General features: G+C 62.5%; 36 protein-coding genes. 29 read left to right on the top strand and 7 right to left on the bottom strand.

The genetic code is table 11. The features are described 5' to 3' along the window. Positions 1-16: 16 nt before the first annotated feature. The 6 genes from ACMNI9_RS03345 to htpG all read left to right on the top strand — a co-directional run bounded on the left by ACMNI9_RS03345 (position 17) and on the right by htpG (position 12,753). Positions 17-1,417, top strand: a complete 1,401-nt coding sequence (locus ACMNI9_RS03345; protein WP_418830863.1) for an APC family permease — start codon at positions 17-19, stop codon at positions 1,415-1,417. A 169-nt stretch (positions 1,418-1,586) separates the two neighbouring features. After that, positions 1,587-2,513, top strand: a complete 927-nt coding sequence (locus tag ACMNI9_RS03340) for a PfkB family carbohydrate kinase (RefSeq protein ID WP_225749617.1) — start codon at positions 1,587-1,589, stop codon at positions 2,511-2,513. 826 nt (positions 2,514-3,339) lie between these two features. After that, positions 3,340-4,254: an SGNH/GDSL hydrolase family protein gene (locus ACMNI9_RS03335; RefSeq protein WP_418830862.1), complete on the top strand. Its 915-nt coding sequence runs from the start codon at positions 3,340-3,342 to the stop codon at positions 4,252-4,254. Between the two features lie 67 nt (positions 4,255-4,321). Beyond that, positions 4,322-6,190, top strand: coding sequence for an MFS transporter (locus ACMNI9_RS03330; RefSeq protein ID WP_418830860.1), 1,869 nt, complete (start codon positions 4,322-4,324; stop codon positions 6,188-6,190). Between the two features lie 125 nt (positions 6,191-6,315). After that, positions 6,316-10,617, top strand: a complete 4,302-nt coding sequence (locus ACMNI9_RS03325; protein ID WP_418830858.1) for an EAL domain-containing protein — start codon at positions 6,316-6,318, stop codon at positions 10,615-10,617. 180 nt (positions 10,618-10,797) lie between these two features. Then, entirely contained in the window at positions 10,798-12,753 is a 1,956-nt protein-coding gene (gene htpG, locus ACMNI9_RS03320) for a molecular chaperone HtpG (RefSeq protein ID WP_216529153.1), read from the top strand. Between the two features lie 222 nt (positions 12,754-12,975). Here the strand turns inward: htpG and ACMNI9_RS03315 are convergent, their stop codons facing one another. Next, a complete protein-coding gene (locus ACMNI9_RS03315) occupies positions 12,976-14,907 on the bottom strand; it encodes a bifunctional metallophosphatase/5'-nucleotidase (RefSeq protein ID WP_418830856.1) in 1,932 nt (643 codons plus the stop codon). Positions 14,908-15,013: 106 nt separating this feature from the next. On the opposite strand from ACMNI9_RS03315, the gene ACMNI9_RS03310 reads away from it, so the two are divergent. Next, positions 15,014-15,520 carry a nitroreductase family protein gene (locus tag ACMNI9_RS03310; RefSeq protein ID WP_225749611.1) on the top strand — a complete coding sequence of 169 codons (507 nt, stop codon included), beginning with the start codon at positions 15,014-15,016 and terminating at the stop codon, positions 15,518-15,520. Between the two features lie 145 nt (positions 15,521-15,665). Here ACMNI9_RS03310 and ACMNI9_RS03305 read toward each other — a convergent pair whose 3' ends face one another. The 3 genes from ACMNI9_RS03305 to ACMNI9_RS03295 all read right to left on the bottom strand — a co-directional run bounded on the left by ACMNI9_RS03305 (position 15,666) and on the right by ACMNI9_RS03295 (position 18,369). Continuing rightward, complete coding sequence (locus ACMNI9_RS03305; protein ID WP_216529156.1) at positions 15,666-16,187, bottom strand: gamma carbonic anhydrase family protein; 522 nt, start codon at positions 16,185-16,187, stop codon at positions 15,666-15,668. 78 nt (positions 16,188-16,265) lie between these two features. Then, entirely contained in the window at positions 16,266-17,228 is a 963-nt protein-coding gene (locus ACMNI9_RS03300) for an aminopeptidase (RefSeq protein WP_418830854.1), read from the bottom strand. Positions 17,229-17,403: 175 nt separating this feature from the next. Then, positions 17,404-18,369 carry a DUF1177 domain-containing protein gene (locus ACMNI9_RS03295; RefSeq protein WP_216529158.1) on the bottom strand — a complete coding sequence of 322 codons (966 nt, stop codon included), beginning with the start codon at positions 18,367-18,369 and terminating at the stop codon, positions 17,404-17,406. Positions 18,370-18,865: 496 nt separating this feature from the next. Here ACMNI9_RS03295 and ACMNI9_RS03290 point away from each other — a divergent pair, with 496 nt between their 5' ends. The 15 genes from ACMNI9_RS03290 to ACMNI9_RS03220 all read left to right on the top strand — a co-directional run bounded on the left by ACMNI9_RS03290 (position 18,866) and on the right by ACMNI9_RS03220 (position 36,448). Further along, on the top strand, positions 18,866-19,984 hold the full coding sequence (locus ACMNI9_RS03290; RefSeq protein ID WP_216529159.1) for a DUF917 domain-containing protein: 1,119 nt from the start codon (positions 18,866-18,868) through the stop codon (positions 19,982-19,984). Then, complete coding sequence (locus ACMNI9_RS03285; protein WP_418830851.1) at positions 19,984-21,564, top strand: hydantoinase/oxoprolinase N-terminal domain-containing protein; 1,581 nt, start codon at positions 19,984-19,986, stop codon at positions 21,562-21,564. Before ACMNI9_RS03290 ends, ACMNI9_RS03285 begins: the two co-directional genes overlap by 1 nt. 1,309 nt (positions 21,565-22,873) lie before the next feature. Continuing rightward, positions 22,874-24,166, top strand: a complete 1,293-nt coding sequence (locus ACMNI9_RS03280) for an MFS transporter (protein ID WP_114566684.1) — start codon at positions 22,874-22,876, stop codon at positions 24,164-24,166. 164 nt (positions 24,167-24,330) lie between these two features. Further along, a complete protein-coding gene (locus tag ACMNI9_RS03275) occupies positions 24,331-25,605 on the top strand; it encodes a CaiB/BaiF CoA transferase family protein (RefSeq protein ID WP_114566683.1) in 1,275 nt (424 codons plus the stop codon). Between the two features lie 123 nt (positions 25,606-25,728). Then, entirely contained in the window at positions 25,729-26,886 is a 1,158-nt protein-coding gene (locus ACMNI9_RS03270; protein WP_114566682.1) for an acyl-CoA dehydrogenase family protein, read from the top strand. A 50-nt stretch (positions 26,887-26,936) separates the two neighbouring features. Next, entirely contained in the window at positions 26,937-28,484 is a 1,548-nt protein-coding gene (locus ACMNI9_RS03265) for a class I adenylate-forming enzyme family protein (protein WP_418830848.1), read from the top strand. A gap of 82 nt (positions 28,485-28,566) precedes the next feature. Next, on the top strand, positions 28,567-29,028 hold the full coding sequence (locus ACMNI9_RS03260; protein WP_114566680.1) for a MaoC/PaaZ C-terminal domain-containing protein: 462 nt from the start codon (positions 28,567-28,569) through the stop codon (positions 29,026-29,028). A gap of 30 nt (positions 29,029-29,058) precedes the next feature. Then, positions 29,059-29,598 carry a MaoC family dehydratase gene (locus tag ACMNI9_RS03255; RefSeq protein ID WP_114566679.1) on the top strand — a complete coding sequence of 180 codons (540 nt, stop codon included), beginning with the start codon at positions 29,059-29,061 and terminating at the stop codon, positions 29,596-29,598. Positions 29,599-29,780: 182 nt separating this feature from the next. After that, positions 29,781-30,539, top strand: a complete 759-nt coding sequence (locus tag ACMNI9_RS03250) for an electron transfer flavoprotein (RefSeq protein ID WP_216529164.1) — start codon at positions 29,781-29,783, stop codon at positions 30,537-30,539. A 17-nt stretch (positions 30,540-30,556) separates the two neighbouring features. Beyond that, entirely contained in the window at positions 30,557-31,444 is an 888-nt protein-coding gene (locus ACMNI9_RS03245; RefSeq protein ID WP_225749600.1) for an electron transfer flavoprotein subunit alpha/FixB family protein, read from the top strand. Positions 31,445-31,508: 64 nt separating this feature from the next. Beyond that, positions 31,509-32,804 (top strand): FAD-dependent oxidoreductase, encoded by a 1,296-nt coding sequence (locus ACMNI9_RS03240; RefSeq protein WP_418830846.1) that lies wholly within the window; start codon positions 31,509-31,511, stop codon positions 32,802-32,804. Beyond that, positions 32,801-33,100 (top strand): ferredoxin family protein, encoded by a 300-nt coding sequence (locus ACMNI9_RS03235; RefSeq protein ID WP_114566954.1) that lies wholly within the window; start codon positions 32,801-32,803, stop codon positions 33,098-33,100. Before ACMNI9_RS03240 ends, ACMNI9_RS03235 begins: the two co-directional genes overlap by 4 nt. Positions 33,101-33,357: 257 nt before the next feature. Next, positions 33,358-33,846 (top strand): DUF1269 domain-containing protein, encoded by a 489-nt coding sequence (locus ACMNI9_RS03230; RefSeq protein ID WP_114566953.1) that lies wholly within the window; start codon positions 33,358-33,360, stop codon positions 33,844-33,846. Between the two features lie 280 nt (positions 33,847-34,126). After that, the gene (locus ACMNI9_RS03225) at positions 34,127-34,705 is read left to right on the top strand and encodes a helix-turn-helix domain-containing protein (RefSeq protein WP_114566952.1); all 579 of its coding nucleotides are present in this window, start codon (positions 34,127-34,129) and stop codon (positions 34,703-34,705) included. A 51-nt stretch (positions 34,706-34,756) separates the two neighbouring features. Further along, positions 34,757-36,448: an AMP-binding protein gene (locus tag ACMNI9_RS03220; RefSeq protein ID WP_418830843.1), complete on the top strand. Its 1,692-nt coding sequence runs from the start codon at positions 34,757-34,759 to the stop codon at positions 36,446-36,448. Here ACMNI9_RS03220 and ACMNI9_RS03215 read toward each other — a convergent pair. Beyond that, positions 36,421-37,422 carry an MBL fold metallo-hydrolase gene (locus tag ACMNI9_RS03215; protein ID WP_418830842.1) on the bottom strand — a complete coding sequence of 334 codons (1,002 nt, stop codon included), beginning with the start codon at positions 37,420-37,422 and terminating at the stop codon, positions 36,421-36,423. The two genes, ACMNI9_RS03220 and ACMNI9_RS03215, sit on opposite strands and share 28 nt — an antisense overlap. A 183-nt stretch (positions 37,423-37,605) precedes the next feature. Next, on the bottom strand, positions 37,606-39,174 hold the full coding sequence (locus ACMNI9_RS03210) for a PucR family transcriptional regulator (RefSeq protein ID WP_418830840.1): 1,569 nt from the start codon (positions 39,172-39,174) through the stop codon (positions 37,606-37,608). A 332-nt stretch (positions 39,175-39,506) separates the two neighbouring features. Here ACMNI9_RS03210 and ACMNI9_RS03205 point away from each other — a divergent pair, with 332 nt between their 5' ends. The 4 genes from ACMNI9_RS03205 to ACMNI9_RS03190 all read left to right on the top strand — a co-directional run bounded on the left by ACMNI9_RS03205 (position 39,507) and on the right by ACMNI9_RS03190 (position 44,568). Beyond that, positions 39,507-41,921 carry a molybdopterin-dependent oxidoreductase gene (locus ACMNI9_RS03205; protein WP_418830838.1) on the top strand — a complete coding sequence of 805 codons (2,415 nt, stop codon included), beginning with the start codon at positions 39,507-39,509 and terminating at the stop codon, positions 41,919-41,921. 8 nt (positions 41,922-41,929) lie between these two features. After that, entirely contained in the window at positions 41,930-42,550 is a 621-nt protein-coding gene (locus ACMNI9_RS03200; RefSeq protein ID WP_114566947.1) for a 4Fe-4S dicluster domain-containing protein, read from the top strand. An 87-nt stretch (positions 42,551-42,637) separates the two neighbouring features. After that, the gene (nrfD, locus tag ACMNI9_RS03195) at positions 42,638-43,864 is read left to right on the top strand and encodes an NrfD/PsrC family molybdoenzyme membrane anchor subunit (protein ID WP_418830836.1); all 1,227 of its coding nucleotides are present in this window, start codon (positions 42,638-42,640) and stop codon (positions 43,862-43,864) included. Between the two features lie 2 nt (positions 43,865-43,866). Then, the gene (locus tag ACMNI9_RS03190; RefSeq protein WP_418830835.1) at positions 43,867-44,568 is read left to right on the top strand and encodes a TorD/DmsD family molecular chaperone; all 702 of its coding nucleotides are present in this window, start codon (positions 43,867-43,869) and stop codon (positions 44,566-44,568) included. Here ACMNI9_RS03190 and ACMNI9_RS03185 read toward each other — a convergent pair. Beyond that, positions 44,565-45,677 (bottom strand): hypothetical protein, encoded by a 1,113-nt coding sequence (locus ACMNI9_RS03185; protein ID WP_418830833.1) that lies wholly within the window; start codon positions 45,675-45,677, stop codon positions 44,565-44,567. The two genes, ACMNI9_RS03190 and ACMNI9_RS03185, sit on opposite strands and share 4 nt — an antisense overlap. 30 nt (positions 45,678-45,707) lie before the next feature. Between ACMNI9_RS03185 and ACMNI9_RS03180 the strand changes: the two genes are divergently transcribed. From ACMNI9_RS03180 to ACMNI9_RS03170, 3 genes are all read left to right on the top strand, one after another. Beyond that, on the top strand, positions 45,708-47,561 hold the full coding sequence (locus tag ACMNI9_RS03180) for a sensor histidine kinase (RefSeq protein WP_418830831.1): 1,854 nt from the start codon (positions 45,708-45,710) through the stop codon (positions 47,559-47,561). A 162-nt stretch (positions 47,562-47,723) separates the two neighbouring features. After that, positions 47,724-48,473: a LytR/AlgR family response regulator transcription factor gene (locus tag ACMNI9_RS03175; protein ID WP_181792562.1), complete on the top strand. Its 750-nt coding sequence runs from the start codon at positions 47,724-47,726 to the stop codon at positions 48,471-48,473. Positions 48,474-48,598: 125 nt separating this feature from the next. After that, a partial coding sequence (locus tag ACMNI9_RS03170) for a DUF2252 family protein (protein WP_418830829.1) occupies positions 48,599-49,094 on the top strand: 496 nt, incomplete at its 3' end.

Here is a 49,094-nt window from a genome sequence, read left to right as displayed (position 1 = left end):
GTAAGGGGGACCGACTATGTCGGCTCAAACCGATTCTCCGGCGAAAGCGTCCGGAGAGAGCATCGAGCAGTTCGGCTACAAGCAAGAACTGCGAAGGGGCATGGGTCTGTGGGATGTCGTGTTGTACGGCGTCCTGTTTATGGTGATCATTGCGCCGCAGTCCATCTTTGGCACTATCCAGCAAAACAGCCACGGCATGACGCCGTTGGTGTACATCATTGGTTTCGTGGCTATCTTGTTCACGGCCATGAGCTACATGCGTATGTCGAAGCGGTTTCCCATTGCAGGTTCCGTGTATTCGTACGTGCAGCGCGGCATGAACCCCCATGTGGGCTTCATCGCGGGTTGGCTTATCCTGCTGGACTACGTGTTGGTGCCGTCGTTGCTCATCGTCATGGTGATGAACTGGGGCGTCGCACTCATTCCGGGTAGCCCGGCGTGGCTGTGGGCCGTGGTGTTCATCGCGTTTAACACGTTCGTGAACATTCGCGGTATTCAAATGAACCGTGGCGTCGACTGGATCATCTTCATCGTCGAGATTGTGGCCGTTGTCGCTTTCATCGCTTTGGGTACGCAATTCGTGCTGGGCGGCGGCGGTGCGGGTGGCTTCGTGCTTGATCCCATTTACCAGCCGGGACAGGTTGATGCTCACTTTGTCGCGGCAGGCATCTCCATTGCCGCACTCTCGTTCCTAGGCTTTGACGGCATGTCGACGTTGGCCGAGGAAACGCGCGAGCCTGAAAAGAACATCGGTAGGGGTATTATCATCGCGCTTTCCATCATCATCGTCGTGTTCGTGGCGCAGACCTATATCGCCGCTATCGTGCAGCCCGACTGGGCGGCTACCGACCCTGACATGGGCTTCTTCGATTCTGTCTACTTGGTTGGCGGCCCGGTGTTCTACAAGATCATGCTGTTGGTTAACATTGTTGCCGTCGGTATTGCGAACATCATTAACGCACAAATGGCTTCTTCTCGCTTGCTGTACTCCATGGGCCGCGACGGCGTTATCCCGCGCGTGTTCGGCAAGGTGCATCCCAAGTTCAAGACGCCGTGGGTTGCTTCCATCTTCTTGGGTGTTGTTACGCTGTGCCTCGCCCTTCCGCTGCAGGACTACATGGGTACGCTGGCAGGTTTCGTGAACTTTGGCGCCTTGGCATCCTTCATTTTGCTGAACTTCGCGGTGTTCTGGTTCTTCTTCGTAAAAGAGAAGAAGCGTACGTCGTTCAAAGACGTGTTGATGTATCTGATTTGCCCCTGGATCGGCATTTTCATCCTAGGGTACGTGTTTACCGGCTTTGAATGGACCACCTATGCGGTGGGCATTTCCTGGATGGTCATCGGCCTGATTATCGGCGCGGTGAAATCGAAGGGCTACAAGGAGGTTCCGGAGGCGTTTAAGCATCTGGAAGTGTAGCGCGCAGGCGATTGATTGTTGAGCGGGCGGCCTTCGGGTCGCCCGCATTGCCGTTCGGGTTGGTGCGTTCGCTTGGCGCGCGACGGCGCTTTGCGTTTGCCTGCGCAGCGGCTCGCGCGGGTGTCGGTATACTATGCTGATCAAGGCGGATCTACGCGAAGGGGGAGCGATGGGGGCTTCGAAAGCGCGCAATGCGGTTCTGGCGGTGGGGGCCATTATGGTGGACGTGGTGTGCTGCGTACCGGCGCTGCCAGCCTCGGGCGAAGGCGTGGTGGTCGAGTCGTCGCGCGCCGTCGTGGGAGGCTGCGCGTTCAACTCTGCGAACGCTGCGCGCCAGTTGGGGGCCGACTGCACCTTGTTTGCGCCCGTGGGCGAGGGTATCTACGCAGGGTTTGTAGAAGGTGCGCTTGCGCAGCGCGGCTTGCAGGCGCCGTTGCGCGTGAAAGGCCGCGACAACGGATCTTGCACGTGCTTGGTCGAGCCTGATGGACAGCGCACGATGATCACTTCGCCGGGCGTCGAGCGCTACTTCGAGCGGTCGTGGTTCGACGCCATCGACGCTGCGCATGTTTCGTGCGGTCTTGCCAGCGGATACGAGATAGAGGGTTCCGGCGGCAACGCTATCATCGAGTTCTTTGAAGAGCATCCCGAAATCCAGTTCTTCTATGCGCCCGGTCCGCGCATTTTGGGCGTGGGGCCGGAGAAGCACGCGCGCATCAACGCGCTTCGCCCCATTTGGCACCTGAACGATCAGGAGGCCCTTGCGTACACCGGTTGCTCGACGCTTGAAGATGCGGCTCGCGTTCTGGCTGCAGCTTGCGAAAACGCCGTGGTCATCACGGCGGGTGCTGCCGGCTCCTTTGTGCTTGAAGGGCCGGACGCTTGTTTTGCCAACGTTGCAACGGAGGCGGTTCGCGTGGCCGATACCGTGGGAGCGGGCGATGCTCATCTGGGCGCGCTTGCGGCTGCGCGCGCTGCGGGCCGTTCGTGGAAGGAATCGCTTGAGCTTGCGAACAAGGTGGCGTCTGGCGTATGCTCGGTTGAGGGTGCAACGCTTTCTGACGAGGCGTTCGCTCGGTTGGGCGTGGCGCTGTAGCGACGCGCCTGCAATTCGGCCGCGAGGTTGCCGTCGATGAAGGCGGCGCTCCGCTTGCGGGGTCTCGCGTTCGCTCGCGAAGGGATGTGCGCACGAAAAACCGCCATCGCTGGCAGGTTTTGACGTTTAGGGGTTGTCGGGCGGTGCGTCGTTCTTGCTGTCATGAGGCTTGCTTTTTATTTTGCCTGGTCGCGGCCTTGGGCTATTGCACTGCTCTTTTGCGAGCGCCCGTCCGGCGGGGTTCAACGACCTCAAACCGTGAAAACCTGCCAGCGATGGAGGTTTTTCGTGCGCAAGCTTGCTGGGAGAAGGCGCCGAGCGATGCGCGTGCGCGCGAAAGCGAAAGGCAGCCGGCCTGGGCGCGTCTGGAGAGGCCGCGTGCTGGGGTCGCACGTTGGGACGCGGCCTGGGAAGCCGTGCGTTGGGGCGCGTTTGGAGAGGCCGCGCGTTCGGGCGCCTGTTGGGGCCGCGCTCCCGCTCCCCGGCTGCGTGCCACGCGTCCGGGGCTCGTCCGGGCGCCCGTTGAGGCCGTTCGCTCGGCGCCCGTTGCTGCGCTTCCCGGCTGCGCGTTCGCCCGCGCGTCGCCGCGACCCGATCCCGCAGCCAGCGCACGCTGCGACCCGACCTCGCAACCCGATCCCGCAGCCCGCGCGCCGCCGCGACCCGATCTCGCGGCGGCCCGACGGCAATCCGGCTCGCACCGGCTTGTGGCTTTCGGCTTGCAGCATATATGTGCTGCAGGTTCGTTCGCCTGCCTTTCGCGCTTGGCGAAGAGCCTTGCGGTATCATGGTCGCCAGACGAGATCATGGAAAGATGGCGGGTGATATGAAGCGGTTTTCGGTACTGGGCGACTCCATCAGCACGTTCGAGGGGTGCAACCCCGAAGGATTCGACGTGTTCTACGAGAACGAGCGTCGCGACGCAACCGGCGTTCGCCTTGTGGAGGACACCTGGTGGGCGCAGGTTATCGAGCAATGCGGCGGCGAGCTGTTGAGCAACGGTTCGTTCTCTGGAAGCATGGTGGAGGGCGCGGGTTTTCCTGCGGCAAACAGTGCTGAGCGCATTGCGGCGCTGGCGAAAGACGGCGTTGCGCCCGATGAGATCCTTGTGTTCATAGGCATCAACGATTACGGGTGGGGCGGCCCGGCCGCCCAAGCTGCGGGCCGCGGAAACGCCCTGCCAGCAACGCTTGATCTGTCCGCCATTCCGGAAGCCGAGGCGGGCCTGGCTTCTGCCGATGCGGCCGAGCGGTTCGGCCAGGCGTATAGTGCGATGCTCGCTCGTATGCGCGCTGCGTATCCGCAGGCCAAAGTGTGGTGCTGCACGCTGTGCCCCGGTCGCATGGAGGGCTCTGTCCATTCGACGTTCGCGTACCGGTTGCGGGGCGTTCATTTCGATCGCTATAACGACGCTATTCGCCTGGCCGCCGAATCGAACGGATGCTGCGTTGCCGACGTTCGCGCTTTGGGCCGCGATTACGAAGCTCTTGAGGGGACCCACCCGACAAAGCGCGGCATGGCGCAGTTTGCCCTTATGGTCTTGCATGCGATGGCAGCATGCGATGGCGGCTCGCTCGAAGGCCGCGCTTCGAGCCTTCTTGTCGATGACGCGTTCGGCAGCGCTCCTCGCTCGTTCGAGACGTGCCGGAAGCCCGCTTGCGTCGGTTGCACATACGCCGGAGCTACGGGAAACAAGTGGCTTTGCGTGTGCCGAAGGGACGACGAAGCGCGCAGCGAATAGAGCTGCCCGGCGCACGCGTCCGGCTCGCGGCGCGCCTCACAACAAAAAAGTGAAAGGATATTCCTTCATGCAAGGGAAACCTCTTGTTCTATTGCTGCTGGTTTTATACGGAGCAGCATTTCTTGCGGGGTTCAATGAAAACCTCGTAAACATGGCTCTCGTATCCATCATGGCCGATTACGGAGTGGATTCCGTGACGGCCCAGTGGTTGGTGACGGGATACATGATCGTTGCCACCGTGGTGGTCATGTGCATGGCGTTTCTATACCGACGCTTCCACTTGCGCACGCTGTTTTTCGCTGCATCGGCTTTGAGCTTCGCTGGTTCTGCGATGGGGCTTGTTGCGAACGGGTTCGAGATGCTGTTCGCAGCGCGCTTGGTGCAAGCGGTGGGCACGGGCATATTCATCCCTCTTATGATGAACACGATCGTGACCGTTACGCCCAAAAACAAACTGGGCACCTATTTGTCCATTGGTGGCTGCACCATCACGTTCGGTCCTGCCTTGGCTCCGGTGGTATGCGGGGCTTTGGTGACGACGTTCGGCTGGCACAGCATTTTCGTGGTTCCCATGGTTGCGATGGCGATCCTGTTCGGCCTAGGGCTTCGCTTCGTGAAGAACCTGGAAACCAGCGAAGCTCACCTTGACGTTCTTTCCGTCGTCCTTGCGGCCGTGCTGCTAACCGCGCTTTCGCTTGGGTTGGTGCAATTGACTATCGACGTGCCTTTGGCGCTTGGCTCTCTGGCGGCTTCGGCTCTTCTGTCGGTGGCGTTCGTCGTGCGTCAGCTGCGTTGCAGCCATCCGCTCATCGATCTTGAGCCGCTGAGAAACCGAGCCTTCTGGCCCGCGTTGTTGCTGGCAACCGTCTCGATGATCAGCATGTTCTCCATGAGCGTGCTGCTTCCGCTGTATTTCGAGGGCGCCGCCGGCATGACTGCTCTTTCCGCGGGGTTGGTCATTCTGGTTCCCGTGCTGGCGAATGCGGGCACGACGCTGCTTGGCGGACGCATTATGGACAAGCGCGGCGAATGGCCCCTGTTGCCGTTAGGCTTCGGTGCCATCGCCCTCGGGTTCATCGCCTTGGCGCTGGCCGGGCCTACGCTGTCTATTCCCGTTGTGTTCGCGGCCGCGCTGCTCATGTACGTGGCGGTTGGCTTCGTGTTCTCGCCTTCTCAAACAGCGGGCTTGCGCACGCTGCCGCCGCAGCAAAATCCGTTTGGCGTGGCTCTTATGACCACGGTTGTTCAAATTGCGGCATGCGTTGGCCCGTCCCTTTACATTGGCATCATGTCGACGGGACAGATTGCGGCCGTCGCTCAGGGAGCGAGCGCGTCCCAGGCTGCGGCCGAAGGGTTTTCGCTGGCCATGTTGGTGGCAAGCGGGGTGGCCGCAGCCGGGTTCGTGCTGTCGTTTCTGTACGCTCGCGCCGCGCGAAAGCGAACTGCCGAGCGCATCGGGCATTCCGTGCCGTGCTTGGCCCTGCTGATGGAGCCCGATCCGTACACGATGCCTGCCGATTCGACGGTAAGCCAGGTCATGCGCGCGTTCGTGGATCTTAAGGTGAGCGGCTTGCCTCTTGTGGATGCGGCGGGGCATCCGGTGGGCTTCGTGTCCGACGGCGACGTCATGCGCTATCTTGCCGACCGTCATCCGGTGGTCACGGGCGCGTACTCGCTTATGAAGGCAGCCAACGACCAGGGCATCGACGAACGCTTGCGCGAGCTCATGCTGCTGCCGGCGCGCACGATAGCCACGGAGAAGCTGATCGCGCTTGATGCCGACGCCACGCTCGAAGAGGCATGTTCGTTGCTGGCGTCGCGCCGACTGAAGAAGGTCCCGGTGGTAAGCGAGGGCCTTGTGGCGGGAACCGTCAACCGTTCTGACGTGTTGCGCTACGCCATGGACACGGTTTTGCAGGCCGCGCCGGTGCGGTAGCGGCAAAGGTTCTCGGCTGCTTTGTTATTATGTGTGAATATGTCGTACAATAATTCTCACGTGAAGGCAAAGACCAGGAGCCGACAAAGGCCGGCACCCGTTCCTTGGATAAAGGTGGTGCGCCCATGGGGGCAGCGTTCGGAGAGGTCGAAACCAGTGCCTATGTAATCGACGGCGACTATCGCATCGTCTATTTCAACGATAAGGCTGCGGAGTCTTTTCCTGGCTTGCAATGGGGAATGTGCTGCTATCACGCTTTGCGCGGCGAATCGGCGCCGTGCCACGATTGCCCGTTGCTGCTCGATCACAGCAACAAGGGCCTTCTGTACAATCAGGTGCTTCAAAGCTGGGTGGAAACGGAAGTCAGCGATATCGAATGGCCCGGTGCGGGCGATTGCCATATATTCTTGAGCCGCAAAACCGACAAGCCTGATTTAGGGGTGCCCGATTCTCCGCCGATCGATTCTTTGACCGGCTTGTACACGCGCGCAGCATTTTTCCGCGCCGTCGCCGACGCCCTTGCCGCCCACCCGAATCGCTCGTACTGCCTGATGGCCATCGACATCGAGCACTTCAAGCTGTTCAACGAATGGCATGGAGAAGAGGCCGGGGACCGATTTCTCGAAGAAGTGGGAAGGTTGCTCAGGGAGGCGTCGGTGCAGCAAAACGGAGTGGCGGGATACTTGCGCGGCGACGATTTCTGCATGCTGATTCCCTGTTCGCCCAAGGCGATCGAGGGTTTGCAAGGCCGTATTTCGCAAAGCACGCTACGGCATGGGCGGGGCATGGGGTTTTTGCCGGCCTTCGGCTTGTATCTTGTTGACGATCGGTCGCTTCCCGTAAGCACGATGTACGATCGAGCGTTGCTGGCGCTGGCTTCGGTCAAAGGCGACTACGCGCAGCGCTCGCGATGGTACGACGAGGGCATGCTGCGAGAGATCGAGGACGATCACTCCCTTTTGCTGGAGGTTCAGCGTGCCTTGTCGAACGGGGAGATTACGTTCTACGCGCAGCCGAAGTGCAACATCACTACGGGAAAGATCGTGGGTCTTGAGGCGCTCGTGCGCTGGGATCATCCCGAGCGGGGGCTGATTCCTCCTGATCGATTTATTCCCATGTTGGAGCGAAATGGGCTAATTACCACTCTTGACCTGCACATTTGGGAAGAAGTGTGCTGCTCTCTTCGCGAATGGATGAAAAGGGGCCACGCGCCCGTTCCCATTTCCGTCAATGTGTCGCGCCGGGATTTGTACGCGTTGGACGTTCTTGCCATGTTCGAGGAGCTGATCCGCAAATACGGCATCGACCCTCGCTTGCTAGCGGTTGAAATTACCGAAAGCGCCTACGTTGAAGACTGCGATCTGATGGCGGTTATCGTCGATGGGTTGCACGATCTGGGTCTTTCGGTGCACATGGACGATTTCGGCAGCGGGTACTCGTCGCTCAACATGCTGAAAGACGTAAGCGTCGATGTTCTGAAACTGGACATGAAGTTGCTTGAGGCTGTGGACGCGCGCAGCCGCAAGGGGCGCGGCATTCTGGAATCGATCATCGGCATGGCAAGGCTCCTGGATATGCAGGTCATTGCGGAAGGGGTCGAAACCGAGTCTCAACGCGCGTTGCTTGCGCAGATGGGATGTTTGTACGGGCAGGGGTACTTCTTCTACCGTCCCATGTCGAAAGAGGAGTTCGAGCCGCTTATCGCTGCTCGGAGAAACGTCGATTTCCGCGGTATGCAGGCCGATTCGATCGACCAGTTCAGCATTCGAGATTTGATTGAGAGCAAAATGCTGAGCAAAACCATGTTCGACGACATCATGGGCGCCTTGGTGCTGTACGACTTCCATGATGGCGAAGTGGAATTGCTGAGCGCCAACGAGCACTATTGCCAGCTTACGGGCATTGACCCCGTTGACCTGCACGAACAGCGGTATAGCTTCGCACGTCAGGCGTACGAGGCCGATTGGGATGAAATTGTGGCGGCGTTCGAAAGCGCTCGCCAAAGCGTTCCGAACGGTGCTACCGCCGTGGTGCGGCGCATGCGCGCTGGCGAAAAGACCGTTCATTTGCAAATGCGCCTAGTTTTTTTGCGCGAGCGCGACGGACATGCGCTTTACCTGGGGTCTTTGAGGGACGTGACTCAAGAGCAGCAGCAGGCGCGCCAGCTGGAAACCTCGCGCCGCGCGCTTTCTGCGGTGGCGGGCGCGAATTCGCCGGATTTCTCGCTGATGAACCTGACCGAAGAAAATCGCAAGACCGCCTTGTCCATTTCCGCTCAAATGTCGCCGGGCGGCTTGATCGGCGGGTACTGCGAGCCGGGCTTCCCTCTGTATTTCGCCAATGCGGCCATGGTGGACCTTCTGGGGTACGATTCCTACGAAGAGCTGGCGGAATCCATTGACTGGCAGGTTGGCAACACCATCCATCCCGACGATTTCGACTCGGTTGTGGCCGACATCGGCCCCGAATACTACGTGGGCCTTGAGTACACCACAACGTATCGCATGACCAAAAAGGACGGAACGTGGTTCTGGACCATCGACAAAGGGCGCGTCGTGGAGGCCGAGGACGGGCGGATGGCCATTGTCAGCGCGTGCACGGACATCACCGAAGTGATGATGGTTCAGCAGCATCTTGCGGAGCGCAACCGATTTTTGCTGAGCCGCAACGACGAGCTGGCGTTTTTGAACGAAGACATGCCCGGAGGATACCATCGCTGCCTCGACGGCCCCACGCATGACTTCTTGTATATAAGCGATCGCTTTCTTGAGATGTTCGGCTATACGCACGAAGAGATCAAGGAGCTGTTCGATGACAAGTACATGAATATGATCCACCCCGAAGATCGCGAGCGCGTTCTGAAGGGGGTGGCCTCCTTGAAGGAGGGCGATGCGCAGCCGTTCCCCTTGGAGTATCGCATGCGAGCAAAAAGCGGGTATCGTTGGGTGGTTGATCAAAGCCGCTTTTTGGAGTACGAGGGAACGTCGTTTTTGCAGGGCGTTGTGGTCGACGTGACCGAAACGGTTGAGCTTCGCAACATGATGCGCATTTTGATGGAGCATACGCCCAACGACATCGTGCTGCTGTCGTGGTCCGACCGCGAACGCGTGCGCGCACACGTGGTGGCGTGCGGGGTGTCGGGGAAGCACGGTCTTTCCTGCGAGCAGTACGAGAAGGTTGTCTTGGATCATCTGTATGCTCGGTCCGAGGAAGGCGAGCGTCGCCTTGTCGACCTGATTGCTGATAAAATCGAATGCGGGGAAGAGGCTGTTGTCGTTACGAAAGCCCGATTCTCAGGGCAGGAAGACGTTTGGATGCACATTGAAGCGCGCCGGGTCGAGATGCTGCCGGCGAAGCATACGGCCTTGTGCTTGTGCACCGATGTGACCGAAATCAAAGACCGCCAGCAAGAGCTTTGGCTTGCCCAACGAAAGCTCGAGGGCGTTTTGAGCCAGGCTGGCGTGAAAATTTGGGATTGGGATATGGAGAACAATCGACTGGTGCTTTCTCGAAGCGAGGTGGTCGATCGGGTGTTGGGCCATGTCGGTCGCATAGAGGAGAGCCTGATGATAGTTGAAGGGTTCGACCTTGAAGACCTTCCGTTCCGTTACGTTCCTCCTGGATATCGGCAGGTGTTCACCAACTTTTTCCGTCGCGTTTACGCTGCGCGGGATCATGCCCGCTTGTCGTTCGAGGCGCCGTTCGAGCTTGACGGCGAAACCACCATCTGGCTGGAGACCGCGTGCGAGACCGTGCGCGACGACCGAGGTCGGCCCATTCGCGCTGTGGGGTACTACCTTGACGTGACCGACCGTCGAAACGAGTCCTTGCGCAGCAAGGCGAACGTCGAGGCGCTGCGGCAGCTGAAGGAGCAGAGCGGGCAGTTGGCTAAGATGGCGGAAACGGATGCGCTGACGGGGCTGCGCAATCGGCAGTCCGCCATTCCCAAGATAGAGGGTCGTCTGCGTGCTGTGCGCGAAGGGTCGTTGAACGAGCTGCCGTGCGCGCTGGTCATGCTGGATTTGGATTCCTTCAAGCTGGCCAACGACGTGTTCGGCCACGCTTACGGAGACGAAGTCATCACGCACATGGCCAAATCGTTGCAAGCCGTGTTCCCCGATAACATCGTGTGCCGCATGGGCGGCGATGAGTTCTTGGTGTGGTGCGAGGACGTTGACGTTGCGTCGCTCGAGAACGCCCTTGACCGGGCTTTGCGCGCGATGGAGGTTCGTCGCGTGACGGATGGCCGTACCTTCTTGTTCTCGGCTTCGGCGGGGTATGTTTTGGCGCCGCAGGAGGGCGCTTCGTTCGACGAGCTGTATCGGAAGGCCGATGAGGCGCTGTTCTCGGCCAAGATGAACGGAAAGCGCTCATGTGCGGGGTATTCGCCCGATATGAAAAGCATCCGTTGCGAACTTGCCGAATGATCGAGGAGCAACTGCGGAGTATTGTGCGATGCGCTTGACATCTTTCGAGGTCGGTTTACAATCCTGATTTAGCACTCGAAGGCTGAGACTGCTAAATCAGGATGCTTCCATGCGCGAAGACGGTTGGCAGCTTGGCCCTTTGCATGACAGACGACGAAACGAAAGGGAGCGATGCCGACCATGCGCAAGTTCAAGACAGAGAGCAAGAAACTGCTCGACCTCATGATTAACTCCATTTACACGAACCGCGAGATATTCCTTCGCGAGCTTATTTCGAATGCGTCCGACGCGGTGGATAAGCTGTACTTCAAAAGCCTTACCGACAAAGATATCCAGCTGAGCAAGGACGAGCTGCGCATTCAGGTGTCGTTCGACAAGGATGCGCGCACCGTTACCGTCAGCGACAGCGGCTTGGGCATGACCAAGGACGACCTGGATCTCAATCTGGGCACTATCGCTCATTCCGACAGCATGGCCTTCAAGGCCGATAATGCCGAGGTGCAGGGCGAGGATGTGGACATCATCGGCCAGTTCGGCGTGGGTTTCTACTCCGCTTTCATGGTGGCCAAGAGCGTGCGCGTGGTTTCGAAAGCGTACGGCAGCGACGAAGCGTGGGCTTGGGAAAGCGACGGCGTTGAGGGCTACAGCATTTCCGAGGCGCAGCGCGACGGGCACGGCACCGACGTCATCCTTACGCTCAAGGACAACACCGACGACGACAACTACGATACGTTCCTGTCCGAGTACGGCTTGAAGAACCTGATCAAGCGCTACAGCAATTACGTGCGCTACCCCGTGCAGATGGAAGTTTCCAAGACGCGCGAGAAGCCGAAGCCCGAGGATGCGGGTGACGACTACACGCCCGAGTACGAGGATTACACCGAGGTCGAAACCATCAACTCGATGATTCCCATTTGGAAGCGCCGCGCCTCCGAAGTTACCGACGAGGAGTACAACGAGTTCTACAAGACCGACTTCCACGACTTCTCCGACCCGGCGCGTACGTTCAGCATTCATGCCGAGGGCGCGCTCAGCTACGACGCGCTGCTGTTCATTCCGGGCCGCGCTCCGTACGACCTGTACAGCAAGGACTTCAAGAAGGGCCTGGCCCTGTACAGCTCCAACGTGCTCATCATGGAGAAGTGCGAGGAGCTTTTGCCTGACCATTACAACTTCGTGCGCGGCGTGGTGGACAGCCAGGACCTGACGCTCAACATTTCGCGCGAGACGTTGCAGCACAACAGCCAGCTGCGCGCCATTGCCAAGAAGATCGAGAAGAAGATCACCTCCGAGCTCAAGAAGATGCGCGACAACGACCGCGAGGCGTACGAGAAGTTCTTCGAGGATTTCGGTCGCGGCTTGGAATTCGGCATTTACACGAGCTACGGCATGTTGAAGGACGAGCTGGCCGAGCTGCTGCTGTTCTACTCCGCCAAGCAGCAGAAACTGGTCACGCTTGACGAGTACCTGGAAGCCGCACCGGCTGATCAGAAGGCTATCTACTACGCTGCGGGCGAGAGCATCGAGCGCTTGGGCAAGATGCCCATCGTGAAGACGGTGCTCGAGAAGGGCTACGACGTGCTGCTGTGCACGCGCGACGTGGACGAGTTCTGCTTCCAGTCGATGATGGCGTACGGTCCCGAGCCCGAGCTTGACGCCGACGACAAGCCCATCGAGGGCACCGGCCCCAAGGAGCTCAAGAACGTGGCTTCGGGCGATTTGGATCTGGCCTCCGAGGAAGAGAAGAAGGAAGCCGAAGAAACCGCCAAGGAGAACGAGACCCTGTTCGCGGCCATGAAGGATGCTCTGGGCGATGCCGTGACGAAGGTGAGCGTGTCGTCGCGCTTGAGTGATGCGCCCGCGTGCATTACGGCGGCGGGTCCGGTGTCGCTTGAGATGGAGCGCATCATGGCTCAGATGCCCGATGGGGCCGAAGGCCCGAAATCCGAGCGCGTGCTGGAGATCAACGCGAAGCACCCCGTGTTCGAGGTGCTGAAAGAAGCGCAGGCGGGCGGCGATGCCGATAAGGTGAAGCTCTACGCCGACATCCTGTACAACCAGGCGCTGATCGTGGAGGGCATGCCCATCGACGATCCCGTGGCTTACGCAAACGCAGTAACGAAGCTTATGGCCTAACTTGTTTCGGCGGTTGACGACCGCCGAAACATGCCGACGCTATGGCCCGCGTGACGCACTGCGCCAGCCAGGGCGACAGGTCAAGAAAGCTCGCATGCAACCTGCACGTTGAAACTGCCCCGCCGAATCGGCGGGGCAGTTCGCATTCGGGACTCGTGAACGTGCGAATCAGGGACGCTACAGCGGCCCGCGCGGTGTGCTGCGTTAACGAGGGCGCACTCGTTACAGCTCCTGATGTGCGTCCAGCTTGTCCCGTGCGCTCACGGCGACGGCGCCTGCTGCAACGGCCGTCACGGCGGCTCCAATGACCACGGCTTCGGCGGAGTCGCCAGTGCGTGCGAGCGGCTTGGGATCGGGCTTGGCCGTCGGCACCGGCACCGGCGTCGGTTCGGGCTGGGGTTGGGGCTCTGGCTCGGGTGCAGGATCGGGACCGTTCTTGATGGCAATGCGCCCCTGACCGCCTTCGCTTGCGTATTCGCTGCCGATGACGCCTTTCAAGTCGTATTTCAGGTACTCGATCAATGCGGCGTTGTCCACGTCGAGCAGCACGGGATCGTCTGCCTTGAACATGGTCATGCCGTCGCCGCCCTCCATGATCATATAGGTGTGCGACACCATCTTGTACGTTCTTTCCGTATCGAGCGGCCGTCCGTCCACCAGCACGTCTCGCACGCGGTATTCTCCGGCCACGCGCACGAAGCTTCCCTTGTCGTCGATCTCGATGGACGAGGGCACGTCGGTGCGCACGGCGTAGGTTACGCCAGACGTCTGCATGAATCCGCCGCTTCCTTCGGGTAGCTTGCTCGCGCCCATTTCAAGTGCATCCAGAATGTTCTGGCCCTTGGTTTCTATGTAGCAGAGCTGGTTGCTGTAGGGCTGCACGTCGATAACGTCTCCGTACGTGATCGTTCCCGGTTCGATGTTCGCGCGGATGCCGCCGCCGTTGACAAGCGCCACCTCGGCTATTATGCCGCCATGCCAGGCGAGGGCCAGGTACGCGTCCGCCACGAAATCGCCTAGGTTCGTCTCGCGCTGACGAACGGCCCAGGTGTAGTTGTCGCTTTCGGTTGCGATAAGCCGTACGTCCGAATAGCCTACCTTCTGCCCCGTTATCGCTTCTATCTGGGCTTTCTTGTTGTTGACGACCGCCGCCGTTGCTGCGTCGATGCCGTCCCATGCCGTTATCAGCTTGCCTGCGCAGGCGCCCGCGCTTGCTGCAATCCTGTTGGCGGCGGGATCGATGATGACTCGCCCGATGCTTTCAAGCTGGGTTCCCGTTTGCGTGACCAGCACTGGAACGCCGTCCTTGTTGAGCAGCGTGTCCACGTACTCTTCGTGAGAGTGCCCGTCGATCATCACGTCGATACCGGAGGTGTTCGCCACCACGCTGCTGCTGCTCCAACGCGGGGTCACGCCGGAGCGTCCCAGGTGCCCCATGGCAACCACGTAGTTCGCGCCGGCCTCGCGCGCTTCGTTGACGGCGTTCTGCACGGCTGCGTACAGCTTGGAACCCGAGTCGTCTTCGCAAAACCCGTAGACGTACGCGCCGCTTTGGTCCTGGAAATGCGCGGGCGAAGATTTCGTCAGCGACTCGGGCGTGCAAATGCCCACGAACGCCACGCGCTTCTGCCCGGCGGACGTTTCGTACGTGCGCATGGCGTACGGGTCGAGCATGAGGTTGCCCGTGCGCAGGTCGGTGAAGTTGCACGACAGGTACTGGATTGGCCCGGCCTGCGGGTCCGATGCGTCCTTTGCACGCGAAACCAGCACGTTGAACTGGTCCATTCCGTAGTCGAACTCGTGATTGCCTGGGATGGCCATATCGTAGCGACACTGTTTCATGATGTCGATCAGGTACTCGCCCTTCGAGAGCGTGCCCATGGCCTTGCCCTGCACGGCATCGCCCGCGTCGACCAGCGTGACGTTGTCGCTTCCGTAGGTCGAGCGTGCGGTTTTCACGTAGTCGGCCAGCTTCGCGTAGCCCAGATTCTCGTCCACGGCGCAATGCACGTCGTTCGTATGGACGATGACGATGGGGCCGGGTGCCGCGGCGGCTTCGATCTCGTCGGCGAGCGCGCGTCCGGGAATTCCCAGCGTTGCAAGTGCGACGGCGGATAGAGCGCAGAACGATCGACGGGTCATTGGATAGGCCATGGTGCCCCCTATTCATGAGAAGCGCGTGTTCTCCAAAACGCTGCGAGTAAGTATACTGCGGGTATGAAGCAGAAACGATCAGCGATTCCTGGAAAGGGAGGCTCTTATGGTTGAAGCGATTTACAAGCGAGCGAGCGTTCGTGCATTTACGGACGAAGCGGTGACCGACGATCAGGTGCGGGCGGCCCTGCGTGCTGCCATGGCCGCTCCCTCGGGCGGAAACCAGCAGCCTTGGGAGTTTTTCGTGGTGCGAGATGCCGAGCATCGTTCTCGGTTGTCCCAGGTCACGAAGTATGCGAAGCCGGCTGATGCGGCGCCGTGCGTCATTGTTGCCTGCATGCGCACCGAAGGCTTGCGCTTCCCTAACCTGGCTGTGCAGGACATGGGCGCCGCGGTTGAGAATTTGCTGCTTGCTGTGGCCGACATGGATCTAGGAGCGGTATGGATGGGTATTGCGCCTGATGAAGAGCCCATGAAGGCTGTTGCGGACATCGTGGGCGCACCGGAGGGCATTCAGCCGTTTGCCCTTGTTGCGCTGGGGCATCCTGCGGCACCGCCCACAGCGAAGGGTGCCGACCGTTACGAGGAGTCTCGCGTTCACTGGTTGAGCTAGCGCCGTCGCACGGCGCTGCAGTCGGTCGAGGAACGGGAGGGCGAGGGCGAGGGCGAAGGATCGGCCTTCCGCTCCTCGACCGACTGCTCCTCGACCCTGGTCGCTTGTCCCGTTCGGCTGCGCGGCCGAACGGGACTGCAGCGGTTTATTCCACCACGCGCGAGCGCGCGTATTCCTGCGCATCTGCGATGTACGCCTCTTGCGAGTGGGCTACGTTGCGCGCCACCGCCTCGGCATCGAGCGTGCGCACCACTTTGCCGGGAACGCCCACTACCAAAGAGCACGGTGGGATAACCTGACGTTCTTTCACAAGCGCGCCGGCTGCGATCATCGATCCCGCCCCGATAACGGCGCCGTTCAGCACCGTTGCGTGCATGCCCACGGTCACGTCGTTTTCGATGACGGCGCCGTGAACCACGGCATTGTGTCCCACCGAAACGCGTTCTCCCAGCACGATGGGGCAGTCGTGGTCGCTGTGCAGCGTGGCGTTGTCCTGCACGTTGCTGTTCTTCCCGATACGGATAGGGGCAACCTCGCCGCGAATCGCCGCACCGAACCACACCGAGCTTCCTTCGCCGAGCGTCACGTCTCCGCAGATCGCAGCGTTCGGCGCGATGTAGGAGGCTTGGCTTACGTCAGGGGCCATCCCCTTGAATTCAACGAGCATGTACGGTTCCTTTCGCCAGACGGATGTCTCCGGTTTGCCGCATTGTCCCGAAACCGCGCCCGATGGGCATCGCAAGAATCAGATGATTTCGCAGAATTCGCCGTCGCGGATGACGCACTCGTCGTCCAGATACAGAGTCGGGCGAAGCACGATGCCGTCGTAATGGCAGTCTGCCTTGGTCACGCCGCCAAACGATGCGTTCGTGCCGAATGCGACGTGCACGGTGCCGTACAGCTTTTCATCCTCCAGAATGATGCCGCAGAGTTTGGCGCGCTCGTTCGTGCCAATGCCCAGCTCGGCGATGGTGCCGTTCTCCGGGCGCGCGAACAGGATGCTCAGTTGCTCGGCGTAGGCGCCGTTTGCGTCGCCGCCTTCCGCCTGCACCAACCGCCCGTTCTCCAGGGTCACCACCAGCGGTTCGGCCAGCGTGCCGATGCCCACCATCGACCCGTCGATAACCACGCTGCCGTTTGCGCCTCCTTCGAGCGGCGCGATGTACGCCTCGCCGGAGGGGAAGTTGCCGCTTGCGCCCGGCGTGCGGTACACGCCGGGGCTGGCTACGCCGTTGCGCCCGTTCAGGTCCATGGTCAGAACGTGTCCGTCCTTCTCGATGCGCGCCGTTTTCGCATGCGTCAACCGTTTGGTCAGCGCCATCGTCCGACGCTCCACTTCAGCGTAGTCGGCGCATGCGGCCCCGTCGCGCAGCATGTCCATGGTAACGCCGGGCATGGTTACCACGCGCGTTCCTGCGGCAGCGGCTTCGATGCGCGCCGTGGTGTGGGTGATCGACTTCGCGGTGGGGCACAGCGCCACGTCCGCCGTCTTCATTGCCGCGGCCACGGCAACGGGCGGCTCTTCGCCGGTCACGCGTCCTTCGGGCATCACCATGAGCAGCGCGCGGCGGTCGAGCGCGCGGGCGGCGTCGTAGAACAGCTGCCCCACCTCGCGCGTGGGGTCGTCGGTCACCACCAGCAGCGTTTCGTCCTCGCCCAGCGCGAGGTTCGTCGAAAGTATGGTTTGTGCGCGTTCTTGCAGGTTCATAAGCAGCCTTTCGAGTTGATGCGTCTCTGTTCGTTCGCATCTTCGCCCGAAACGTACGGTTTGACGCCTGAAAGCGTACGTTTCGGGCGAAGATGCTTGCAAGCGGCGATGCCCGCGAAGCGACTTTGCTCGAAAGCGCTGTCGTTCGCGGGCATCCGTTTTAGCTGCAGCGAGTTTACGCCTGCGGGTCTACGGCAGGCAGCGCGCCCATTCCCTGCAGGTGCGCCATCGATCCGTAGCGTTCTACGAACCGGGCGTACTCGTCGGCGTCGTAGAAGGAGCATTTGCCCGCGCCGAAGGCCTTGGCCGCCTCGATCATGAACGAACCCGCTTCGTCCAGATCGGTCAGGTGCGTGGCCCCGGTCGCGCAACCGGGCACCGCCGTTTCGGTGGTGATGGCAACGCCTACGACGGGCGCATCGGTTGCCGTGCACGGCTGCAGGATGGAGTTCAGGTGGTACAGCCCGTTGCCGTACGGCGTGATGTCGGCCATGGTCAGCGGGAACGTGCGGGCGCGTCGTCCGGTTGCTATCTCGACAAGCGACACCAGATCTTCGCTTACGCGCAGGATGCAACCCTGCTTGACGGTGGGGGAGATCATGAACCCGCGATCGTTCATGATGCGGTTGCCCTTCGTGGTGTCCACCACCAGCACGGCGTCCAGCGCGTCGGCGCCGCCCACTTCCTCGCGGTTGACGTCGGCGGTTGCCACGGGCGAGCCCATGAACGCCACCGGCTCGTGCGGGAACGTGGGAGCATGCGGGCACACGTGGGTCGATACGAACACGTCGCCGGGCAGCACGTCGCCGCGCGCATGCATGGACAGCAGCTTCGCCGCGCAGGCCAGCGCCGTCAGCGCGCCGTCGCCGTCCGACACGAAGCCGATGCGCTCCGGTCGCGCGCCCAGCCCGCCCAGGCGGCCCAGCAGTCCGATGGTGGGGGCGTCGCCGCCCGCGGCGCGTCCCTGCGAGCCCGGAATGCGCACGCGTACCATGTCGGTTGCGCCTTTGGGGCCTTCCAGCACGTAGGTTTCCGCATCGCAAGCGGGATCGATGCTGCGCAGGTACTCGACGGCGGCTTGCCCGCTTGCGGCAGGCGAGTCCAGTATGTCGTAGAGCTCTATCAGCTGCTTCAGGATCATGGCGTCTCCTTGTTTTCTTGGTCTGGCAAACTGTGGTGCATACCGATTGGCGTTGGCTGCGCGTCAATCGGTACTGTTTCCTGCGGCCGCCGTCCGGCGCGGTCGTCGCCGGGGCCCTGTTAGGTCTGGTTGTTGGTGTGTGGGCACGATGCCGCACAGCAGCCGTGACGAGCCCTCGATTCCCTTTGAGCTGGCGGTATCGCGCTTGTGGGCTGCGCAAGAACGGTGTACTCGAAGTTGCATGCAGCAAGTATGGAAGCAATGCGGGCAACTTGCAAGGAGCTGGCCGAAAATGGAAGCACAAAAGCAAACCCGGGCCAAACCGGGGAGGCCATCGCCGTGCGCGAAACCCTAGCATGAAGCGCAAAACGCAGCTTGTTCGGGTGCTTTGTTGGGCACTTTGCAAGTTCGACGCGTTCGTTGCCGGCTTGCTCTATTACAATCCGAATGACAGACTGGTCATGTCAACGCTACGCGGAGAAAGGGCTCACGCACCATGAGAAGGAAGATCGGCATCAAAGAGATCGAGGACATGGCGCTTGGCGCAACCGTCCTTGGCGCTGGCGGGGGCGGCGACCCCTATGTTGGCAAGCTTATGGCCATCGAAGCTATCAAGAAGTACGGCGAGGTGGAGCTTATCTCGCCTGACGAGGTTCCCGATGACGCAGTGGTGTGCGTTTCGCAGATGATGGGCGCGCCCACCATCATGGTGGAGAAGATTTGCAGCGGCGCCGAGCCCATGGCCACCTACGACGAGCTGGTCAACGAGCTGGGGCAAGAGCCCTACGCCATCTACGCCGTCGAAGCGGGCGGCGTGAACTCGACCATCCCGTTCATCCTGGGCGCGACGCGTCAGATTCCCGTGGTGGACTGCGACCTCATGGGGCGCGCGTTTCCCGAACTGCAAATGACCACGCTGGGCATCAACGGCGTGAAAGGCCAGCCGGCGGTGCTCGCTGACGAGAAGGGCAACACCGTTACGGTGCGCGGCATCGACGATCGCTGGCTCGAGCGCATCGCGCGCCAGGCCACGTCGGTTATGGGCGGCTACACCATCTTGGCCTCGTACCCGTGCACGGGCAAGCAGCTCAAAGACTTCTGCATTCCCGACACCCCCACGCTGTGCGAGGAAATCGGCCGCACCATGCGCGAAGCGCGCGAGCAGCACGCTGATCCCATTGACGCCGTGTTGCGCGTGACCAAGGGCTTCCGCCTGTTCCGCGGCAAAGTGGTGGATGTGGAGCGCAAGACCGACGGCATGTTCGTGCGCGGGCGCGCCATCGTGGACGGCCTGGACGAGGACAAGGGCAGCCAGCTGATCATCGAGTTCCAAAACGAGAACCTTATTGCGTTGCGCGACGGCCAGCCGGTCACCACGTCGCCCGACCTTATCATGTCGCTGGACATGGAGTCCGGTGCGCCCGTTACCACGGAAGGCCTCAAGTACGGCGCTCGCGTGGTTGTGGTGGGCATGCCGTGCGCTCCGCAGTGGCGCACGCCCGAAGGCCTGGCCGTAGTGGGCCCGCGCGCGTTCGGCTACGACATCGACTACGTGCCGCTTGAGGAGCGCGTAGCGGCGGCTCAGGCGACGAAAATCCAGGGGGTGCAGGCATAATGGCAGGTCAGTTGCGCACGTGGCGCTTGGGCATCGACGTCGGCGGCACGAACACCGACGCGGTTATCATCGACGGCGACCTGAAGCTGGTCGCCGCCACCAAAAGTCCCACCACCGAAGACGTCATGAGCGGCATCGTTGCGGCCATGCACGAAGTGATCTCGCAGGTTGGCATGGAGGCCGCTCAGAACATCGGCTTCGCCATGCTGGGCACCACGCATTGCACGAACGCCATCGTCGAGCGCAAGCGCCTCAACAAGGTTGCCGCTTTGCGCGTGGGTGCGCCGGCCACCACGGCCATCAGCTGCATGGCCGACTGGCCCGACGAGCTGAAGAGCGCCATGCGCGTGCGCGACTTCTTGGTGCACGGCGGCAACGAGTTCGACGGTCGCGAGATCAGCCCCCTCAACGAGGACCAGATTCGCGAGGTTGCGCGCGTCGTCCGCGAAGAAGGCTTCGAGTCCGTTGCGGTGACCAGCGTGTTCTCTCCCGTTTCCGACGCGCACGAGAAGCGTGCCGCGGCGGTGCTGCGCGAGGAGCTGGGCGAGGAATTCCCCGTTACGCTGTCTTCCGAAATCGGATCGCTCGGCTTCTTGGAGCGCGAGAACGCGTCCATCCTGAACGCCGCGCTCTACGACGTGGCGCGCACGACGGCCGACAGCTTCGAGGCCGCGCTGGCTTCCGAGGGCTTGGCCGACGTGGCGGTGTACCTGGGGCAGAACGACGGCACGCTCATGTCCGTGGACTACGCCAAGCGCTATCCCATCTTCACGATTGCCTGCGGTCCTACGAACTCCATTCGCGGCGCATCCTTCCTGACGCAGGAGAAGGACGCCGTAGTGGTGGACATCGGCGGTACCACCACCGATGTGGGCGTGCTGGCACATGGCTTCCCCCGCGAAAGCATGGTGGCCGTGGAGATTGGCGACGTGCGCACGAACTTCCGCATGCCCGACCTGGTGTCCGTGGGCTTGGGCGGCGGCTCGCTGGTGCGACAGCTGGACGACGGCCGCGTGACCGTGGGCCCCGACAGCGTGGGCTACAAGGTGACGCGCGAAGCGCTGTGCTTCGGCGGGCAGACGCTGACCGCTACCGACATCGTGGTGGCCAAGGGGCTGGCTGATGGCGTGGGCGACCCTGCGAAGGTGGCGCACTTGGATGCCGCGTTGGTGGATGCGGCGTACGTGGAGATCAAGCGCATCATCGAAGACGCCGTGGACGCCATGAAGACCTCTGCCGGCGACGTGACCGTCATCCTGGTGGGCGGCGGCTCCATTCTTTCGCCCGAAGAGCTTGAGGGCGCGGGCCAGGTGCTGCGCCCGGAGAACTTCGGTGTGGCGAATGCCGTGGGCTCGGCCATCGCGCAGGTGTCCGGCCAGATAGCCAAGGTGTTCTCGCTGTCCGAAACGCCGCGTGACCAGGCGATTGCCGAATCGAAGCAGCGCGCATGCGACGAAGCCATCGAGGCGGGCGCCAACCCCAGCACCGTGGAAGTGGTCGACGTGGAGGACATTCCCATGGCGTACCTGGGCGATGCGCTGTGCATCCGCGTGAAGGCTGTCGGCGATTTGATGCTGTAGGCTCTTTTCATATCGAAGAAGGCTTCGCCGCCTGTGCGCGGAGCCTTCTCAAACGCAGGGGCGGGACCGGTGGCGCATCGGCCCCGCCCCTGCGTTCATCGATGCTTGCGCTGCGGCGCCGGTTAAGGCGCCCGTCTGAAACGGCAGCCCGGCCAGCCTCGTTGGCCTTGCCGGTCGCACGCCAGAGACGATCTGGCCGCAGGGCTTTTCAATCCTGTCAAAACGGACGAGTTTTGCGGCGATTTTCCGCCTCTCGCGGGCAGGTTGCCAAGGGGTGTTTTTCATCATGACTGGTCAGAGCGCTGCTTGCTGTATTTATCCTGATTTGAGGACCAGCAAAACTCGTTCGTTTTGACAGAACCTCGACGAAGCGGCGCAAGCAGGGGGAATCGGAGCCGGGTCAAAGGGCGCATCGGCCCCGCCCCTGTGTTTATCGCCCCTTCCCGCACCCTGTATTCTGCCGATACTTTAGTTACTACATATTTTTAAGAACATAAAATTCTGCGTTGACGTATTATGTGTCGGAAGATACTATATGACCCATCGATCGAGGCAACGGGCCTCGACTCTGGGCAACGTTCTAGGGGACTGATATGTTTGTTCTTGATGTCAAGTCGCATATCAAGCGTAACCATCGCTTACGGCAAGCCAAGATGGGCATGCTCATGAGCAAATGGGCCTGGAACCGTAAAGGTTGCCCCCGACAGTTCAAAGCGTTCTTCTCGCGTTTCACGCTTCCGAAGGAAACCGCTTTGTTCGCTCCGCTTCTGCAAACCCATCGCGTTTCTTGCTCGTCCGCTAACTACGGCGAAGCATCCGCAACGAAACTCTTCATTTTTATAGCTTGAGAAGGCATGCCTTGGTCGCGTGCGCCCTTGCAGGGCCCCGGCCATGTTGTATTCGGACTGCCTAGAGAAAGGGGTTGAAGGCATGGCGTAGCAGCGCCACACCTTCCCGGAGACGAACCGGCTTACCCCCCTGACCGATCCAAGCCATAGGAATCGATACCGCAAAGTATAGACGAAACTTGCTCAGATGCCGCCGTTTTCGGCGACTGGCAGGTCACTTCGCGTGTTTTGACCATCCTACTCATAGTCAGGGACCTCAGCCATACGCTCCTGGAAGGCCGGCCACCGTGCATGGGGCATGTCACGGTGTCGTCTGCGCATCAAGCTTCGCATCGAGCGATCCTTCGAAACCGCATCGACGTGCAGCTTTATTCGCAGAGTGGAAAACGTACTACAACGTTGGAAGCAATTGTTGGACACGAACCCGGAGGGGGACGCGTCCGCACAACAGGAGGTAATCGATGGCTACCAATACAGCCAAGAAAAAGGGGATTCACTTCGCATGGTTCGTCCTCGTCGGCGTTTTGCTGATGATGGGTCTGTGCCGTGGCGGCATCAACAGCGGCATGGGCCTGTTCTTCCAGCCCATCAGCGCTGATATGCATATCGGCGTGGGCGAAGTGGCGATGATGTCGTCCATTTCCGCTCTCGTCACCATGTTCTGGAGCCCGTTCGCGGGTCGTTTGCTCGACAAGTTCGACATCCGCATCGTCACCATCGTGGGCGTTATCGTGCAAGCGGGCTGCTTCGCTGCATTGTCCCTGGTCGACGCCGTGTGGGGCTTCTATGCGCTGGCCGCGCTCATGGCGTTCGGCTCGGTGTTCGTGACCCAGCTGGTGGGCCCGATGATGATCAACCGTTGGTTCAAGGACAAGAACGGCCTGGCCATGGGCATCATGATGAGCTTCGTTGCCATCTGCTCCGCCGTCCTTTCGCCGGTCGTTTCCTCCATCATCGCTTCGTCCGGTTGGCGCATGGGCTACATCGTGCTGGGCGTGCTTGCCCTGGTGGTTGTCATCCCGGCTGCGCTGTTCTTGTTCCGCACTCCCGAGCAGAAGAACACGCTGCCCCTGGGCGCTACCGAAGAGGATGCGAAGGCTCAGGCTGCCGACCCGGCCGCCGCTGCTGCTGCCGCCAAGAATCTGCCTGGTTTGACCTCGAAGGAAGCCCTGAAGACCCCGACGTTCTGGTTCTTCTTCATCTTCATGGTGCTGCTCACCGGCACGCTGGCGTTCGCCTCCATCGTTCCCACGCTTGCCATTGAGGCCGGCTTCGACACCGTGACCAGCGGCTTCGCCATGACGGCGTACATGATCGGCACGGCTATCGCTGCTATCGTGTTCGGTACGATCTCCGACAAGCTGGGCCCCCTGAAGGCTACGATGGTTGCGTGCGCCTGCGGCATCATCGCGCTGGTCGGCTTGATCTTCTTCCGCACGAACCTGTACATGTTCTTCGGCTCGCTGTTCTTCTACGGCTGCCTGTCCGCCACCCTGGGCGTTATCGGCCCGCTGGTTCTGGGCACGCTGTTCGGTCAGAAAGAGTTCGGCTCCATCTACGGCATCGTCATGATGGCCACGGGCATCGGCTCCATGATCCTGATCCCGGCGTACGGCTTCATCTACGACGCCACGGGCAGCTTCACTCCGGCCCTCATCATGATCCTTGGCTTCATCGTTGTCTGCGCCATCTCCATGATCATGGCTTTCAAGACCGGCAAGAAGGTCCAGGCCATGTGGATGCCGAAGGCGTAACCGCATCGCCCCTGCGGTGCTGGATCCGGGCGCGCGATCCGGCACCGCACATCCGAAGCGCGCCACCACCCTTTGGTTTCTGCGGGGCATTGCTCCGTGCATGACGACCCCGAACGGTCGGGGTATCGCCGAAACATCCATCCTGAGAAAGAGGAGGAAGCATCATGGCTCTGAAACTACTGGAAGGCATGAAGGTTATCGAGATCGCCGCGTTCATGGCAGCTCCCATGGGCGGCCGCATCCTGGGCGAGTGGGGTGCCGACGTCATCAAGGTTGAGCCGCCCACTGGCGACAGCAACCGCGGTATCGGTCTTGCACGTCATATTTACAACGGCGACCAGGCTGGTTGGGACTCCATCAACGCCAGCAAGCGCTGCATCACGCTGGACACCCGCAACCCCGAGGGTCTGGCCATCCTGAAGGAAATGCTGAAGGACTGCGACGTGTTCCTGTCGCACCTGCGCCCGAAGGACTCCAAGAAGCTCGGTCTTGACTACGAGAGCCTGTCGGCCATCAACCCGAAGATCATCTGCGGTTCCACCTCGGGCTACGGCACCAAGGGCGAGTGGGCTCCGCGCGGCGGCTTCGACGCTGCTTCGTACGCGGCGCGCGCTGGCTACGACCTGGACTGCCCCATCAAGGGCGACAACCCCATGATCCCGTACTTCGGTTTCGGCGACATCCCCACGGGCACCTACCTGGCGATGGCCGTGCTGGCTGCGTACGTCGAGCAGCAGCGCACGGGCAAGGGCCAGGACGTCAACGTGGCGCTCATGCATGCCGGCATGTGGAGCGTGGGCGTGCCCATCGTGACCGCTGCCTACGGCGACGAGTATCCCACGGATCCGAACTCGGTGCTGCCGCTGGCTCGTCCGTACATGTGCTCCGACGAGAAGGCCATCGCGCTCATGGGCCTGCAGTGGCACAACTCCTGGCCGGAGTTCGTGCATGCGTTCGGCATGGACGAGGGCTACATCGCCAAGTGGCCTGACTACCAGACCGCGCTTGCCGCTTCCGCCGAGATCACCCCGATCATCACCGAGGTTCTTGCCGGCGTGACGCGCGACGAGGCTATCGAGAAGCTCATGACCACCGACATCCCGTTCGACCTGTGCCAGCACTTCTCCGACCTGCAGGACGACCAGCAGGCTTGGGACGCCGGCTTCTTCCAGGGCATCGACTATCCCTCCGGCAAGCACATCGGCATCGTCAAGGCTCCCGCCATCTTCTCTTCGGGCGAGGCTGAGTTCGTGGCCAGCGGCTATCCGGGCGAGTTCACCCGCGAAGTCCTCAAGGAGTACGGCTTCGACGACGCCAAGATCGACGACCTGCGCGAGCGCGGCATCGTGACCGAAGAGGACCAGTGGAACAAAGACCAGTACAACATGGAGAAGATGATGGCTGCCGCCGCTGCCGCCAAGAAGAAGGCCGCTGAATAGCAGCAAAGCAAGAACGATCGGCGGCTGCACGCCGGTTCGAAGAAATACCGTTTCCGATCCGTGCGGGGGTGCGCTCCCCGCGCCCCCGCACGGAGCAACAACACGCCCAAGGAGGCACCACCAATGATCGATTTTTCCAAGACCGAGGAGCAGGAACTGCTTCTTGAGAGCATCAAGGAGCTTCTCGAGCGCGAGTTCCCGCCCGAGAAGGAGCGCGAGTGCTACCGCAACGCCGAGTTCCCCTGGGACGCCTGGAAGGCCATGGCTGAGGCTGGCTTTACGGGTCTTGGTCTGCCCGAGGAGGTTGGCGGCACCGATGTCGACCTGATGACGGTTGCTCTGGCCAACTTCACCATCGCTCGCTACGGCGGCCCGCTGTCCGCGTTCTACTCCATGGGCATGCCCACGATGTTCGATGTGTGCGCCTTCGGAACGCCCGAGCAGATCGAGAAGTACGTCAAGCCCTACATCGAGGGCGGCGCCCCCTTGGCTCTGGGCATCTCCGAGCCTTCGACGGGTTCCGACGTTGCCGGCATGCAGACGTCCTACACGTGGGACGGCGACACCGCGGTCATCAACGGCGGCAAGCACTACACCACGTGCGGCATGGAGGCTCCGGCCATCATCGTTATCGCCAAGGACCCCACCGTGGACAACGTGCACCGCGGCGCTACGATGTTCCTGGTCGACCGCGACACTCCGGGCGTGACCATCAACAAGCTTCCGAAGATGGGCCACGAGGATGCTCCCACCAGCATCTGCGAAGTGTTCTTGAACGACGTGCGCCTGCCTCGCTCCGCCATCTTGGGCCAGGAGCACAACGGCTTCATGCAGACCATGCACAACTTCACCCGCGAGCGCATCGCCAACGTGTCCGGCGTTATCGCTACGGCTGTGAACGCGTTCGAGGACGCTTGCGCCTACGCTAACCAGCGCGAGCAGTTCGGTCAGCAGATCGGTCGTTACCAGCTGGTGCAGGAAATGGTCATGAACATGGCCTGCAAGATCGAGAACATGATGAACATGCTGTACAAGCTGTGCTGGAAGGCCGACAACGGCGAAGACGTGCGCATCCTGGCCGGCATGGCGAAGTACTACTGCTCCAAGACCACTTGCGAAGTGGTCGACGACGCCGTGCAGATCCTGGCTGGCATCGGCGTGGTGGGCGACCATCGCGTGGGTCGCTACTACGTTGACATCCGCAGCTGCCGCATCGCGGGCGGTTCCGATCAGGTTATGGTGTTCAACACCGCTCCGCAAATTCTCAAGCAGTACCGCTAGTCTGATAGTCGCATTGCAGGAGGGTACGGTTCGAAGGGGGGTTGACGTTTATGAGCTCACGGCATGAAGGCATTCCGCAGAAGTCCATCGATCTTGCCCAGCAGCTTAGAAGGCTTGCTGAAGCATGGGGAGATGAGACGGCGCTGGTCGAAGTCGCCAACAACGGATCCGAGCGCAGCATGTCGCGCAAAGAGTTGTTCGAGGCGGTGGAGAAGGTGGCCAGCCACCTGCATGCCCAGGGCGTGGCCGAAGGAGACTTCGTAGCTGTTGCCTTGCCTAACTGCCTCGAGCATGCGGTGGTCACCATCGCGGCTTGGCAGCTGGGAGCCTGCTGTGTGTTCATGCCCCCCAAGGGAACCGCTTCTGAAAAGCGCGATCTGCTTGGTTTGATCGACTGCCGTCTTCTTGTGTCGGACTGGGATTTCGAAGGATCTCACGGTGCGGCTACGCGAGAGGACGTGCGTGAATGGATGGCCGGAGACTTCCCGGAGGGTTCCGAAAACCTGCCCTTCTTCGCCTGCACGCCGATGCGCGCGGTGGCAACGGGCGGGTCGTCCGGGAAGCCGAAGCTGGTGGTGCAGGGGATCAAACCCGCGTACTGCGGTGCCGACCTGGAAAGCTGGACGGCTATGACCGGCCAGATTGCATGGGGTCGACAGCTGGTGCCGGGCGCGTTGTTCCACAACCTGTACAACAACACCACCTACATTGGCTTGTTCTTCGGGCAGACCGTGTACTTGATGGAGCGGTTCAACGCTGCACGTGCGCTTGAGCTGATTGAGAAGCACCAGATCGATTGCATTGGTTTGGTGCCCACCATGATGGAGCGCATGATGGCCGAGCCGTCATTTACGACGCGCAACCTGAGCAGCTTGAAGGCGGTGTTCCACAGCGGCGGGCCTTGCCCGGACCGCGTGAAGCTTGGCTGGATCGATCGTTTGGGCGCGGATCGCGTGTACGAAATGTACGCGGCAACCGAGATGGTGGGTTCCGCCGTCATTCGAGGCGACGAGTGGCTTGAGCATCGCGGCAGCGTGGGACGACCCGTGGGGTGCGCGTTCCAGATCAGGAGCGAGGAGGGCGAGGTCCTGCCGGCTGGACAGGTTGGCGAGATCTTTGGCAAGCCGGTTCCTGGCCTGATAACGCATTACGTGGGGGCGCCGTCCATAGCGGCCGATGACGAGGGCTACTGCAGCGTGGGGGACATGGGCTGGCTTGATGCCGACGGCTATCTGTACATATCCGACCGCCGGGTGGACATGATCGTCACCGGCGGGAAGAACGTGTACACGGCCGAGGTGGAGAACGCCCTGTTCGATTACCCGGGCATTCAAGATGCCGTGGTGATCGGCATTCCCGATGAGGAGTGGGGTCGGCGCGTGCATGCCATCCTGGAGCTTGAAGCGGGAATGGATGCATCGTCGATATCGTTCGATGACTTGAGCGCGTTTCTTCGTACGAAGATCAGCGGGTACAAGTGCCCGAAGACGTTCGAGATCATCGAGTGCATGCCCCGCACCGATTTCGGCAAGATTAGAAGAAAAGAGCTCATTGAGCAGCGCCTGCAAGGGCTGTCCGAGCATGAGCCTTGCGCATAAGCGCGAACAACGGTATTACCCCGCCGCCGCCGACGGCGGGCATTCGATACAAAGAAGCACTACCTATTAAGGAGGAGTCAGAATGCTGCAAGCACCGATGTACTTCGAGGACGTTGAGGTTGGTTACAAGTTCCAGTCTCCCGGTGGCCGCACCATCACCAACGCTGAAGTGGTGAACTTCGCGCAGATCACGGGCGACTACAACCTGGTCCACTTGGACAAGGAGTTTGCTAAGACCGGCATGTACGGCAAGAACGTTGCTCACGGCGCGCTCACGCTGACGCTGGTGGGCGGCATGCTCAAGCGCACGGAGTTCTGGACGGCTACGGCCGAGACTCTGGGCGATCTGACGGGCTTCAAGCATGTGAAGTTCTTCAACCCGGTGTTCTTCAACGACACGATTCACCTGGAGTGCGAGATCGTGGGCAAAGAGGACAACGGCGACGGCACGGGCACCATCGAGATCTCCATCCTGGGCATCAACCAGGAAGGCACGACCTGCCTCGACAACGTGCGCTACTACTCCATCGCCAAGAAGAACTAACACAAGCAACCATTTGAGGAGGATCTCATTATGAACGAGCAACTGCAGGCAGCTTTCGACGCCAAGTTCAAGGACACCTGGTTCTTCGAGGACGTGCCCCTGAACCACAAGACGCCGGCTACCACGGGTCGCACCATCACCGAGGCTGACATCCTGAACTTCGCCGGCATCTCCGGCGAGTGGGCTCCCATTCACATGGACCTCGAGTACTGCAAGGCCCATGGCCATGACACCGTGCTGGCTCAGCACATGCTGATCTACACGTTCACGCCCTCCATCAACCCCTCCGATCCCATGATGGCCAAGATGAACAACTCCATTCTTGCCACCAAGGGCACGAAGAACTGGAAGTTCCTGAAGATGCCGGCCGTGGGCGACACCGTCTACACCACGTCCGAGATTGTTGCGAAGGACGACAACAAGCCCGAGCGCGGCGTCATCATCATCCAGATGTCGATGATCGACCAGAACGGCGACGTTCTCCAGACCGGCGAGTATCACCTGGTCCTGGCCAAGAAGATCTTCTTCGAGAAGCAGTTCGAGGAAGCCGCTGCCAAGCATCAGCAGTAACAGCAACGCTGCGCACCGTGGCCGACCTTCCCGGCCGGCCACGGTATCGCCTGCGGACATGGACGCTTGGTCCAACCGCTGCGTATCGCCTAGCCGCTTTGTGCGGTACCCAACCGTTTGGTCGAAGCGTCCATGTCGCACGCGCGGCATGCTGACGATAAGTTAGAAAGGATAGTCATACCATGAACATCATCGTTCCCATCAAAGTTCTGGCCGACGATCAGGACATCGTCGTCGCTGCCGATAGGAGCCTGGACGACTCCAAGGCCCATCGCATCGTCTCCACCTACGACCTGAACGCGCTGGAGGCCGCGGCCCAGCTGGCCGCCGCGCACGACGGCTCGAAGGTCGTCGCCGTGTCGGTCGCCGACGCGAAGGCCGACGACTCGAAGCTGAAGAAGGGCATCCTGGCCCGCGGCGTCGACGAGCTGGCCATGGTCGCCGACGACGCCTGCGCCGACCTGGACGCGCACGCCACCGCCGCCATGCTCGCGAAGCTGGTCGGCGCGCAGGGCGGGTTCGACCTGGTCGTGTGCGGCGACGGCTCCGCCGACAACTACGCGCAGCAGGTCGACGTGCAGCTGGCCGACGCGCTGGGCCTGCCGGTCGTCACGGCGGTGTGCGCCATCTCCGTCGAGGGCGGCGTCGCGACGTGCGACCGCATGCTCGAGTCCCAGGTCCAGACCGTCCAGGTCGACCTGCCCGCCGTCGTGTCCGTCGTCCCCGACGTCGCGCTGCCGCGCATCCCGGGCATGAAGGACATCCTGGCCGCCGGCAAGAAGCCCTCCACGGTCGAAGCCGCCTCCGAGGCCGCCCCGGCCGTCGTCGAGATCGTCGAGACGAAGGCCCCCCAGCAGGCCGAGCGCAAGCTCGAGATCCTCGACGCCTCCGTCGACGGCGACATCGAAAAGTTCGCAGCCGCCCTCAAAGCGGCCCTGTAGGAAAGGTTGGTGCAGCAATGAAAGCACTCGTTATAGCCGAAACCCCGCTCGCCGCGCGCGCCCTGTGCGCGGGTGCCCGCACGATGGCCGACGAGGTCGTCCTGGTAGCCCCCGGCGTCGAGCCGACGACCGGCGTCGCCGACAAGGTCGTCCACGTCGACGTCCCCGCCGGCTCCGCGATCGACGACGCGTACGCGACCGTGAACGCGATCGCCGACGCCGAGGCCCCGTCCGTGGCGCTGGTCGAGCCCACGCGCCGCTGCAAGGTGCTCGCGGGCCGCTTGGCCGCGCACGCCGGGACCGCCGCCGTCACCGACGTCATCGAGTTCGCCGACGGCCTGGCCACCACCATGTACTTCGGCGGCGTGGGCCAGCGCAAGAGCAAGCCGGCCGGCAGCCTGGCCGTCTACACGGTGGGCGCGGGCGTGTTCGACGAGTCCGCCGCCACGGGCACCGACGCCGTCGAGGAGGCAGCGTTTGAGGCCCCCGAGCGCGCCCTGCGCGTCACGGGCGAGAAGGACCTGCCCGCCAGCGACGTTGACCTGCCTGCCGCCGACGTGGTCGTGGCCGGCGGCCGCGGCTTCGCCGAGGAGGCCGACCTCGAGCTCATGCGCGCCCTGGCCGCCAAGATCGGGGGCGAGTGCGGATGCTCGCGCCCCTTGGCCGAGGGCGTAGACTGGATGCCGAAGGAAGCCTACATCGGCGTGTCCGGCGTGATGCTGGCGCCGAAGGTGTACGTGGGCGTGGGCATTTCTGGTCAGATGCAGCACATGGTGGGCGTGAACCGCGCCGGAACCATGTTCGCCATCAACAAGGACAAGAACGCTCCCATCTTCAAGCAGTGCGATTACGGCATCGTGGGCGACCTCAAAACGGTCCTCCCCGCGCTGGCGGCAGCCCTGTAGGGAGCCGGCGCGAAAGGGGCTGCGGGAAGCGGCCCCTTCACCCCGATACGAGAAAGGATAGGACATGGCTGATTTCGACGCGATCGTCGTCGGGTCCGGCTGCGCTGGGGCCGTGGCGGCCTACGAGCTGGCGCGCGCCGGCAAGTCGGTCCTCGTGGTCGAGCGCGGCAGCTTCGCCGGCGCCAAGAACATGACGGGCGGGCGGATCTACTCGCATTCGCTCAAGAAGGTGTTCCCGGACTTCGAGCAGGAGGCGCCCCTCGAGCGCAAGATCACCCACGAGCGCATGGCGTTCATGGACCCCGCGGCGCAGCTGGCGGTGGACTTCGCCAGCCCGGAGCTGGCCGAGGAGGGCAAGGACTCCTACAGCGTCCTGCGCGGGCCGTTCGACCAGTGGCTGGCCTCCAAGGCCGAGGACGCGGGCGCCGAGTACATCTGCGGCATCGCCGTGGAGGAGCTCTTGAAGGACGGCTCCGGCAAGGTCTGCGGCGTGCGCGCGGGCGAGGACGAGATCACCGCCGAGGTGGTCGTCCTGGCCGAGGGCTGCAACACCGTGCTCGCCGAGCGCTGCCTGGGCAACCCGCGCCCCAAGGCCTCGCAGATGGCCGTGGGCATCAAGCAGGTGCTCGAGCTGCCGGCCTCCCAGATCGAGGACCGCTTCCTGTGCCCGGAGGGCGAGGGCGCGGCGATGCTGTTCGTGGGCGACTGCACGCACGGAAACGTGGGCGGCGGCTTCCTGTACACCAACAAGGACTCGATCTCGCTCGGCCTCGTGGCCACCGTCTCCACGGCGGCCGACGCGTCGAACCCGTACCCGGTGTACCAGATGCTCGAGGACTTCAAGAGCCACCCGGCCGTGGCGCCCATCATCCGCGGCGCGAAGCTGGTGGAGCACTCCGGCCACATGGTGCCCGAGGGCGGCTACGACATGATCCCGAAGTACGTCTTCGACGGCTGCGTCATCGCCGGCGAGACGGCGGGCCTGTGCATGAACATGGGCTACCAGGTGCGCGGCATGGACTTCGCCGTGGCCAGCGGGCGCATGGCGGCCGAGGCCGCGGTCGAGGCCATCGACAAGGGGGACGTCTCCGAGGCGGGGCTGTCCTCCTACAAGGCCAAGATGGAGGACTCGTTCGTCATCAAGGACCTGCGCACCTTCAGCAAGTGGCCCCACGTCATGGAGCACTGGGACTCGATGTTCACCGACTACCCCGTCATGGTGAAGGAGATCTTCAACGCCATGTTCAGCGTGGACGGCGCGCCGCAGAAGCCGCTCGTGAAGCGCATGATGCCCATCGTGAAGAAGCGCGGGCTGTTCAAGCTCGCTCGCGAAGTGAGAGGAGCGACGAAGGCCCTATGAGTGCTATTGCTGACATCACCGTCAACGTCGACGAGTTCCTTGCCCTCGACAAGTACGAGGTGGACGAGGAGAACGCCCACATCGAGCTGGTGGACGACCCCGACGACGAGGAGTTCCTCAAGCTGGTGCGCGTGTGCCCGGCGGCCCTCTACAAGGTCGACGAGTCGGGCGCGAAGTCGTTCGACTACGCCGGCTGCCTGGAGTGCGGCACCTGCCGCATAGCCTGCGGGTCGACCATCGTCAAGAAGTGGGAGAACCCCCAGCCCACCATGGGCGTGGAGTACCGCTTCGGCTAGGATCGGAAATCCCCGCTCCGATCCCCGTACCGTTTCGCCTGACCGGGCCGCAGCATCGCGCTGCGGCCCGGTTGCTTTTCGGCTTCGCGCGGTGCAAGCGCGATAGGGAGGGGAAGGACGACCGCAGGCGCGCAGCTGGTTTCGGCGACGTTTCGCAACGGTTCCGAACGGGTGCCAAAGCCGAAGCGTTCGCTGCTGCGGTGCCGCATGCGCGTACAGTGAGGGCTCGATGAAAGCCAGAGAAAGGAGCATCAAGCATGAGTACGCTCGTTGTGCTCGGGTATCCGAGCGAGATGGAGGCGAAATCCGCTTACCAGAAGATTCTCGATCTCGACAAGAACCTTATCGTGAGCTTGCAGTCCGTGGCGGTGATCGCCCGCCGCGCCGATGGCAAGTACGACGTGGTCACCCCCGATTCCAAAATAGGCACGTCTGCGGTATGGGGCTTGTTCTGGGGCGTTCTGTTCGGAGTGCTCTTCTTCGTGCCCGTGTTCGGCGCGGCCATCGGAGCCGGCATCGGCGCCTTGACCGGCGCTATCGTCAAGCACGGCGTAGACAAGGATTTCCAGGATCGCGTGCGCAACCTGCTTTCCGTCGACGACAGCGCCGCCGTGTTCATGGTGGTCGGCGGCATGACCACCGACAAGTTCGTCGAGGCCATCAGGCCCTTCGGCGGCGACGTGCTGCAAACGTCGCTCTCCATCAAAGACGAGGAAGAGCTCAAGCACGCCTTGTTCAAGAACTAGGCTCCGCTCTGGTTCCGCACTACGCGAAGCCGCCCTTTTCAGGGGCGGCTTTTTCACGATGCGCCGCGTGCGCCATGCGCTTCGCAAACTCTCTGCGGCATGGCGGCTCCCATCCGCGCCCAAGTTTTTGAGCTCGCGTCGAGCGCGAGACCGTGACGCTTGCGACGCTAAACCGTTTTGCATGCCCGATCTTCCGTAAAACCTATTTCGCGATTGGTTGAGAGCGAATCATAGGCTACCATTTACCTTGGTAAAACGATCATGAAGAGAGGAAGCTGGCATGATGGATGAGAACAAGCTGGGAAACAAGATCACGACGCTGCGCGAGGCGCATCACCTGTCCGTGCAGGACCTGGCGGATCGTTGCAGCTGTGACGTTGAGATCGTCGAAGGTCTTGAGGCTGGAAAGCTGCCGCCCTCGCTTGCTCCGCTCATTAAAATCACCCGCGCGCTGGGAGTTCGCCTGGGCACGCTCATGGACGATGACGAGAACTTGGGCCCGGCGTACATCGATCGCGAGCAGATGATCGAGGTCGAGCGCGTGAAGTCGCTCCAAACGGCCAGCGATGCCGGCGATCTGAGCTACTTCAGCTTGGCGGCGGGGCGTCCGTCGCGCCACATGGATCCCTTCGTCATCACCGTCACGCCCTCCGGCGAGACCGACCATGAGCTGGTCGGCCACGAAGGGGAGGAATGGCTGTTCGGCATGGAAGGCTGCATCGAGATCGAGTACGGCAAGGAAGTCTACGTGCTGCATCCCGGCGAGAGCATCTACTACGACTCTATCGTGCCTCACCAGGTGCGCGCGCACGACGGGCAGAACGCCAAGTTCCTCGCCGTCGTGTACACGCCGCTGTAGGCCCGCCGCCTTCGCTGCCCGTGCTCGATTTACAACAAGGAAGTGACCTGCATGCCTGAACCCATTGCATCCGAAGCCCTTGCCGGCTCTGCGGATTATCCCTTGCATTCCGAAAAGACCATCGGCCGCTATTTCCGCGACCAGGTGGCCATCGACCCCGACCACGAGTTCGTCGTGTACCCGGACCGCTCCCTGCGCTGGACGTACAAGGATTTCGACGAGCGCACGGACAACCTGGCGCGCGGCCTGCTGGCCATCGGCATGGAACCGGGCGATCATCTGGGCGTCTGGGCCCGCAACATTCCCGACTGGCTGACGTTCATGTACGCAACTGCCAAGATCGGCGTGGTCATGGTCACGGTGAACCCCGTGTACAAAAGCCATGAGCTGGACTACGTGCTGAAGCAGTCCGACATGAAGGCGCTGTGCGTGATCGATGCGTACCGCGACGTCGACTACCTCAAGATCATCCGCGACCTGGTGCCCGAAACGCTCACGCAGCAGCGCGGGCGCCTGGAAACCGAGAACTATCCGTTCCTCAAGAACATCATCTACATGGGACCGGAGAAGCATCGCGGCTGCTACAGCGTGCCCGAGCTCATCTTGCTGGGACAGCACGTGCCCGAAAGCGCGCTCGAGGAGGCGGAGAAGCACTTCGACAACAACGACGTGGTCATGATGCAGTACACCTCCGGCACGACGGGCTTCCCCAAGGGCGTCATGCTCACGCATCGCAACATCCTGAACAACGGCTTCTACATCGGCGAAGGCCAGAAGCTCGGTCCCGAGGACCGCGTGACGCTGCCGGTGCCATTCTTCCATTGCTTCGGCTGTGTATTGGGCGTGATGGCCAACCTCACGCATCGCTCCACTATGATCATCGTGGAGGAGTTCGACGCGGGGCTGGTGCTGCAGGCCGTCCACAAGGAGCGCGCCACCGCGCTGTACGGCGTGCCCACCATGTTCATCGCCGAGCTGAACCACCCCGATTTCGATTCCTTCGACCTGACCAGCTTGCGTACGGGCATCATGGCGGGCAGCCCGTGCCCGCCCGAAACCATGCGCGAGGTCATGGACCGCATGTTCATGAAGGAGATCACCATCTGCTACGGCTTGACCGAGACGAGTCCCGTGTTCACGCAGACCAGCGCCGACGACGACATCGTGCACAAGTGCGAGACGGTAGGGCGCAAGCATCCGCCCGTGCTGGTGAAGATCGTCGATCCCGAAACCGGCGAGGAGTGCGGCGTCGGGCAGCCGGGCGAGCTGTGCTGCAAGGGCTACAACGTCATGAAGGGCTACTACAAGATGCCCGAGGAAACGGCGCGCGCCATCGACGCGGACGGCTACCTTCATTCGGGCGACCTGGGAACCCTTGACGAAGACGGCTACTACCGCGTGACCGGACGCGTCAAGGACATGATCATCCGCGGCGGCGAGAACGTCTATCCGCTTGAGGTGGAGAACTTCCTGCTTACCATGCCCGGCGTGCTCGATGCGCAGGTGGTGGGCATTCCCGACAAGAAGCTCGGCGAGCTGGTGGGCGCGTTCGTTCGCGTGCGCCCCGGTTACGAGAACATGACCGAAGAGGACGTGCGCGCCTACGCCATCCCGCGCATCGCGCGTTACAAGGTGCCCAAGCACGTGTTCTTCGTGGAGGACTTCCCCATGACGCCGTCCATGAAGGTGCAGAAGTTCAAGCTGCGCGAAATGGCTCAGGAGCTGATCGCAGCAGGGAAGTAGACGTTGCGGGCGTCGCCGTCCTTCGATCGCGTCACACGTCCGGTGGCGGCGAGGTGGTCGAGGATGGCGATGCCCTCCATGAGAATGCACCAGCGCTGCATGAGCGAGATGTCGTCCCAGCGCTCGTGCGGCACGTTCCAGCGAATGCGCCGCACCACCTGCTGGCCCAGCAGGCCCGGCTCGCGCTCGATGATGCCGACGGTTTCGTCGAGCCTTTCCAGATGATGGCGTTTCAGCCAATCGATGCGCTCGCGGAAATCGGGGCGGTTCTTGCCGTGCGATACCAGCAGCGTCTCGATTTCCATGTTGCTCACGCGATCGAGGCTGTCCAGGTACGCCTGCAGGCTGTCGGATCCGTCGGGGAACACGGTGACGCCGGGGGAGACGACGAACAGCACATGATCGCCTCCCATCAGCGTTTTGCTTCGCGGCTCGTACAGCGACAGGTGGTCGGGCGTGTGCCCGGGCGTTGCCACCACATGAAGGCGGTAGCTTCCAACGTCGATGACGTCCCCGTCGCGCACGACCACCGGCGCGCACCGATCGATGTCGATGACGCGCGGACCCGACACCGAGCGCACGAGCGCATCCGCATCCGCGCGCGGCACGCCTTCTTCCACCAGGCGCCGAAAGTCCTCGTGAAGCTCTTCCACGCCGCCGTCGCGCGCCATCTGCAACCCCTCCGCGCTCAGGTACACGGTTGCGTTCGCCGGGGCGATGCGGTCCACAAGGCCCACGTGGTCGTAGTGCAGGTGCGTCAGGAAGTACGAGGTTCTGGCCGGATTCACGCCAAGCTCTTCCAGAGCCGCATGAAGCACGCGGTACCCGTCTTCGGTGGGGGCTCCCGTGTCGACTACCAGGGAGTCGTCGCCGTCTTGCACCAGATAGCAGTTCGTTCCGCTGGTGCTGATGTTGTCGAACGGGACTTCGATTTCGAACAGGTTGGGGTTCGTGCGGATGCGGGTGGCGTGCATGGCTTTCCTTGCGGTTTCGGGATTCGTTTCAGGTGAACGATACCACGAAATGCAGGCCGCCACGGTATCGCCACGTTTCGCGTCTTTTGGGTAGAAGGGCGCGCCTTTCGCACGCGTGGACGCGCTGTCGGAAGCGAGCTTGCCGAAGGTTGCAGCGCGCAGCGCGCTGTCGGGTCGCGCGCCTTATCGGGAGACGATCCTGCACGATAGAAGGATCCTGAGCAGGTCGGTGCCTGCCGACGAAGGGTCCTCCAGATCCATCCCGCTGATGGCCTTTATCCTTTTCAGCCGGTACGAAAGCGTGTTTCTATGGATGAACAGGGCCTCCGCGGCATGCGTGGCGCTGCATCCGCTTTCAAGGTAAGCCTGCGCGGTTTCCACGTACCGGGCGTCCTCGCGCTCGTCGACGCGCGCGAGCCGCACCACGCGATCGTCGAGCAGCCAGCGGGCGTCTCCGGTCAGGTTCAGGCGATCGGATAGATCGTCGAACCAGCAATCGTCGTAGAACCGGGCGACCGTGCGGAGTTTTCGCCCGGAAGACGAGCCGTTCTCAAGGTGCTCCAGGGCGAAGCTCGCTTGCTGCGCGGCGGTGCGCAGGAAGTGGAAGTCGGAGAACACCGACGAGAACCCCGCCAGAAAGCGCGCCGGCAATCCGTCGTCGGCCGCCGGCTCCTCCAGGCGCTCGCGCATTTCGTCAAGCGGGTAGTCCTTTTCTCGGGCGACCATGAGGTAGGCATCGTCTTCGGCCTCGAGGAACCGGGCGCGCGGGTACCGCCGTTCGATCCGCCTCAGCGTTTGGCGGTGAGGGCCCTCCCAGTGCTCGCTTTGCGACGATCCGCTGAAGCGGCAGACGTAGTACGGGTCGTCAAGGGACCAGCCGAGCTTCGAAAGCTCGTAGGCCAGCACGCGCCCGCGCACGGCGTTGCCGGCAAGCAGCTCGTCGATCGGGTTTTTCGAAGACTTGTCCAGCTGGGGGTAGATCTGCCGGGGGAGGATCAGCACGAGCAGCCGTCCCAGGTGGTCCGCGAGCACCAGATCGCTTTGGGTGAGGGGTGCGTTCGCATCGACCAGCTCGAAGCATCCGTGGTACGCGCCGTTGTGCAGCAGGTTTCGAACCAGATAGGAATGCCCGGTTCGGGGCGCGTTTTTGACAAAATAGGCTCGATCGCAGCGGAAGGCGTTTTCGGAACTGCTCATCCACAGGTCGAAGTAGAGCTCGGTGGGGCACACGCCCGTTTCAATGGCGGTCGTCCATAGCTCGTCGTGGAAGTCGTCCGGCAGGTGCCCGGCGCACAGCACGTAGTACAGCGCGGAATCGGACACCATGAGGGGATTGCGAAACGCGGTGGCCGCCACGTCCATGACCTCCTGCAGCGACGCATCGCGCGCCATGGCCTCCAAAAGCGACTCCGACCAGGAATCAAGCCTCATGCGAAACTCGAGCAGCCGGGTGAGCAGCAAGCTTGCCGAGAGCGTTCGAGGCGCGTCGGGCACCAGTATGGCGGGCAGCGGCAGGGCGTCGGCATCGACCGAGCTCAAGCCCAAAACCAAAAGCGCTCCTTCGTCGAACGTTTCGACGTTGATGCGCTCGAGCGCTTCCGCTTCCGCGATGAACAGGCTTCCCGCCCGAGGCTTGCTGGTGCGCTCGAGCAGTTCTATCCGGTCGAGGTCAAGGCGCGTCGAATGCTCGAACAGCGCAACGGGCGAAAGGTCGGCCAGTTCGTCGTGCACAAGATCAAGGTTGAAGCGCATAGTGCCTCCTTCGCGCCGAAGCGCCGTCAGACGACCGGTCGTCCTTGTCCCTCGAACGGGGCGCAAGGTTTCGGATTATTCGGTGAAACGCGGTGCGATTCGCTGCCCGCTCTTTGCTACAGCATCTTTTCACCTGGGATGATACTCCCGTTTGTTCAATATGCACAAAGCTTGGGCCGCGTATTTCGGCGGATGGAATAAAGACGCGTTCTCGCAGGTTTCCTACACTGCGGCCTGATGCGGGTTGCGCGACGGACGAGGGCCAGGGGGACGGCACGGCGTGCGAAGGGCTTGGCGCGACCCGAATGCAAGCAAGACGATAGGAGAAGTACATGGAGTTGACGAGGCGCGGTTTCCTCGCGGGGTCCCTCGCCGCTTTCGGCTTGGCCGCAGCGGGGGCCGGCATGTTCACGCCCGATAGCTGGCTGTCGCCCGCCGTGGCGTACGCGGGCATCGGTCCTTCGGGCGCCGAGCGCGCGGCATCGGGCGAAGAGCATACGGCTTGCACGTACCATCAGGAGCATTGCGGCGGCATGTGCCCGCTCAAATGCACGGTGCGCGACGGCCGTCTGGTGAAGGTGGAGCCGAATACGTGCGTGGATGATCGTTACGAAACGATCTGCTTGAAGGGCATTTCCGAAGTGCAGCACATATACGGGGCAGGGCGCGTGCAGACGCCTCTCAAGCGAGTAGGCGAGCGGGGATCGAACGAATTCGTGCAAGTAAGCTGGGACGAGGCGCTCGATAGCATCGTTTCGCGCATCAAGGAGATCCAGCGCGATCACGGCAAGCAGGCGGTTATGGTCACCTCGTCGAGCGAAGCGAACATGCCGTTTCTGGCGTCGCTGCTGGGCGCGCAGACCGGCGGCAATGCCGGTATCGACGTGGGAATGGGCAACGGTCTGGATCCCGCTATCGGCTATGGAGGCGGTTTCGCCATGGCTACGGGCGAGGCGCGCGATTGGGTGAACTCCCGCATGGTGCTTATGGTGGGATGCAACTTCTGCGAGTCCAGCCTGCCCCAGGTTCGCCTGTTCTTCGAGGCGAAGGAAGCCGGCGCGCGCATCGTGTCGGTAGACCCTCATTTCTCGACCACGGCCGGCAAGGCCGACGAATGGGTTCCCATCGAGCCGGGTACCGACGCGGCCCTGTTCCTTGCCATGACGTCGGTGATTCTCGACGAAGGGCTGGCGGATCGAGCGTTCATGGCAGCCCATACGTCGCTGCCCTTCCTGATCGATGCTTCGACGGGACGGCTTGTGCGCCAGCATGCGGAAGATCCGCAGGCTGAAAAGCCCCAGACGGGCGCTGAGAACCCGTTCTTCGTTATCGATTCGGCTACGGGCCAGCCCGTTCCCTACAATCAGCCGGGCGTTTCGGCGGCTCTGTCCGGCGAAGTCGTCGTTGACGGAGTGCGCGCTCGAACAGCGTACGATGCGCTGGTCGAAGGCCAAAAGGAGTTCACGGCGGCATGGGCCGAGGGCATCACGGGCATTCCCGCCGCAAAGATCGAGTCGCTTGCGCGCGCGTACGCCAAAGGACCGTCGTCGCTTGCGCTGGGATGGGGCGGCAACGACAAGATGGGCAACGCCGATATCGCAGGTCATGCTGCAGCAGTGCTAGCTGGCGTGACCGGGAACATCTGCAAGCCCGGCGCGAACGTCGGCGTGTTCGTGGGCGGATGCTGGAACGGCCATTCCACAACGTTGGGGTCGTGGGAACTGCCGGACGCTCTGGTTCCCTCCGAGGACGAGATGGCGGCTTACGACATGCGCACGAAGCCCAACAGCGTGAAGGCTTACATCTGCTGCGGCGACCTTGTTGCCCAGCATTTCGCCAATATGTCCAAAACCGAGGACTGGGTGCGCACGCTCGATTTGATCGTGTCCATCGATCCGTACTTCACCGAAGGCGCCAAGTGGGCCGACTACGTGCTGCCCGCTACGACGCGCTTCGAGCTTGATGCCGAAGTGGGCGCCGTGAAAGTGGGGTACAACCAGATCGTGCTGCAGAACAAGGTGATCGACCCGCTCTTTGAGGCGCGCACCGATTTCTGGATCCAAAAGGAGTTCGCGAAGCGGCTCGGCTGCGAGGACGCGCTGCCGAAAGACTCGACCGAGCTGGCGTCGGCGATTCTTTCAGGAGCCGAAGACCCGCAGATCGCTTCCCTTACCATCGATCAGATCAACGAGCACCACGGCACGTGGCCCCTGCCCGGCATCGAGAAGCCGCGTCAGGAGTACGCCGACTTCGCGTTCGATACGGTTTCGGGAAGGTTGGATCTGTATTATCAGAACCTCGTGCCTTTCGGGCAGGAGCTTCCCCAATGGGAGCCGACGCTCGAGGCGAACGCGCAGAACCCTTTGCGCAGCGAGTTCCCGTTGCAGCTGGCCAACGTCCGCACGCGCTTTCACATTCACAACCAGTTCAACGATGCGAAGTGGATCCAGCAGTACTTCGAGCCCACGTTGGACGCGAACCCCGCCGATCTTTCCGCGCGCGGCTTGGCTACGGGGGACACGGTGGAGGTGTTCAACGACCGCGGCAGCTTCGAGGTGCGCGTTCACGCCAATCCCTCCATTCGCCCGGGGTCGATTCGCCTGGTAGAAGGCGCTACGGCCGATTACCTGGCGCGCGGCAACATGCAGTCCGTCACCAACGACGCTACGGTGGAGCGCGGCGACGAGCTGCTGTGCGGCCCGGTTATCCCGTTCTCCGACACACTCGTCGAGATTAGAAAGGCGTAGGGGCAATCATGACGAAACTGGCTATCGCCATCAACCTGAACCGTTGCGTAGGCTGCCATACCTGCGCGAACGCTTGCAAGATGCAGAACAACGTGCCTATGGGAATGCTGTGGAACCGCATCCTGACCAAGGACTGCGACGTCATCGACGGCGCGTTGGGGCAGTATCCCAACTTGACGCGCGTCTACCTGCCCGTGCAGTGCCAGCATTGCGAGAACGCCGCCTGCCAGAAGGTGTGCCCCACGGGCGCAACCTACAAGGATGCTTCGGGGCGCGTGGAAATCGACTACGACAAGTGCATCGGCTGCCGCATGTGCATGGCGGCCTGCCCGTTCAACGCTCGCGTGTTCAACTGGGACGAGCCGGTGCGCGAGCCTGCCTTCAACTACGGCGACGCGCGGGTTCCCGTACGCGCCAAGGGCGTGATGGAAAAATGCACGCTGTGCAAGGAGCGCACCGACGACGGGGACATTCCCATGTGCGTGCGCGTGTGCCCGGCGCGCGCCCGCACGTTCGGCGACCTTGACGATCCCGACAGCGACATCTCGAAGTTGGCGTGTTCGCCCGAAGCCCATCATCTGCTCGAAGAAAAGGGCACGCGCCCGCAGCTTTTCTATATCGGACTTTAGATCGCATCGCTTGGCCGGGCGGCGCGACGTTGCGGCGTCGCGCCGCTCGAGCGGCTGCGCAGATCCGTGCGTTAAGGAGAAACCTACATGCAGTTAACAAGAACCTATAAAATCGCCTTCGCCGTGTTGGCCGCCCTTGCGGCCGTCGGCGTGGGCGCGTATGCGTACCAGTTCGTCGGCGGGTTGGGCGTCACGGGCATGTCGAACGGCACGTCGTGGGGCCTGTACATCGCCTGCTTCATGTTTTTCGTGGGGCTGTCCGCGGGCGGCCTTATCGTGGCTTCGTCGGCGTCGATCTTCCACGTGGCGGAGTACAAGAAGGTGGCCCTTCCCGCCATCTTGGTATCGCTCGTGTGCATCTGCATCGCGGGCTCGTTCGTTTTGATCGACCTGGGCGGCATCGTGCGCCTGCTCAACTTGCTGGTAACGCCCAACTTCGTTTCGCCGCTTCTATGGGATATATGCGTGATCAGCACGTATCTGGTCATCAACCTGGTCTACCTGTACTTCATGACGTCGCGCAAGCCCGGTGCGAAGGACAAGGTGGCCATCGTATCGCGCTTCGCCCTGCCGGTGGCTATCCTGGTGCACTCGGTGACGGCGTGGATCTTCGGATTGCAGATTGCGCGCGAAGGCTGGTACTCCACCATCATGGCCCCGCTGTTCGTGGCGTCGGCCATGGATTCGGGCTTGGCGCTTTTGCTGCTGTCGCTTCTGTGGATGAACCGGCAGCGCGTGTTCGCCACGTCGCGCAAGCTTATCGCGAACCTGGCGGGCCTTCTTGCCGTGTGCATCGCAGTGGACGGCTATATGGTGGGATGCGAGGTGCTGACCATGGCCTATCCCGGCACCGAGCACGGCATGGAGGTATTCGGCCAGATGGTGTGGGGCGCAACCGCTCCCTTCTTCTGGATCGAGGTTATCGTGGGCGTGGTCGTTCCGTTCTGCATCCTCGTGTTCGCGCGCAATCGCCGACGCCCCGGTTTGGTCGCGTTGGCGGCGGCAGGCGTTGTGGTCGGCGTGTTTTGCAAGCGCATCTGGCTTTTGTTCACCAGCTTCATATTCCCGAACGTGTCGGGCGCTCCGGGCCTGGTGAGCGGGTCCAGCTCGTCAAGGGGCCTGTACGGTATGGACGGTTGGGCAGTGACCAGCTCGTACGCTCCTACGCTGCCCGAGATCCTGATCGTCGTGGGCATGGTGGCCGTGGGCGTCATGGCGTTTTTGCTGCTGGCGAAAGTGTTCTTGCGCTACGACCCCGCTCCCGCCGAGGCCGACGACAAGGCTTGGGAGCGTAATTTAGGAGCGGAGGAGTAGCTATGATGGAATGCGCCGAGTGGCCGGCGTCGGTGCTTGCGGCAACCTCGACCTGGCGGGACGTATGGCGTAGCCGGGCGGAAACGTTCGCGTTTCTTGGCAACAGCTTGCTGCGGCCCATGACCACCGAAACGTCGATCGGACTGCACGAATCGTTCTGGGATGCGTTTTCCCAGCAGCTGGGCAGCGCTTTTCGCTGTCATGATCGGGCTGCTTTGGGGGTCGATCGGCTGAAGCGCTATGCGCGCGGCGCTTCCTCGTGCCGCGATGCCGCCGTCGAGCGCGTGGACGTGGAGTACGCGCGGTTGTTCATCGGCCCGCCCAAGCCTGCGGCGCCGCCTTGGGAAACCATGTACGCCGTGCGCGGGCGCGTAGGGGAGGCGGGCTTCGGCGATGCGGCCTTCGAGATGCGCGCTTTGCTGCGCGACGCGGGCCTTGCCGTGCGCGGGCCGAGCAACCAGTACCCCGACCACCTTGGCCTGGAGCTGCTCTACTTGGCTGCGGCTTGCAGGGAGATGGCGACGGGCCAGCGCCCCGCGGGCGACGGGCGCCGTTTGGCGCGTTTCGCAAGCGAGCACCCGGCTTCTTGGGCGACGGCGCTGCGCGAGGCGGTGGAAAGCGCCGCCCCCGAAGGCTACTACCTTGGTATCGTGGAGGTTGCCGAGGGCGCGTGCTGCGCGTTCGCGGAGGGCGTCGGCGTTTAGCGGCGCTTGGCGCGCATGACGGCGATCGCGCCGCCGGCTATGCCCACGACCCCGGCCGTCAGGCCCAAGGCCCAGGCGAATCCGGGCAGGCCGGCGGGCTCGTCCGCGACCTCGCTTGCGGCGGCGTCGGGTTCGACGGTTGGCTTTTGGGTTGCGGCGGCGCCAGGCTCGACGGTTGGTTCCTGTGCGGCGTAGGCTTTTTCGGGTGCCGGGGCGACCGACGGTTGCGCAGGCTCGGACGCGGTGCGCTCCTGGGGCGCGTCGCTCGCGCGAACGCCGCCTGAGCCCGTCGGCTCAGATGCCTCCTGCGCGGCAGGCCCGTTGCTCTCCGGCGCTTCGGGCCCGCCTTCGGGATGGACGCGCTCGCTTTCGCCCTGTCCTACGCCTCCAATGTTTCCTCCCGTGCCTCCCGAATCGGTTTCGGGAGGATTGACCACTGAAGGCGGCGGCGTGAGGTCGTTCTCGTCGTCGGAGGGACGCGAGCCTTCGGGATAGGTGATGAGCGCGGGCTCGAAGGCCGTCTCCACGGTTTCGCCGTCCTGGAGCACGACGGCCGTGGCGCGAAGGTAGAAGTCGCGGTAGTCGACGGTTTCGGAGCGGCGGAAGACTGCGCAATGCCGAATGGACGGATTGGCGAAGTCGTCGTCGTACACGGCCCTGATGCCATCCCCTTCAGGCGTTTCGTACATCAGGTGGTCTTCGTTCCACGTGTAGGCGGCCCAGCGCTCCCAGGAGTCCGCAGGGTCGTCGGCATAGCGGCGGTCCAAGTACAGAACCTGCAGGTCGGGGTGCTGCACCTGCCCCCATCCGGGATCGATGGGGAGCGCCGGCAGAAACAAGATGGTCGTCATGCCCCTTCCCGGTATGATCCTGACGATCTGGCCGTACGGCTGCTCGACGGTCGGGGATGCGCTGCCGTTTCCCAAGCTCCCGCCGCCGAGAACCCCGCCGCTTCCTCCTGGCGAGCGATCCGAGAGCGCGACGCCCTCGTGCGCCCAGGCTTGATTCGCGCTCGGGCAGGCGCATCCTATGGCAAGCGCCGCGCATGCGGCAAGGGCGCAACGGCTGAGCGCCCTTGCCTTCGATTCGTTTCTGGTATGATGCGACACGAGGATCCTATCGTTTCGGGGAGGGGCACTATGTCGGTTCGCGCTATCGCCCGTGCGCTCGTCCCTGCCGCGGTCGTGTTTCTTGCGGTCGGCTGCCTGCTTTCGTTCACGTACTTCCATGATAACAAATACGCTGCGCCTCCGCCGTACGGGGACGACGGTTCGATCGCGCTTTCCGACGACGACGTGGCCCGGCCCGTCCCGCTCGTGGACGGCTGGCTTGTTTCCGTGGACGGGTCCGCCCCGATCGAGACGTTCATCGGGCAGTACTCGAACTTCTCGTACCTGCCGAACGGCACGTCAGCGTTCGGCAGCGCGACGTACCGTTTGGACGTGCGCTACGAAGGATCGCGCGCCGAGCGCGCGCTCGTCATCCTGCTGCCCGAAGTGTTCACCGACTACACGCTGTACGCGAACGGGATTTCGGTGGCGTCGGACAAGATGGGCCCGGAAGCGGCTTTGATCGTGGGCGAGCATACTGAGCTTGTGCTGGAGGTTCGCAACCAATCCCATTACTACAGCGGCCTTGTGTACCCGCCCCTTATCGGTTCGGCGCAGGCTATCGCACAGGTTGAGCTGGCGAACTCCCTGCTATCGGGCGTACTCGTGCTGTTTCCGCTCGTTTCGGCGCTGTTCGCGTTCGCCGTGTACGGGCGCCGCGGGGAAGACCCGGTCGTACGGGATTTCGGCCTGCTGTGCTTGGCTTTGTCCGTTGCGGGTTGGCGGGGGATCGCGTGGCGCCTGGGCTTGGGGGACCCGTGGGTCTACGCTTTGGAAGATGCGGCATGGACGGCGGTGTTCGTGTGCGCGGCGTCGGTGGCGATGCGCTCGACCGGCGTGCTCGATCGGTCGCAGGCACGCGCTGCCCGGTGGATTATGCTCGTTTTTCCGCTGGTCACGCTCGTATGGGTGGCCGCGGTCATTCCGCTTTGGCCGGCTACCATCGAAGCGTACGGCGTGTACCAAACCTTGCTCAGGCTGGGATGCTGGGTCATGCTGACGGCCTGCGCGGCGATCGGCTTGGGGTCGCGCAGGCCCGAGGCGCGCTACATCTTGTGCGCGTGCGCGGCTTTGGGAGCCTCTTTGGGCGCGAACCTGCTGGACGACAACGCGTACGAGCCACTGTACGGCCTTTGGCAGCAGGAGTACGCGGCCTTGGCCATGGTCGCCGTGTTCGCCTGCATGCTGGTCGTTCGCGTAAGGAGGATGAGCGCCGCGCAGGAGCAGGTGCGGGAGCTGTCCGTGCAGGTTCGTGCCGCGAAGGACAGTTTGCTGCACATGCGCCGTGCCGAAGAAGCCACCCGGATGGCGCGCCACGATCTGCGCCATCACGTGGAAGCGTTGCGGGGCCTGCTTGAAGAGGGCGCTTTCGATCGATGTCGATCCTATCTGGACGAGCTTGCTTCCGGCCATGATGCCACGGCTCCGGTTCGCTATTCGGGCAACCTGGTGGTGAACGCGGCTCTGACGGGGTATTTGGCGCCTGCTCAGGAGCGGGGCGTTGAAGTGCGGTGCGACGTGCGCGTTCCCGAGGAGCTGCCGTTGCGCGACACCGAGCTTGCGGTGCTGCTGTCCAACATGCTGTCGAACGCGTCGGAGGCGTGCGATCGTGCGCGCCTTGCGGGGCATCGGCGTCCGTACGTGGACTTCGCGATGCGCGTCGAAGGCGATCGGCTGGTTGCACGGTGCGAGAACGTCATGCCCGCCGATGCATCGTTCGATGCTACGAGCAAGTCCGACGGGGGCGATCACGGGTGGGGCCTGCCCGCCATGCGCCAGATCGTCGAGGCGCACGACGGCGCGCTGGTGATCGATTCGGGCGAGGACGCAATCGTCGTGCGCCTCGTGCTGAAGCTTGGGAACGGGGCGGCGGCGCGGAGTTGACGAGGCGCTTCAGCTTCGCGCCGCTGCCTCCCGAGTGTTCTATCGCGGCGGATTCGTCGCCGATAGCCGCATGTCAATAGTGGTGTGCCGTTAAATTGCGAGTAAACTGTTCAGAGTAAGAACCAGAAGGTCACGTCTTTGCGAGGAAGGCAGGAAGGCGAGTTGAGGATAGCGATCTGCGATGACGAGGGCGTCCACCGCACCGAGTTGCGCGCGGTTCTCGATCGCGTTTTGCAGGCGCGCGGTATCCATGCCAGCTGCGAAGAGTACGCTGCGGGCCAGAAGCTGATCGCGGATTCCGCGGAAGAGCCTTTCGACCTCGTGTTCTTGGACGTGTACCTGGAGCGGGAGAGCGGCCTGTCCGTTGCGCGCGCCTTGCGCAGCGTCGACGCGAACGTGCATATCGTGTTTTTGACCGTATCGCGCGAGCACGCCGTGGACAGCTACGAGGTGCGCGCAACCGATTACCTGATCAAGCCCGCAAGCGAACAGGGGATCGAGCGCGTGTTCGACCGAGTGCTGCCGTCTTCCGTTCCCCGCTTGGCGTTTCGCGTGGGAACCGGGCGTCGCTACATTCCCTACGGCGACATCCTGTATTTGGAAAGCCGCGACCATGCGGTCTTGCTGCACACCGTGGACGGCGCTTGCTATCGTGGTTTCGCCAAGCTCGGCGACGTGCAGGATCAGCTTGATGACGACCGCTTCCTGCGCTGCCATCGCAGTTGCCTGGTCAATATGGACTACATCGCCGACGTGCGGGACGACTTCGTGTTGAACGACGGCACCTGCGTTCCCGTACGCGTGAAGGAGCGACGCAAGATGCACGAGGCGTACCACCGGTACTTCGTGGATGCGACCTGCGGAGAAGGGGGTCGCGTCCTCTGTTGCCGAAGCGACCGATTTCGCGGTTGATGCGCCCTGTTTCGCGGAAGGCGGGCGTTGCGGCGCCGCTCGCCTATACTGTACTCTCCACTGCGCCTTGCACGAAGCGGCAGTATGCGGTCAGAGCGCTTCGCGCGCTCGGAAGGGATGGTCCCATGAAGCTTGATTGCGATTGCAGCGCGGCCGCCGGAAGCGGGCTTTCCCGCGGCAAGGCCCTGCGCGACGCCGTTCCGCGCGCATCCCATGCCGCCTGGTCCGTGCAGGCGGGTCGCTCCCAGGTCATCGACCTTTTGAGGGAGCAGGAGGCGGATCGCTTGCGCTACCTGCTGCCCGAGCGCCATCTGCGCATGAGCGTGTCCCCGTTCGCCTTCTTCCGCGGCAACGCGGCGGGCATGGCGGCCGACCTTGCGCGCACTCCTTCCACCGGCTTGGCGGTGCAGGCGTGCGGCGATGCGCATATAGCGAACTTCGGCGGTTTCGCGGCACCTGATCGGCGCCTTGTGTTCGACGTCAACGATTTCGACGAAACCGCACCTGCGCCGTGGGAGTGGGATGTCAAGCGCCTGGCTGCAAGCATCGAGATATGCGGGCGCAACCGCGGCTTCAAGCCCAGTTGGCGTCGCGCTGCGGTGCGCTCTGCGACGGCGGCCT

Source organism: Paraeggerthella sp. (assembly GCF_048427265.1).
Lineage (GTDB): Bacteria > Actinomycetota > Coriobacteriia > Coriobacteriales > Eggerthellaceae > Paraeggerthella > Paraeggerthella hominis.
Note: the sequence above shows the minus strand (reverse complement) of the source record. Positions and strands in the feature narration are given on the sequence as shown.

Excerpts from the sequence above, each read along its gene's own strand:
- ACMNI9_RS03325 (WP_418830858.1), top strand. The coding sequence starts at position 6,316 with ATGGGGGCAGCGTTCGGAGAGGTCGAAACCAGTGCCTATGTAATCGAC.
- ACMNI9_RS03335 (WP_418830862.1), top strand. The coding sequence starts at position 3,340 with ATGAAGCGGTTTTCGGTACTGGGCGACTCCATCAGCACGTTCGAGGGG.
- ACMNI9_RS03225 (WP_114566952.1), top strand. The coding sequence starts at position 34,127 with ATGATGGATGAGAACAAGCTGGGAAACAAGATCACGACGCTGCGCGAG.
- ACMNI9_RS03285 (WP_418830851.1), top strand. The coding sequence starts at position 19,984 with ATGGCAGGTCAGTTGCGCACGTGGCGCTTGGGCATCGACGTCGGCGGC.
- ACMNI9_RS03200 (WP_114566947.1), top strand. The coding sequence starts at position 41,930 with ATGACGAAACTGGCTATCGCCATCAACCTGAACCGTTGCGTAGGCTGC.
- ACMNI9_RS03315 (WP_418830856.1), bottom strand. The coding sequence starts at position 14,907 with ATGGCCTATCCAATGACCCGTCGATCGTTCTGCGCTCTATCCGCCGTC.
- ACMNI9_RS03300 (WP_418830854.1), bottom strand. The coding sequence starts at position 17,228 with ATGAACCTGCAAGAACGCGCACAAACCATACTTTCGACGAACCTCGCG.
- ACMNI9_RS03190 (WP_418830835.1), top strand. The coding sequence starts at position 43,867 with ATGATGGAATGCGCCGAGTGGCCGGCGTCGGTGCTTGCGGCAACCTCG.
- ACMNI9_RS03245 (WP_225749600.1), top strand. The coding sequence starts at position 30,557 with ATGAAAGCACTCGTTATAGCCGAAACCCCGCTCGCCGCGCGCGCCCTG.
- ACMNI9_RS03340 (WP_225749617.1), top strand. The coding sequence starts at position 1,587 with ATGGGGGCTTCGAAAGCGCGCAATGCGGTTCTGGCGGTGGGGGCCATT.
- ACMNI9_RS03305 (WP_216529156.1), bottom strand. The coding sequence starts at position 16,187 with ATGCTCGTTGAATTCAAGGGGATGGCCCCTGACGTAAGCCAAGCCTCC.
- nrfD (WP_418830836.1), top strand. The coding sequence starts at position 42,638 with ATGCAGTTAACAAGAACCTATAAAATCGCCTTCGCCGTGTTGGCCGCC.
- ACMNI9_RS03345 (WP_418830863.1), top strand. The coding sequence starts at position 17 with ATGTCGGCTCAAACCGATTCTCCGGCGAAAGCGTCCGGAGAGAGCATC.
- ACMNI9_RS03210 (WP_418830840.1), bottom strand. The coding sequence starts at position 39,174 with ATGCGCTTCAACCTTGATCTTGTGCACGACGAACTGGCCGACCTTTCG.
- ACMNI9_RS03270 (WP_114566682.1), top strand. The coding sequence starts at position 25,729 with ATGATCGATTTTTCCAAGACCGAGGAGCAGGAACTGCTTCTTGAGAGC.
- ACMNI9_RS03215 (WP_418830842.1), bottom strand. The coding sequence starts at position 37,422 with ATGCACGCCACCCGCATCCGCACGAACCCCAACCTGTTCGAAATCGAA.
- ACMNI9_RS03265 (WP_418830848.1), top strand. The coding sequence starts at position 26,937 with ATGAGCTCACGGCATGAAGGCATTCCGCAGAAGTCCATCGATCTTGCC.
- ACMNI9_RS03290 (WP_216529159.1), top strand. The coding sequence starts at position 18,866 with ATGAGAAGGAAGATCGGCATCAAAGAGATCGAGGACATGGCGCTTGGC.
- ACMNI9_RS03230 (WP_114566953.1), top strand. The coding sequence starts at position 33,358 with ATGAGTACGCTCGTTGTGCTCGGGTATCCGAGCGAGATGGAGGCGAAA.
- ACMNI9_RS03275 (WP_114566683.1), top strand. The coding sequence starts at position 24,331 with ATGGCTCTGAAACTACTGGAAGGCATGAAGGTTATCGAGATCGCCGCG.
- ACMNI9_RS03235 (WP_114566954.1), top strand. The coding sequence starts at position 32,801 with ATGAGTGCTATTGCTGACATCACCGTCAACGTCGACGAGTTCCTTGCC.
- htpG (WP_216529153.1), top strand. The coding sequence starts at position 10,798 with ATGCGCAAGTTCAAGACAGAGAGCAAGAAACTGCTCGACCTCATGATT.
- ACMNI9_RS03180 (WP_418830831.1), top strand. The coding sequence starts at position 45,708 with ATGTCGGTTCGCGCTATCGCCCGTGCGCTCGTCCCTGCCGCGGTCGTG.
- ACMNI9_RS03260 (WP_114566680.1), top strand. The coding sequence starts at position 28,567 with ATGCTGCAAGCACCGATGTACTTCGAGGACGTTGAGGTTGGTTACAAG.
- ACMNI9_RS03295 (WP_216529158.1), bottom strand. The coding sequence starts at position 18,369 with ATGATCCTGAAGCAGCTGATAGAGCTCTACGACATACTGGACTCGCCT.
- ACMNI9_RS03330 (WP_418830860.1), top strand. The coding sequence starts at position 4,322 with ATGCAAGGGAAACCTCTTGTTCTATTGCTGCTGGTTTTATACGGAGCA.
- ACMNI9_RS03250 (WP_216529164.1), top strand. The coding sequence starts at position 29,781 with ATGAACATCATCGTTCCCATCAAAGTTCTGGCCGACGATCAGGACATC.
- ACMNI9_RS03255 (WP_114566679.1), top strand. The coding sequence starts at position 29,059 with ATGAACGAGCAACTGCAGGCAGCTTTCGACGCCAAGTTCAAGGACACC.
- ACMNI9_RS03280 (WP_114566684.1), top strand. The coding sequence starts at position 22,874 with ATGGCTACCAATACAGCCAAGAAAAAGGGGATTCACTTCGCATGGTTC.
- ACMNI9_RS03240 (WP_418830846.1), top strand. The coding sequence starts at position 31,509 with ATGGCTGATTTCGACGCGATCGTCGTCGGGTCCGGCTGCGCTGGGGCC.
- ACMNI9_RS03220 (WP_418830843.1), top strand. The coding sequence starts at position 34,757 with ATGCCTGAACCCATTGCATCCGAAGCCCTTGCCGGCTCTGCGGATTAT.
- ACMNI9_RS03310 (WP_225749611.1), top strand. The coding sequence starts at position 15,014 with ATGGTTGAAGCGATTTACAAGCGAGCGAGCGTTCGTGCATTTACGGAC.
- ACMNI9_RS03205 (WP_418830838.1), top strand. The coding sequence starts at position 39,507 with ATGGAGTTGACGAGGCGCGGTTTCCTCGCGGGGTCCCTCGCCGCTTTC.